Origin of the sequence: Micromonospora sp. NBRC 110037 (assembly GCF_001652995.1) — a bacterium.
GTDB lineage: Bacteria > Actinomycetota > Actinomycetes > Mycobacteriales > Micromonosporaceae > Micromonospora > Micromonospora chalcea.
On sequence record NZ_BBVA01000017.1, the window covers coordinates 1 to 51878 of the forward strand.

Consider the following 51878-nt stretch of genomic DNA (forward strand, 5'->3'; position numbering starts at 1 on the left):
TGGAGGGGCCAGCTCGTACCAAGATCCACGGGGACGCCACCCCAGCCCCACCGGACCCCGCCCGACGGGGTCGATCATGAAGTTGGCGGCAGATTTGGAGATCCACAACGCCGTCAACCTCATGATCGACGGGGACAGCCAGCGGGGATCCCGGCGGGGAACGCCGCGCGGGGAGGCCGCGCGTGCGGGGTTGCGTTGACGTCGGCGGCAAGGTTTAGCGTCGATTCACAGGCAGGGACGGGGGCGGCGGATGCGGATCGGGGAGCTGGCGCGGCGGGCCGGTACGAGCACCCGCACCCTGCGCTACTACGAGACCCACGGCCTGGTCCGGCCGGGCCGGTCCGCCAACGGGTACCGGATCTACGACGAGGCGGAACTGCGCGTCGTCCGCGAGATCCGCTCCCTGCTGGCGATCGGTTTCGGCCTGGACGACATCCGTCCGTTCGTCGCCTGCCTGCGCGCGGGGAACGACTCCGGTGACGTCTGCCCCGATTCGGTGGCGGTGCTGCGGCGCAAGCTCGCCGAGGTGGACGACTACCTCGACCGGCTCGGCGACGTCCGCCGCCGCCTGCACGACCAGCTCGCCCACGCGATCGCCCAACGGGAGGAAACATGCCTCAGGACACGGGGACCGGCCGGCTGACCCCGGTCACCGACGACACCTTTACGGCCACCGTGCTGGCCGCCGACCGGCCCGTGGTGGTCGACTTCTGGGCCGAGTGGTGCCCGCCGTGCCGGGTGGTGTCGAAGCACCTGGCCGAGCTGGCCGAGGAGTTCGGCGACGCGCTGCGCTTCGTCACCCTCAACACCGACGAGAACCCGGCCACCACCCGCGCCCACCGGATCATGTCCGCGCCGACCATGCTGGTGTTCCGGGACGGCGAGGTGGTCGGCTCGATCGTCGGCTCCCGCCCCAAGGACCACCTGCGGCGCAGCTTCGCCCGCCACCTGGACGGTTGAGCCGCCGCCGGGCGGGAACGCGCGGGGTGACCACGGACCCCGACGGATCGCGAGGATCGTCATGGCGAAACAGGACAGGTCCCGGGAACAGGAACTCACCGACCAGGAGCGCCGCAAGCGGGAGCTTGAGGGCTCGCCGGACTGGGCCGACCGCGCCTCGACGGCGCGGACATCCGACGATCCGCGGGCCACGGCGCCGCGCGACGCCGGCGGGCGCCCGTCCAACGGCCGCCAGTTCTGAGGGTACGCGTACCGAGCGGTCCCGCCTCTTCGGGGCGGGACCGCTACATGCGTTCCGGCAGGTGCATCAGCGGCGCGCGGCCCTGCGGCTGCTCCGGCTGCGGCTCGGTCGGGTGCTCGGGCGGGATCGGCACGGTGACCGGCTGCGCCGAGGTGACCCGCAGCGGCTCGCCGTGGTGCCTCAGCTCCACCACCGTGTCCGGGCCGCCGTTGCGCAGCGAGTACGTGGTCTGGTGCGGCCGCACGTCGACGCGCAGTCGCATCCCGCGCCACTGGAGCGAGAACTCCAGTCGGCTGAGGCGGCTGGAGAGCCGGGGCGCGAAGGAGAGCGTCCCGTCGTGGTCCCGCAGGCCGCCGAATCCGGCGACGAGCGCGATCCAGGCGCCGGCCAGGGACGCCATGTGCACGCCGTCGCGGGTGTTCTCGTTCAGGTCGTGCAGATCCATCAGCGCGGCCTCGCGCAGGTAGCGGTGGGCCAGTTCGAGGAAGCCGACCTCGGCCGCGAGCACCGCCTGGGTGCAGGCGCTCAACGACGAGTCGCGTACGGTGCGCCGCTCGTAGTAGACGAAGTTGCGCAGTTTCTCGGCGGCGCTGAACGCGTCGCCCCGCCAGTGCATGGCGAGCACCAGGTCGGCCTGCTTGACGACCTGCTTGCGGTAGAGGTCGAAGTACGGGTAGTGCAGCAGCAGCGGGTACTTCTCCGGTGGCGTGTGCTCGAAGTCCCACTCCTGGAACCGGGTGAACCCCTCGACCTGCTCGTGCACCTCGGTCTCGGCGTCGTACGGGACGTGCATGTCGTTCGCGGCGTCCCGCCACGCGGCGGCTTCCTCTTCGGTGACGCCGAGGTCGAGGGCCTGGTCCCGGTAGCGCATCGCGCAGTCCGCGGCGGTACGCAGGTTCCGCTGCGCCATCAGGTTGGTGTAGACGTTGTCGTTCTTCACGGCTGTGTACTCGTCGGGGCCGGTCACGCCGTCGATGTGGAACTGCCCGGCCCGGTCGTGGTGGCCGAGGGATCGCCACAGCCGGGCGGTCTCGACAAGCAGTTCCAGTCCGATCTCGCGTTCCAGTGTCTCGTCGCCGGTGACCAGCACGTAGCGGCGCAGCGCGTCGGCGACGTCGGCGGCGATGTGGAACGCGGCGGTTCCGGCCGGCCAGTACGCCGACGACTCGGGTCCTTCGATGGTGCGCCACGGGAAGGCGGCGCCTTCGAGGTTCAGCGTGCGGGCCCGCTCCTGGGCCTGGGCGAGCGTGGCGTGCCGCCACTGCAGCGCGTCGCGGACCGCGCCGGGCTGGGTGTACGTGAGCACCGGCAGCACGAACATCTCGGTGTCCCAGAATGCGTGGCCGTCGTACCCGGGGCCGGTGAGGCCCTTGGCGGAGATCGGCCGCCGTTCCCCGCGGGCGCCGGCCTGGAGCACGTGGAAGAGGCCGAAGCGGACGGCCTGCTGCACCTCCGGGTCGCCTTCGACGCGCACGTCGGCGGCGTCCCAGAACGCGTCGAGGTATTCCCGCTGCGCCCGGCGCAGCCCGTCCCAGCCGTCGAGCCGGGCCGCGGCGAGCGCCGCGCCGACCTGGTCGCGCAGCGCCGGCAGCGACCGGCGGCTGGACCAGCCGTACGTGAGGTACTTGATCACGTGCAGCTTCTCGCCGGGCTTGAGCACGCAGCCGATGGTGGTGCGGACCCAGTCCTCGTACCCTTCGCTCTCGATCGTGGTGCGTTCGGGGCCGTGCACGTCGTGGCCCATGGCGGCGGCGACCCGCAGGCCGCTGACCTTGGTCCGGTGGATGAGCAGGCCGCCGTCGTCGGTGGTGAGTTCCTCCTCGGCCTGCAGCGGTGACTCCAGTACGGCGGCCACCCGGGGGTCGCGGCTCTGCGGCGGCAGCGTCTCGTTGGCGACCAGCTCGGACTGGAGGATCAGCCGCAGCGGCCCGTCGACCGGCTCCACCTCGTAGTGGATGGCGGCGACCGAGCGCTGGGTGAACGACACCAGCCGGGTGGTGCGGACCTTGACCTCGCGCCCGGCCGGGGAACGCCAGTGCAGGTCGCGTTGGAGCGTCCCGGCGCGCATGTCGAGGACCCGCTCGTGGGCGAGCACCTCGCCGTAGCGGACGTCGAGCGGTTCGTCGTCCACGAGCAGCCGGATCAGTTTGCCGTTGGTGACGTTGACGATGGTCTGCCCCGACTCGGGGAAGCCGAAGCCGGCTTCCGCGTACGGCAGCGGGCGCAGCTCGTAGAAGGAGTTCAGGTAGGTGCCGGGCAGGCCGTGCGGCTCGCCCTCGTCGAGGTTGCCGCGCAGCCCGATGTGCCCGTTGGAGAGCGCGAACACCGACTCGGACTGGGCCAGCACGTCCATGTCGAGGCGTACCTCCCGGACATGCCAGGGCTCGACCGGATACGCCCGTTCCCGGATCACGCGGCCGGCTCCGCCGCGAGCAGTTCGGCGAGGTCGGTGACCACCACGTCGGCGCCGTGCGCCAGCAGTTCGTCGGCCTGGCCGACCCGGTCGACGCCGATCACGTACCCGAATCCGCCGGCCCGTCCGGCGGCCACGCCGGCGAGGGCGTCCTCGAAGACGGCGGCCTGCGCCGGTTCGACGCCGAGCAGCCGCGCGCCTTCCAGGAACGTGTCCGGGTCCGGTTTGCCGCGCAGCCCGTTCGCGCGGGCGACCACGCCGTCGACCCGCGCCTCCAGCCAGTGGTCCAGCCCGGCGGCGTGCACCACGGCGGCGCAGTTGGCGCTGGCCGAGACGACCGCCCGCCGCAGCCCGGCCGCGGTGGCGGCCTCCAGGTAGCGAACCGAACCTTCGTACGCCTCGACGCCGTGCTGCTCGATCCGCTGGAGCAGGACGACGTTCTTGCGGTTGCCGAGGCCGTTGACCGTGTCCGCCTCGGGTGGGTCGTCGGGTGAGCCCTCGGGCAGGGTGATGCCGCGCGAGGCCAGGAATGTGCGCACCCCGTCGGCGCGCGGTCTGCCGTCCACGTAACGGTTGTAGTCCGGTCCGGGGTCGAACGGTTGGAACGGCTCGCCGGTTTCGACGGACCGTCGCCGCAGGTAGGCGTCGAACGTCTCCGCCCAGGCGGCGTTGTGCACCTTGGCGGTCTGCGTCAGCACACCGTCCAGATCGAAGAGACACGCGCTCACGTGCGCGGGGAGGCCCAGCATCGTTTGAATCTATCCAGGCGCCGCGCCGGGCAAACACACTTCGCGGGTCAGCGGTTCGGGCGCAGCGTCCAGATCACGGTGAGCGAGGAGGTGAGCGTGCCGTCCTCGGTGCGGACCTCCACCTCGACCGGGAACTCGGGCCGTCGCCCGGCGTCCAGCTCGGCCAGCACCTCGGCGGGGACACCGCCGAGCCGCGCCGTCGCCAGCACCGGCCCCACCGCCACCTTGAGGTAGCGGATGGTCGCGGTCACGGCCAGGGGTACGGCCCGGTCGAGCACCTGCCCGAACGCGGCCAGGACAACCGCGCCCGAGGCGCTCTCCCCCAGCGTGAACATGGCCCCGGCATGCGGGCCGCCCACGTGGTTGTGGTGCGCCGGGTCGTCGGGGAGCCGGACCACGGCCCGGACCCCGCCCTCGGCCTCGGGCGCCACCTCGACGAACTCGATCCCGAGCGTGCGGGCGAACGGCACGGCGTCGAGGAGACCGGCCGCGACCTGGCGAGAGTCGATGCTCATGCCCGAACGCTACTCGCCGGTAACTTCCCCGGCAAGACACCGGAACACGTTGGCCGAATGTCACTAAATAAGTGACATCCACATCGCCTGACGCTAGCCTTGTCTCTTATTAAGAGACATTGGGACATGAGATGATCTACGCCACCCCAGAACTCAACGATCGCGACGAGACCGTCCTGGCCGAGGTGCATGACATGCGCCGCATGCTCGCCGATGTCCTGCGCACTCCTCGCCGGTGGACCGGTGGCCTCCGGCGCACGATGTTGGCCCGCGCGATTCTCGGCTCCAACAGCATCGAGGGCTACGTGGTCGCCGAGGACGACGCCGCCGCCGCGCTAGACGGCGAGGAGCCGCTGAGCGCCGACGACCGGACCTTCGCCGAGATCCGGGGCTATCGGCAGGCTCTGGGATACGTGCTGCAAACCGCCGGGGATCCGCACTTCCGGTTCGACACGTCGGTGATCCGCAGCATGCACTACATGATGCTCTCGCACGATCTGGGCAAGAGCCCGGGGCAATATCGCAAGAGCCCGATCTACGTCCACGATGAGCGAACCGATGAGCGGGTGTACGAGGGCGCGGACGCCGACCACGTGCCTCACCTCATGGAGGAGCTAACCGAAGATCTACGGTCGGATGTCACCGCCTCTCCGCTCGTCAAAGCAGCCATGGCGCATCTGAACCTGGTGATGATCCATCCGTTCCGTGATGGCAACGGGCGAATGGCACGCGCCCTTCAGACGTTGGTGCTCTCCCGACGCGCGATCGTCGAGCCTGCTTTCTCCAGCATCGAGGAATGGCTGGGCAGCAACACCGAGGACTACTACCGGGTGTTGGCGGTTACCGGACGTGGCCGCTGGAACCCCGAAGGTTCGGCGCACCTCTGGGTGTCGTTCAACCTGCGCGCCCATCACATGCAGGCGCAGACCGTCGCTCGCCGCTTCGAGGAGGCGTCCGGCATCTGGTCGGAGTTGGACGCGATCGTTGCCGAGAACAGGCTCCCTGAGCGGGTGACCGATCTCCTCTACGAGGCAGTCCTGGGCTATCGCATCCGTCGCTCCGGGTACGTCAAACTTGCCGATGTCGAGGACAGGACCGCATCTCGGGATCTGGCCAGCCTTGTCGAGCAGGGCCTTCTGGAAGCACGAGGTGAGCGGCGGGGCAGGCATTACGTCGCCGGCCCCACGCTGGTGACGGTGCGGGAAAGAGTCCATGCTCAGCGCAAACCGATCAGCGACCCCTATCCGGCCATGCCGGTCGTTCTCGCAACCGAGGCTGCCAATACGACCGGGTCAGGTGAACGGTTGTAACCACGGCTTATTTCACGGCGCTGTCGCGGCGTTTCGGCGGCTGTCGACTCCGGGTAGCGAATGGCCCATGAACCGCGATCTCGCGCGCGGGCTGACGGTGGCGTGGGCGCTCCCGGAGTTCCGCGACGGGCTGCGTCACCTCGTCGACCTCGACGAGGTGACAGTGCTGCTGGCCGCACTGTCCCTTCCGGACCGCGACCGCGAGGTCGAGCGCAGCGCGCTGGGCCTGCTGCGGTCCGGGCTCGACAGCACCGAGGTCCGGGAGGCGGTGTTGCTGCTGCTGGAGCGGGACACCGTACGCCGGCCGCTCGTCGCCGCGTCGGTGGAGCCGCTCGCCGACCGTCCCGGCCTGGTCACCGCCGTCACGTCCGCGGCCGAGGACCCCCGGGTACGCCACGAGGTAAGGGCGATGCTGGACAGCCCCGGCGTCCGCGAGCTGATCTGGCGGGCGGCCGACGACCAGGTGAGCGACAACCGGTTCGGGCTGGTCCGCCGGGCGGCGGTGCTGTTCGTCCGGCACCCGAGCGCGCGGCGACTGGCGTGGGCGCTCCGCCGGCACGGCGTGCTCCGCGAACTGCGCCGCAAGGCGTATCCGGAGCCGCATCACCTGATCGGGCCGGTCAGCTCCGCACAGCGGGGCCGGCCCTCGACAGCTCGGCCGTCACTCGTAGCCCATGGCGGGGATGATCTCGCCCAGTTCCCGCTCGACGTACGCGCGGGTGCCGGCGTCGAACTGGTCGTCGCGGTGCGCGAGCCTGCCCGCCTGGAACGTCGACGCGGTGACGGCGTCCTCGACGCCGAGCCGTTCGAACAGGGCGCACCGCTGCCCGGCCCAGTCGGCCGCGAGGTCTTCCGCCTTCACCTCGACGTACCGCCGGGTCGTCAGGTCGGCCGCGTTCCTCCTGGCCAGCCATCGCTGGTAGACCGGCACGAGGTAGGCCAGCGCCCCGTCGACTGTTGACGGCGCCCACGGCTGGGCCAGGTGGGAGGCGAGCACCGAGACCGGGTGCCGTGTGACGTGCACGATCGTCGCCTCGGGGACCAGCTCCCAGAGGAAGTCCATGGCGAAGAGGTTGAACGGCGTCTTCTCGCACCACGTCGGCTTGCCCGCGTCGGCCGCCGCGCCGCCGAACAGCGTCTCGACCAGGCCGCGCAGGACGGCGATCAGCTCGGCCCGGTCGCGGAAGTACCTCGGCACGACCCGTCGTCGGCCCGTCGGCCCGAACGGCCCGGTGGGCCGGTCGCCGTCGCCGAAGCCCGCCGCGGGCGCGGGCTCCTCGAAGGCGTCCGCGATCAACAGCGGCCAGAGCTGGTGTACGGCGTCCCGGTAGCGCCGTTCGCCGACCAGCTCGGGCACGGTCTTGCCACGATCGTCACGCCGTCCGGGCACCCGTACGGTCAGGAAGTCGCTGAGCCGCTGCAGGGCGTCCTCGCCGACGATGGGGTCGTACCGTTCGGTGAGCGCGTCGGCCAGGTCCCGCAGGCCGCCGGGTTCGACGATGAACTTGGTTTCCATCGGGATCCGGTGGATCAGCGGGTGCTGGCCGATGACGTCGGCGATCCGCGAGGTGCCCGAACGACCTGTGCCCGCGACGAAGACCGGTGAGGGGGACGGCATGGGCGGCAGTGAAACTCCCGGCCGGGCGCAGGGGCAATCCATTTATCCCCGCCGGGAGCTGATCGGCCTCCTGGCCGACGCGGTCGGGTCCGTCACCGTGCCGTACCCGACCCGGGTCGCGGTCGACGGGCCGCCCGCCGCCGGCAAGACCACGCTCGCCGACGAGCTGGCCGCCGTCCTGCGCGCCCGGGGCCGGTACGTCATCCGCGCGACCGTCGACGACTTCCTCTTCCCCCGCGCCCGGCGTTACCGGCGCGGCGAGTTCTCGGCCGAGGGCTGCTACATCGACACCCACGATCACGGGTCGCTGAACCGGGTGCTGCTCGATCCGCTCGGCCCGGGCGGAGATCGACGCTTCCGGCCGACGGTCTACGACCACGCCACCGACGCGGTTCTGTCCCCGCCGCCCACGACCGCTCCGGCGGACGCCGTGCTGGTGTTCGACGGTGTCTTCCTCCTGCGCCCGGAACTGGTCGACCGGTGGGAGCTGCGCGTCTTCGTGTCCACCGCGCTCGACAAGACGGTGGACCGGGCCGTGATCCGCGAGAGCCGCGTGTCGACGAGAGCCGACGTCGAGCGGCGCTGGCACGAGCGTTACCTTCCCGCCCAGCGGCTCTACTTCGCCACTGCCCGTCCGGCCGAGCACGCCGACGTCGTCGTGCACAACGACGACCCCGGGCGGCCGATGTGGGAGATCCGGGCGGGCGGGGATGGCAGGCTGGCAGCCATGGACAGGAATCGGGTGGCCGCCTGGATCGCGGCGTACGAGCAGGCGTGGCGCACACCGGGCACTGCGGCGCTCGGCACGATGTTCACGCCCGACGCGACCTACCAGCAGGGGCCGTACCGGGATCCGGTGGTCGGCCTGCCCGCCATCGTCCGCATGTGGGACAGCGAACGCGACGGACCCGACGAGGTCTTCCAGATGACCTCGGAGGTCGTCGCGGTCGACGGCGACACCGCTGTGGCCCGGGTGCAGGTCCGGTACGGCGACCCGGTCCACCAGGAGTGGCGCGACCTCTGGATCATGCGGTTCGCCGAGGACGGCCGCTGCCAGTCGTTCGAGGAGTGGCCGTTCGCGCCGGAACGGCGGACCACCGCCGCCGGGTGACGACGGCGGTCGCTGCCTAACCCCGCTTCGCGTACGCGACGAACGCCGCCCAGCTCGACGACGTGAACGTCAGCGCCGGCCCCTGCCGGTCCTTGCTGTCCCGCACCCCCACCACGCCGGGCAGATTGTCCGCCACCTCCACGCAGTCGCCGGAATTACCGCTGCTGCGGGTGCTCTTGCGCCAGATCGCGCCGGTCAACTCCATCGCTTCGCCGCCTCCGAAATCGCCGCCAGAGTCGCCCCGTGCGGCATCGCCTCCGCACGGCACGACGTCCAGCTCTGCCACTCATTGATTAGCCGAGCACGAACGCTGATCGTCGGACCAGCGTTCGCGACCCGGCTGCCGGTTGACCGCTACGGGTCAGGCGCGCTTGGCGTACGCGACGAACGCCGCCCAGCTCGACGGCGTGAACGTCAGCGCCGGCCCCTGCCGGTCCTTGCTGTCCCGCACCCCCACCACGCCGGGCAGATTGTCCGCCACCTCCACGCAGTCGCCGCCGTTACCGCTGCTGCGGGTGCTCTTGCGCCAGATCGCGCCGGTCAACTCCATCGCTTCGCCGCCTCCGAAATCGCCGCCAAGGTCGCCCCGTGCGGCATCGCCTCCGCGCGGATGGACTCCCACGTCTGCCGAAGTGAGTTCACGTCCACCGTGCGCTCCACGATTGTGCCGTGCAACTGGTTGTCCAGGTAGCCCACGTCGTCACCGTCGGCCGGGGTCGCGAGCACGAAGGCACCGTTGAGCCCCGGATAGGCCCCGGCCGTCTCCGGCACCAGGTGCAGGTGGACCCGGGGTCGCCGTGCCATCTCGATCAGGTGCTCCAACTGCTCCCGCATCACCTTCGGCCCGCCGACCGGTCGAGCCAGCACCGCGTGGTCGAGCACCACCACGAACTGCGGCGGCGTCGGGCCGTCCAGCACCGCCTGCCGAGCCAGCCGGGCGGCCACCTGCTGTTCGACAGCCTCGCCGACGAACTGCGCGGCCCCTTCGTAGAGCGCACGGGCGTACTCCTCGGTCTGCAACAGACCAGGGACCACCAGCGGTTGAAAGCTACGCAGTGAGGCAGCTTCCTGCTCGATGCTCACCCACTCGCGGAACCACGGCATCAGCGCCTCCTGCATCAGCGCGTCCCGGATCCGCACCAGCAGGCCGCCGCCGTTCAGCACCTCGTCGCAGCGCTCGGTGAACTCGGCGCGCGGCGCGCGGCGGCACTGCTCGACGGCCGCCACCAGCGACGCCGAATAGCTCACCCGCTCGCCCAGCGCCTCCTGGGTAAGCCCCGCATCGGTACGTAACCGACGTAGCTCACCGGCGAACAGTTCCCACAACGGCACACGGATCATCTGCACACCTCTGCACACGGCTGCACACGGAAATCGGCCGGTCGGACGGCCGGGAAGGTGGGGGTGGAACGCCTTCCGACCCTAGCGGCGCGGTGACGAGACTGTCACGCAGTGGAATCGAATTCGTCCGATTCCCGCTACCGAGAGGAGTTGCGCCGTGCGACTGCGCTGGTTCCGCTGCCGGGGTGCGTCGGCACCGACACTGCCCCAGCGGGTACGGGGCGACAATCTGCCGGACTGGATGCGGCAACCCACCCGTCCACTCCCGACGATGGATCCCGGCCGGGTCGGCAACCTCACCCCGGCCCAGCAGTGGCGGGCGAACGGCGGTCGCTGGCCGGTCCCGGAGCAGCGCGGCGGCGACGCCGGCAACCGGCGCGACGGCCACGAGGAGCCTCGGTGATCAGCCACCAGCTCGGGCAGCCGCCGGACGGACCCAAGCCGGATCGACCCCGGCCGTACCCGTTGCACGCCACCCCGCACACGCCGCTGCGTCCGATGTGGTGCTGCCGGGCCTGCGGCCAGCCGTGGCCGTGCCCGACGGCCCGTCTGCTGCTGCGCAGCGAGTACGAGGACAACCGGATCGGGCTGTCGATCTACCTGTGCGGGCTGCTGTACGAGGCGACGCGCGACCTCTACCGGCTCAACCCGAACGACGCGCCCGCCCCGGCCGACATGTTCGCCCGCTTCGTCGGCTGGGGCCCGTACCGCCGTCACCCGCCCGTCCCACCGGGCGGCGGCTGTTAACAAGGGGCCCTTCCTCTACCGGAGGCGTTAACAGGGTGCCCTTCCTTTCACCGCCAGCCGACGTCGATGCGGTCGCCTCGCTCGTCGAAGAAGTGCAGCGCGTCCATCCGCACCTGCACGGCGAGCGGGTGCCCGGGCGACACCTGCGGGTACGGCGCGAGCCGTACCGCCAGTTCCGCCGGACGACGGTGGTGGCGGCCCGGGTCGGGCAGCACGCTGGTGCGGTTGCCGCCACCCCCGCCGGCCTCCGGTGACGGGGCTGACGCCTCCGTCGTACGGCCGGTGAGCCGCTGCATCACCTGGTTGAAGCGGCGCAGGCCGCGCTGGCCCGGTGCGGCCTGCTCCACCTGGGTGCCCATCTCGTCGACCACGATCGCGGTGGCGCCGATGTCGAGGAACGCGAGCGACTCGTGGCCGTGGTGCTCCAGGTAGCGGATACGCCCGTGCAGCACGTCACCGGCGGTGTCCGGGGCGACCGGGGTGAGCGCCTCGGCCCGCATGCCGACCACGATCCGCTCGCCGTGGTAGTGCGCCACCGCCCGGCTGCGGATGTCGTCCCAGGGCAGGTAGAGCGACTGCTCGCCGAGGTTCAGCGCCACGTACCGGTCGAGGTGCACGTAGACCGACGCCTCCAGCAGGTTCATCCGGGGGCTGCCCAGGAACGCGGCGACGTAGAGCGTGGCCGGCCGCCCGTACACCTGGGTGGGGGTGCCCACGTCCTGGAGCACGCCCTTGCGCATGATCGCGACGCGGTCGGCCATGGTCAGCGCCTCGGCCTGGTCGTGGGTGACGTAGATGGTGGTGACGCCGAGTTCGCGGGTGAGGCCGGAGATCTCCGCCCGCAGTTCGGCGCGCAGCCCGCTGTCCAGGTTCGACAGCGGCTCGTCCATGAGGAACAGGCCGGGCCGGCGCACTATCGCCCGCCCCATGGCGACCCGCTGCCGCTGGCCGCCGGAGAGCTGGCTGGGCTTGCGCGCGAGTACGTCGCCGATGCCGAGCGCGCTCGCCACGTCCTGGATCCGCTCGCCGCGCGGGCCGGGCTCGATGCCGGAGAGCCGCAGCGGGAAGCCGATGTTGTCGCCCACAGTCATGTGCGGATAGAGCGCGAAGTCCTGGAAGACCATGGCGATCTTCCGGTCGCGTGGCGGCAGGTCGTTGGCCAGCTCACCGCCGAGCAGGATCGCGCCGGAGGACGGGTCCTCCAGCCCGGCGACCATGCGCAGCACCGTCGACTTCCCGCAGCCCGACGGGCCGAGCAGCACCATGAACTCGCCGTCGTTGACGTCCAGATTGATGGTGTCGACCGCGACTGTTCCATCCGGGAACACCTTGGTGACATCCTTGAGCGCGACGGTCGCCACCGCCACCTCCCCAGTTTTCTCTCCCCAAACCCGGGAATGACTGTGACCAGGATCATCTGATTCGCACATCGGGTAAACGTGCCATGTTCGGCTCGTGACAGTCCTATTAAGCGGTATTCGCCGGGCTCCGCAGTTAAGTGACCTGCCGGTAACCACTTTTACGGCATTTCGCCGAGGAACACGCGGCGTACCACGCGCTCGGCGGCGTGCCCATCGTCCAGCGCGCAGAACCGCGACCGGAACGCCGCCCGGGCCCGCTCGGCCGCCTCGTCGTCGACCGCGCCGGACCGGAACACGTCGAGCAGCCCGGGGAAGTCCAGCGCGACGGTGCCCGGCGGCTCGGCCAGCAGGTCGAAGTAGACGCCCCGGGCCACCCGGTAGGCGTCCCAGTCCGGCGCGTAGACCACTATCGGCCGGTCCAGCACCGCGTAGTCGAACATCGCCGAGGAATAGTCGGTGATCAGTACGTCCGCCGCCAGGTAGAGGTCCTCCACCCGGTCGTACGCGCTCACGTCCAGCACGCCGTCCGCCGCCGGTCCCCGGGGATGCCGCTCCCGGTCGTGGAAGTAGTGGCTGCGCATCAGCAGCCGGCCCCGGGGCCCGAGCACGTCGAGCATCCGGTCCGGGTCGAACGGTGGCCGCCACCCGGGCAGGTGCTCGCGGTGCGTCGGCGCGTAGAGCACCACGTACTCGTCGGGTGCGATGCCCAGCGCGGCGCGGACCTGGCCTCGGTCCTCGGCGGTCGCCAGCGCCAGCCGGTCGTTGCGCGGGTAGCCGACCTCGAGCGTCGTGTAGTCCGCCGGGTACGCCCGCTCCCACATCTGCGTGGAGAAGCTGTTCGACGTGATGCTGTAGTCCCAGCGGTCGACCCGGCGCAGCAGCCCGGCGAAGTCCATCCCCATCGCGCCCACCGGGTAGCGCTGCTGGTCCAGCCCCATCACCTTGACCGGCGTGCCGTGGTGGGTCTGCACGTGCACCGAGCCCGGCCGCTTGCGGACGAAGTCCGGGAAGTTGACGTTGTTGACCAGCCAGCGGGCACGCGCCAGCACGCGGTGGTACTCGCGGGTGCCGGCCACCACGTACTCGACACCGGGCGGCAGCGCGGCCACCCGGTCGCGGCGGACGATCCACACGCCGCGCACCTGCGGCGCGAGCCGGCGGGCCGCCTCGTAGATCGCCGCCGGGTTGCACGAGTAGCCCCGGTACCAGTAGGCCGCGTACACGGCGAGCGTCGGGTCGACCGGCCGGTGCAGCTCGGCCCGGTAGTACTCGCCCAGCGCCAGGTCACGGGCCCGCCGGGCGGTACGCCGCACCACCGGCGTGACCCGTCGCCGGGCCCGCCGCGCGGTCCGCCGGGCCGTCTCCGTCGCCTGGTGCGCCTCGCGCAACGCGCTGAACGTCCGCCATCGGCCGGCCGCCACCAGCCGGTGCTTGAGCCCTTCCGGGCCGGGCGGGACCGGATAGCCCTCGGGCGGCAGGAACCGCACGTAGTCGGCGTGCATCTGGGCGAAGAACGGCGCCCGCAGCTCGGGCGCGATCCGGTCGCCGTTGCCGAGCACCGTCAGGTAGTGCCAGATCATCCGCTCGAAGACCGCCGGTCGCAGCCCGGTCACCTGCCAGCGGTCCATCAGCCCGAACACCCGGTGCCACTGGGCGAAGACCTCGAAGTGCCGGTCCCCCCGGGTCTTCGTGATCGCGCCGGTGCGGCGCTGCCGGTAGTTCAGGCAGATCCGGTCGAGTACGCCGATCCGCCCGGCGGCCATCAGCGCCGGATAGCTGAACGAGACGTCCTCGTACCAGCCCGGTTCGAAGCGCAGCCCGTGCTCGATCAGGAACTCCCGCCGTACCACCCGGTTCCACGCGGTGTGCAGCAGCTTCAGCGTCTCCGGCCGGTCCCGCAGCGTGAACGTCGTCGCGCCGGGCGGCACCGGGAACACCTCGCGCATCGCGCTGCGGGTGCCGATGTTGTTCCAGTGCGCCCGGACGTGGTCCACGATCAGCACGTCCGGCGCGGTGTCGCGGAGCCGGTCCGCGACGTGCGGCAGGCAGCCGGGCACCAGCCAGTCGTCCCCGTCGACGAACCACACGTACTCGCCGACGGCCCGGTCCAGCCCGATGTTGCGGGCCGGACCGAGCCCCACGTTCTCGGCGAGGCGCACCGGGCGGACCCGGGGGTCGCGCAGCGCGTACTCGGCCAGGATCTCGCCGCTGTCGTCGGGGGAGGCGTCGTCGACGCCGATCACCTCGATGTCGGCGAACGGCTGGTCGAGGATCGAGTCGAGACATTCCCGCAGGTAGCCCTGCACCTTGAAGGCCGGCACGACGAAGCTGATCAAGGTCACCCCGGCCCGCCCTCCGTCAGCCCGGCGAGCGCACACCCCCACGGGCGCGGGCCGGCAGGACCACCCAGGCGAGGACCACGCTCGCGACAAAAACCACGAGAAGGTACGCACCGAGTGTAGCCAGAGCGATACTCGCATATCCGGCGATCAGCCCGATTGCCAGCAGCAGGGAACGCCCCGGCCAGCCCAGCGTGGCGGCGTGCAGCGGCGGAGCCGACTGCCGCTTCTCCAGCCGGGCGGTCAGGTCGTAGTGGTGCAGCGTCAGCACCAGCACGTACCCGAAGATCAGCCAGGCCGGTGCCCGGCCCGCCACCCCGACCGCGATGGCGAACAGATACTCGGCGGCCCGCAACGCAGCCGGCACCAGCCAGTCCAGCGACCCCTCGTACGGCGCCCGCGAAGCCTGCGCGGCACCCAGCAGCAGCACCAGCGCGAGCACCGGCACGAAGACCGGCAGGTCGCCGCCACCGTGCACCGCGAGCAGCGCCCACACCAGCGTCCCCGCCGCGCCGAGCGCGCCCAGCACCGCCAGCAGCAGCGGCCGCCGCGTGGTCGGCAGCGTCCGCGCCAGCACGCCGTCGTCACGGTGCAGACCCGCGTCCACAGTGGCCATCACCGGCACCCGCATCCACCGCGCCCGCAAGGTCCGCAACCCCCCGGTGTACGCGAACGCCAGCGCCCCCCAGACCAGCACCGCGACCAGCGCCACCAGCGGCCCGAACAGCGCGGCGGCGATCGCGATCAGCGCCCACCGCTCCCCGATCGGGAACACCACAGTGCGCTTCAGCCAGTACGACACCGAGCCGGTGTCCGCCTGCACCCGCGTCGACGCGGCGTTCAGCTTCCCGCCGATGCCGCCCGCGTCGGCGCTCACCACCTTGGGCCGCCGGGCCGCCTCGTCGTGCAACGCCCCGTACCAGGTGTCGGTCATGTGCCGCACGGTCTGCAACGTCATCGCGGCCAGCGCCAGCGCCCAGCCGTACCGGAACCCGGCATGCGTGGCCCCGAAGCCGAGACCGGCGTAGACCACGTACTCCTTGAACCGGTCGGCCATCGTGTCCAGCCAGCCGCCCCAGGCGCTGAAGTGCCGGGTGTAGCGGGCCAGTTGCCCGTCCACGCAGTCGAGCACGAACCCCAGGTAGAGCAGGGCCGCCCCGGCCACCAGCGCGGGCCGTCCACCGACGCCGAACAGCACCGCCGCGGCCACCGCGAACGCCACCGAGACCATGGTGACCCCGGTCGGGCCGATCCCGATGCGCGCCGCCGCCTTCGTGACGTACGGGGACCAGGTGCTGACGAAGAACGTGGTGAAGAAGTCGTCCCGCTCCTTCACCGACAGCTTCAACTCGGCCCGGTCCTCGTCGACAGCGGCCACCGCCGCCTCGGCCGCCGCCCGCTGCGCCTCGTCGCCGACCCGGTGCGCCACGAGCAGACGTACCCGCTGGGCGAAGATCAGCGTGCCGCGGGCGGCGAGGTCGGCCACGAGCCGGTCCACCGCGTTCCGCGGCCCGCCGTCCGTTGCGCCGACGCCCGGCGCGGACGCCGGGTCGGTCAGGCGCGCGTCCGGCGCATCCGGCGCGGTGCCTGCGGCGCGGCGGGCGGCGTCGGCGAGCGCCGGCAGGTCGGCCGGGCCCACCCGCAGCGCGCCGCCGAACACGCCGCTCGCGTCGGCGGCGTCGACCTCGACCACCTGGCCGCGCTCCTCGCGCACGGTGGCCTGCCCGGGAGCGGGCGGATCGGTGAGCACCAGCGCCACCGTCGGCCCCACCGGGCTGGTCGCGAGATGCTTGAGTACGGCGGTGTGCGCCACCAGGTCCGCGCCGCTCACCAGCACCGGGCCGGTCGCGGCGGCCACCAGGTCGGCCAGCTCGGTCAGGTCGGCGGCGATACGCACGTCGTCCGCCCCGGCCCGGCGCCACTGCGCGGCCAGGCGTTCGGTGAGCGGTTCCCCGGCGGGCCGGCCGGGCTCGGTGAGGTGGCCCGCCGCCGGGTCGGCGGCGAGCACGATCGCGAGCGTCACCGCTTCGCCGCGTCGGCGTAGGCCGCCAGCGCCTCGTCGATCGTCCCGTCGACGATCAGCCGTCCGGCGTCGAGGTAGAGCCCCCGACGGCAGAACCGGGTGAGGTCCTTGTCGTTGTGTGACACCAGCACCAGCGTGCGCCCTTCCGCGAGAAGTCGCTCGATGGTCGCATAGCACTTCGCGCGGAACTCCGCGTCCCCGACCGCTGTCACCTCGTCCACAAGCAGCACCGGGTGCGGCAGGTGCGCGATCACCGCGAAGCCCAGCCGCACCTTCATCCCCGACGAGTAGTGCCGCACCGACGTGTCGATGGCGCGTTCCACCTGCTCACCGGCGAACGAGACGATCTCGTCGAAGTGTTCCCGCAGGTACGCCGACGACAGTCCGTGCAGCCCGCCCACCAGGTACAGGTTCTCCCGCCCGGTCAGGTCCCCGGAGAACCCGGCGGACAGTTCGAGCAGCGGCGCCACCCGGCCGTGCACCCGGATCGAGCCCTCGTCCGGGATGAGCACACCGGCGATCAGCCGCAGCAGCGTGCTCTTACCGGTGCCGTTGCGCCCCACCACGCCCACCGTCTCGCCCGGTTCGATCCGGAACGACAGGTCACGCAGCGGCCAGAACCGGCCCGCGTCCGGGTCGCGGGCGCCCCGGTGCACGATCAGCTCCCGCAGCCGCAGCTGGCGGCGCCGGTTGCGGACGAACCGGATACCGAGCCCGTCCGCCTCGATGATCGGGGCCATTCAGAGTTCCTTCAGCACTGCCGGTTCGAGGCGGTGGAACGCCCACCAGCCGAGCGCCAGAACTGCCACGCTGCCGGTCACCGTGATGACGAGAAGCCGGGCGTCCGGGAACTCGTCCGGATACCAGACCGCGTGGTGCAGCTGGAAGATCCCGACCAGCGGGTTCAGCTCGTACCCGATCTTGAGCCAGCCCGGCATGCCCGACTCCCGCACCAGGTCGAGCGGATAGATGATCGGCGTCGCGTAGAACAGCAGCCGGATGATCAGCCGCATGGTGCGCTCGATGTCGCGCATCAGCACGTTGCCCGCCGACAGCAGCAGCGCCAGGCCCACCAGCAGCACGAACTGCACCGCCACCGCCAGCGGCAGGGCGAGCAGACTCCAGCCGGGGCGGATCTTCCCCTGGCTCGCGTAGATCGCCGCGACGGCGACCAGGATCGGCAGCCCGGCCAGGTACTCGGCGAAGCGGCCGGTGACCCGCCCGATCGGGAAGATCGGCCGGGGCAGGTTCATCGTGGTGATCAGCCGGGACTGCCCGGTGAGCGCGTTGGCGGCCTCGGTCAGCGCCGAACTCGCCCACATCCAGGCGAAGATCCCGGTGATCAGGAACAGCGGGTACGACCCGGCCGCCTCCCCCAGGTGCCGCCGGGTCGCGCCGGAGTAGAGCACGCCGAAGACGAACCAGTAGATCAGGCCCATGCCGAGCGGCTCGATCAGCGACCAGAAGTAGCCCAGCACCGACTGCTGGTACTTCACCGCGAGATCCCGCCGGACCAGGATGCGCAGCGAGGTGCGGGCGGACCAGAGCGCCGCGACGCCTGACGTCACCGCATGATGGTCGCTTTGTCAGTAGCGCTCCCGGGCCGGGTGCGGGCCGGGATCACCCCAACGAGGTCAGCACTCGATCACGTTGACGGCGAGCCCGCCCCGCGCGGTCTCCTTGTACTTGACCTTCATGTCCGCGCCGGTCTCCCGCATGGTCTTGATGACCTTGTCCAGCGACACGTGGTGCACCCCGTCGCCGCGCAACGCCAGCCGGGCCGCGGTGATCGCCTTGATGCTGGCCACCGCGTTGCGCTCGATGCACGGGATCTGCACCAGGCCACCCACCGGGTCGCAGGTCAGCCCGAGGTTGTGCTCCATGCCGATCTCGGCGGCGTTCTCCACCTGCTCCGGCGTACCGCCGAGCGCCTCGGCCAGCCCGGCCGCCGCCATCGAACACGCCGACCCCACCTCGCCCTGGCAGCCCACCTCGGCCCCGGAGATCGACGCGTTCTCCTTGAACAGCACACCGATCGCGCCCGCCGCCAGCAGGAACCGGACCACGCCCTCCTCGGACGCGCCCGGCACGAACCGGGTGTAGTAGTGCAGCACGGCCGGGATGATCCCGGCGGCGCCGTTCGTCGGCGCGGTGACCACTCGCCCGCCGGCCGCGTTCTCCTCGTTGACAGCCAGCGCGAACAGCGTCACCCAGTCCATCGCGCGCAGCGGATCCTGGGCGCCGGTCTCCGCCTCCAGGCTGCGCCGCATCTCCGCCGCGCGCCGCCGGACCTTCAACCCACCCGGGAGTACGCCGTCACGGGTGCAGCCGCTCTCCACGCACTCGCGCATCACCCGCCAGATCTCCAGCAACCCCGCCCGCACGTCCGCCTCGCTACGCCAGGACAGCTCGTTGGCGAGCATCACCTCACTGATCGACAGCCCGGTGCCGGTGGTGACGGTGAGCAGTTCCGCGCCGGTGAGGAAGGGGTGCTTCACACGGGTGCTGTCCGCCTTGATCCGGTCCGCCCCGGCGGCCGCCTCGTCCACCACGAACCCGCCACCCACCGAGTAGTACGTGCGCGTCCGCACCTCGTTCCCGGCCACGTCGTACGCCGCGAACGTCATCCCGTTCGGGTGGTACGGCAACGACCGCCGACGGTGCAGCACCAGATCCGTGTCCGGATCGAAGTCGACCCCCTGACTGCCGAACAGGTCGAGCCGCCGCTGGGTGCGGATCCGCTCGACGCGCGGCCCCACCGAGTCGGTGTCGACGGTCTCCGGGACCTCGCCCTCCAGCCCCAGCAGCACCGCCCGGTCACTGCCGTGCCCGTGCCCGGTCGCGCCGAGCGAGCCGAACAGCTCCGCCCGTACCCGCGCCACGTCGGCGAGCTGCCCGTCGGCCTTCAAACCCGCCACGAACGTACGAGCCGCCCGCATCGGCCCGACCGTATGCGAGCTGGACGGCCCGATACCGACACTGAAAAGATCGAAAACACTGATCATTTGCTGCTTTCCTCGCCGTCGTCCCCGTTGTGCGGATCCGAGCCGGTGCGTGGGGTTGCCGCCCCCGCCAGGCGGGACGGCCGGCGCCCAGGGTGGGGGCGCCCGACCCGCGAGCCTACCCCGCCCTCGTGATACCCGCCCCCACTCCGCCCCATGCCCGCCCGCGAGGAAGCGCTGTCCCCTCCGGCCCCCACTCCCCCCGTCGATCTTGGAGTTGTGGCGCCCGGATGGCGGCATTTACGACCTTCGTGAACCACCACAACTCCAAGATCGCCGCACAGCGCGGCGGGAGGCCGGCTCCCGGCTCCCGGCTCCCGGCTCCCGGCTCCCGGCTCCCGGCTCCCGGCTCCCGGCAGATCTTGGAACCAAACGGCCCCCATAGGGACCCTTTCCTTCCAAGATCTCCACGAATCCCACTCAACGGAACGCCAGTCCCGCACCACGGAACGCACTCGCCGCAACACGCGACCGAGCGCGGCTCCCACCGCACGCCACCCCGTCAACTGCCGCGATCTTGCACTTCCCGCCCCGTCAATCCAGAGCAAATAGGGCACGTCGAGGGCCTCAAGTACAAGATCGCGGGAGGCAGAGGGCGGGAGGCGGGAGCGGGAGGGGGAGCGGGAGGGGGCGGGAGGTAGGGCTGATGGTGTGTCCAGCAGTGCGGAAGCGCTGAGCAGGAACCGCAGTTCCCCGACCCGTGACTGCGGGACCACCTCGGACCGGAAACCGCGGCGGCGACCCGGGAGTCTCCGCGGTGAGTCGGTGGGGACGGTCCGGGGTATGCACCTACGGGTGCCCGGGTCGCCGATCATCCTCGGGGCCGAGGGCGCGGCGCGCACCCCTCTCTACCGTGGAATCAGCGCGGCGGATCGCCGCAGAAGTGGGAGACGACGATGAGTCGCAAACTGGTCCGGCCCCGCCAGGGGCGCATGATCGCCGGTGTCTGCGCCGGCCTGGGGCAGCGGTTCGGCATGTCGGCCGGCCTGGTCCGGCTGCTGTTCCTGCTGTCGCTGCTGCTGCCCGGCACGCAGGTGATCATCTACCTGATCCTGTGGGTTCTGATGCCGAACGAGGACCGCTACCTCGCCACCCGCTGACGCGACACGAAGCCGGGACACCGGCACACACGCGACGCGCCCGCCCCGGACCATCGGGGCGGGCGCGCGGCGTCAGCGCACCAAGATCAGGGCGCGGTGTAGGTGACAGTCACCTTCTCGTAGCCGAGCGAGCGCAGCAGCCCTTCCAGCATCTTGCGGGTGTTCTCCTCGGCGCGGGCGGCGAGCCCACTGTCGCGGGCCGCCGCGGTGATCCGGTCCTCGGCGAGCTTGTAGATCTGCTGCTGCCGGTTGGGGTCGCCGGCCACCAGGTCGTTGAGCCGGTTGATCAGGCCGCGCTGCTGGGCGAACACGTAGCTCTTGTCCATGTCCAGGTCGGTCTCGCCGAGCTGCGGCGCGGGCAGCTTGATCTCGGCGGACTTGCCGTCCTCGGAGACCGTCACCGCGCCGTCGGCGATCTTCGCGAAGTCGACGTACGCCTCGACGCGGCCCGCCCCGACGAACAGCGTGCGCTCGTTGAGCAGGAAGTCGGGCACGTTGCGCCGGTCGTTCTGCACGTCCACCACGACCTGGAAGTTGCCCTCGGCGGCGACGTAGCGGCTCAGGTCACGGATCGACTTGAGCAGCGGCGGCTGGCTGCGGTCGGTCTGCTCCTTGGCGAACGGGTTGCGGAAGTCGGGCAGCAGACCGGTGGCCTGCACGCCGAGCAGCACCACCACCGCCAGCGCCGCCGCGCCGAGCACCCAGAGCAGGCCACGAGCCGCGCCGCCGCCCGACGCCGGGGCGCCCGGACCGGGCTCGCGATCGGGATCGCGGCCCGGGTCGGGCGAGCCTTCCGCCCGGTCGCGAAGGGACTCGCTGGTGGGGTAGTCCGGGAACTCCCGGGTGGGCTCGTTGATGTCACCGTCGCGGGCCATCGCCCTCACCGTCCTCGTCCGACACATCGACTGACAAAGACGGTACGGCCACCGTGCGACAGTCGCCCGCCGAGCGTCCCGATCGGGTGAAACCGCAGGTCAGGCGAACGCGGACAGGCCCGTCAGCCGCTGGCCGATGACGAGCTGGTGGATCTCGGAGGTGCCCTCGTAGGTGAGCACGCTCTCCAGGTTGTTGGCGTGCCGCATCACCGGGTACTCGCCGGAGACGCCGTTCGCGCCGAGGATCGTGCGGCACTGCCGCGCGATGGCGAGCGCCTCCCGGACGTTGTTCAGCTTGCCCACGCTCACCTGATGGGGCCGCAGCGAGCCGGCGTCGGCGAGACGGCCCAGGTGCAGCGCGAGCAGCATCCCCTTGTTCCACTCCACCGCCATGTCGGCAAGCTTGGCCTGGGTGAGCTGGAAACCGGCGAGCGGGCGGCCGAACTGGGTGCGCGTGGTCGCGTACTCCAATGCGGTTTCCAGGCAGTCGCGGGCCGCGCCGAGCGCGCCCCAGACGATGCCGTGCCGGGCCTCGGTCAGGCACCCCAGCGGCGCCTTCAGCCCGATCGCCTCGGGCAGTCGCGCGTCCGCCGGCAGCCGGACGTCGTCGAGCGCGATCTCGCCGGTCAGTGACGCGCGCAGCGACATCTTGTGCCGGATCTCGCGCGCCGTCACCCCCGGCGTGTCCATGGGTACGGCGAAGCCGCGCACGCCTTCGTCGGTGCGCGCCCAGATCACGCCCACGTCGGCGATCGGCGCGTTGGTGATCCACAGTTTGCTGCCGTTGAGGATCCAGTCGTCGCCGTCGCGGCGGGCCCGGGTGGCCATCGAGCCGGGGTCGGAGCCGTGGTCGGGCTCGGTGAGCCCGAAACAGCCGATCGCCTCGCCGGCCGCCATGGCGGGCAGCCAGCGCTGCTTCTGCTCCTCGCTGCCGAAGCGCCAGATGGCGTACATGGCCAGCGATCCCTGCACCGACACCAGCGAGCGGACGCCGGAGTCGCCGGCCTCCAGTTCCAGGCAGGCCAGCCCGTACGCGACGGCGGACGCGCCGGCGCAGCCGTACCCGGTCAGGTGCATGCCGAGCAGGCCGAGCTTGCCGAACTCGCGGGCCAGCTCACGGGCCGGCACCTGGCCGTCCTCGTACCAGCCGGCGACGTGCGGGCGTACCCGGTCGGTCACGAGCTGGCGCACGACGGCGCGGATCTGCCGCTCCTCCTCGCTGAGCGACGCATCGATGTCGAGCAGGTCCAGAGGAGTCATGGCGTCACCTTAACCAAGGCTCAGCCGGGCGTCACTCGCCCTGGTCGCCGAGGACCAGCACGCGCGCGTGGATCTGGTTGCGCTGCTGCAGCGCCGCGCGCAGCGCCCGGTGCAGGCCGTCCTCGAGGTAGAGGCCGCCGTTCCACTGGACCACGTGCGGGAAGAGGTCGCCGTAGAAGGTGGAGTCCTCCGCGAGCAGCTTGTCCAGCGCCAGTTCGCGCTTGGTGGTGATGAGCTGGTCCAGCCGCAGCGGGCGCGGCGGGATCTCGGCCCACTGCTTCAGCGTGAGGTTGTGCTCCGGGTAGGGACGCCCGTCCCGGACCGCCCTGAAGATCACGGCGTGCTCTCCTCCCCCAGGCCCGGCTGACGATGTGGATGTCAGCCTAACCGCTCAGGTCCACCGTCCCCGCCGCACCACATCCTGCACCGGACGCCGCCCTCTACGCAGCGACGGTGACCGATGGTCGACGACCCGATAACCCACTGTGATGGCTCCGACGGGGCTGAGTTCCGGCGGTACCCCGAACGCCTCCCGGTACGCCTCGATCCGCTGCGGCGGAATGCCGAAGAAGCAGGCGCCCAGCCCTTCGTCCACGGCGGTGAGCAGCATCAGCAGCGCCGCGAAGCCGGTGTCCACGTACCAGTAGGGCACCGGCCAGCGGTCCTCGGCGCGGTCCGCCCAGCCCTTGTCCGGCTCGGCGTAGCGGTCCAGGTAGGCGTCACGGTTGGCGTGCGGCACCACGATCAGCGGCGCCCGGCGCATCCCGGCCAGCCAGCGTTCCCGGCCGCCGCCACCGGGCGTGGTCGCCGCCCAGAACCGTTCCCGGTCCTCGGGTTCCTCCAGCACCAGGAAGCCCCAGCCCTGGGCGAACCCGGCCGACGGCGCGCGGACCGCGTGGTCCAGCAGGCGGTCCACCACCTCCGGCGGCACCGGGCGGTCGGGGTCGTAGTTGCGCACCATCCGGCGGCGGCGGACTACCTCGGCGAACTCCACGCTCAGACCTCCGGCCGGACGCCCCAGGCGCCCCGCCAGGTCTGCCCCGGCTCCAGCGTGATGACGTCCCTGCCGGAGCGGAACGCATCCGGCGGGCAGGTCATCGGCTCGACCGCCACCGACCGGCGGTGCCGTTCCCCGCCGAGCGTGTCGCCGGTGAACACCTGCCACCAGCCGAACTCGCGGTCCGCCCAGATCCGCAGCCCGGACGAGCCGTCCGGCGAGCCGAGCGTCACCGCCGAGCCGCCGTCGGCGTCCCGCTCGACGTCACCGAAGGCGGTGTCGAGGACCAGGTCGCCGATCGGGCGCGGGCTGGTGAAGTCGAACTCGGAGCCGGTCACCTCGGTCGCACCGACCGGAAGCAGGCGGCCGTCCACCAGCACCCGCCGCCGGGCCGGCAGGTGCAGCCGAATCCCGTCCACGCCGGCCTTCGGCAGTTGCAGGTAGGGGTGCACGGAGAAGCCGAACGGCGCCGGCTCGCCGGACAGGTTCGTCGCCTCGTGCTCGGCCCGCAGCCCGTCCGGGCCGACGCTCCACCGGGCCCGCAGCCGCAGCGCCCACGGGTAGCCGGGGCTGGGCGGCAGGTCGTAGCCGATCGTCACGCTCTGGGCCGACTGCTCGATCAGTTGCCACCGCGCCCAGTTCACCAGGCCGTGCAGCGCGTTGTGCCGCTCCGGCTCGGTGAGGTCGAGCTGGAACGACCGCTCCCCGAACGAGTAGACGCCGTCCCGGATCCGGTTCGGCCAGGGCGCGAGCACCTGACCGGCCGAGCCGGGGCAGACCTCGTCCTCGGCGTACCCGTCGAGGTAGTCCACGCCGTCGTGCCGGTAGGCCCGCAGCCCGCCGCCCACCTCGACCACGACGGCCTCGTGGCCGTCGGCGGAAATGGTCCACTGTGTACCGGACGGTGGCTGCACGTCGATCCCCATGTCGGCGACCCTACCGTCAGTGGCGCTCCTCGGCGGGGGTGGTCGAGCGATAGCGCAGCAGCGCCGGGAACGCCACCACCAGCAACACCGCGAGTACGGCGGCGGCCAGGCCACCACCGACCATGGCGACGCCGGTGCCGAACCCGGCGGCCGTCGCGCCGGCCCGCAGATCGCCCAGACGCGGGCCACCGGCCACCACGACGGTGTTCACGCCCTGGAGGCGGCCCCGCATCCGGTCCGGCGCGTAGACCAGCAGCATCGACTGGCGCAGCGTGGCGCTGACCAGGTCGGCGGCGCCGGCGACGCCCAGCAGCACCACCGCCACCCACAACTGCCCGGCCAGCCCGGCGAGCGCGATCGCCACGCCCCAGCCGACCACCGCCACGGTGAGCGCGAGGCCCTGCCGGCGTACCCGGCCGATCCACCCGGAGGTCAGGCCGCCCAGCATCGCGCCGATGGCGATCGAGCTGTAGAGCCAGCCCACCGCCGAGGCGCCGCCGAAGCGTTCCTGCGCCAGCTCGGGGAAGAGCGCCCGCGGCATGGCCAGGATCATCGCGATCAGGTCGATGGCGAAGGACAGCAGCAGCACCCGCGTGGTGGCCAGGTAGCGGAAACCGTCGACGATGCTGGCCAGCCCGGCCTTGCGGACGCCGCCGTCCGGGTCCGGCGCGGGCGGCATCGCGGGCAGCCGCAGCGTGGCCCAGAGCGCCGCCGTGTACAGCAGCGCGTCCGCCGCGTACGCGATGGGCAGCGCCGTCCCGACCTCCCACCCGGCGAAGATCAGGCCGGCGGCGAGCGGGCCGAAGACGGCGGCGGCGGTGAACGTGGTGAAGTTCAGCGTGGTTGCCGCCGGGACCAGCTCGGCCGGCACGAGCCGGGGCAGGATCGCGCTGCGGGCCGGTGAGGTGATCGCGAAGGCGGTCGACTGGAGGGCGACGAGCAGCAGGAGCAGCAGCGGGCTGCGCACGCCGGCCAGCGACTGCACCAGCAGCCCCAGCGTCGACGCCCAGAGCACGCAACCGCCGACGAGCAGCACCCGGCGGCGGTCCCGGGCATCGGCGATCGCGCCGCCCCACAACCCGAACAGCAGCAGCGGCACGAAACCGGCGATGCCCAGCAGGCCGACCCAGAGCGAGCCGCCGGTCAGGTCGAACATCTCCACCGGCACCGCCACGGCGGTGAACTGGAAGCCGAACATCGCGATCGCGTTGCCGGTCCAGACCCGCCGGTACGCGGGCACGCGCAGCGGGCGCAGGTCGATCGCCCAGCGGCGCGCACCCCGCCGCCGGGCCTGCGTGACGTCGGTCACGGCGCGAGCCGCTCGACGACGAAAACCCCGTTCCCGGTACGCCGGAAGCGCAGCCGGTCGTGCAGCCGGCTGGCCCGGCCCTGCCAGAACTCGACCGTCTCGGGCCGGACCCGGAACCCGCCCCAGTGCGGCGGCGCGGGGATCGGGTCCACGTCGGCGAACCGTTCCGCCGCCGCCCGGTACGCCTCGTCGAGCGCGGCGCGGTCCGGCACCACCGTCGACTGGGCGCTGGCCCACGCCCCGAGCTGCGAGCCGCGCGGCCGGCTGGCGAAGTACGCCTCGGTCTCGGCCCGGTCCACCGGCTCGACCCGGCCGGTCACCGTCACCTGCCGCTGCATCGGGAACCAGGGGAACACCAGGCTGGCCCACGGGTTCCCGGTCACCTCGGCACCCTTGCGCGAGCCGTGGTTGGTGTAGAAGACGAAGCCCTCCGGGTCGTACCCCTTGAGCAGCACGGTGCGCCCGCTGGGCCGGCCCCGGGCGTCGGCGGTGCCGAGCACCATCGCGTTCGGCTCGGGCAGCGGATGTGCCACCGCGTCGGCGAACCAGCGGGCGAACTGGGTGTGCCAGTCCGGCGCCAGGTCCGCCTCGGTCAGGCCCAGGTCGGCGGCGTACTCGTTACGCATACCGGCCGGTGCGGGTGTGTCGCCTGTCACTGTGCTCGTCCCTCTCCCGGGCGTGCCGGCGTCCCCCGACGCTGGCCAGGCCCCGGTACCCAGTCTTCTCCCTCTCTCACCGACGGCCAGCGGCGGGGATGTCGTGTGGCGCACAGTGGCTGTGGGTCGCGCAGCCGGTTACCCACCGGGCAAGATGTTCCGAACCACATCCCTGAAGGGTCGCCTGAGCTGCGGGGCTCGATCAGCCCGCCCGGGCGCGCCGAGCCGAAGCCAGGAGACGACATGTCCGATTTCAAACCGGGCCTGGAGGGCGTCGTAGCCTTCGAGACCGAGATCGCCGAACCCGACCGCGCGGGGGGTTCACTGCGCTACCGGGGCGTGGACATCGAGGACCTGATCGGCCAGGTCTCGTTCGGCAACGTCTGGGCGCTGCTGGTGGACGGCCGGTTCGGCCCCGGCCTGCCGCCGGCCGAGCCGTTCCCGGTGCCGGTGCACTCCGGTGACATCCGCGTCGACGTGCAGTCCGCGGTCGCCATGCTGGCGCCGTACTGGGGGCTCAGCCAGCTTCTCGACATCTCCGACGAGCAGGCCCGCGAGGACCTGGCCCGGGTGTCGGTCACCGCGCTGTCCTTCGTCGCCCAGTCGGCGCGCGGCCTGGGCCTGCCGGCCGTGCCGCAGAAGGAGATCGACAAGGCGGAGACCATCGTCGAGCGGTTCATGAAGCGCTGGCGGGGTGAGCCCGACCCGCGGCACGTCAAGGCCGTCGACGCGTACTTCATCTCGGCCGCCGAGCACGGCCTGAACGCCTCCACCTTCACCGCCCGGATCGTCGCCTCCACCGGCGCGGACGCCGCGGCCTGCATCTCCTCCGGCATCGGCGCGCTCTCCGGCCCGCTGCACGGCGGCGCCCCGTCCCGGGTGCTCAGCATGCTGGAGGCGGTCGAGCGCAGCGGCGACGCCGACGGGTACGTCAAGGGCGTGCTCGACCGGGGCGAGCGGCTGATGGGCTTCGGCCACCGGGTCTACCGGGCCGAGGACCCCCGCGCCCGCGTGCTGCGGCGCACCGCCAAGGAGCTGGGCGCGCCGCGCTTCGAGGTCGCCGAGGCGCTGGAGAAGGCCGCGCTGGCCGAGCTGCAGGCCCGCCGCCCGGACCGCGTCCTCGCCACGAACGTCGAGTTCTGGTCGGCGGTGGTGCTGGACTTCGCCGAGGTGCCGGCGCACATGTTCACCTCGATGTTCACCTGCGCGCGGATGGGCGGCTGGTCGGCGCACATCCTGGAGCAGAAGAAGCTCCAGCGGCTGGTGCGCCCGTCGGCGACGTACGTCGGCCACGGCTCGCGCAAGCCGCAGGAGGTCGAGGGCTGGGACGCCATCCCGCACGGCGTCTGACGTCTCGCCCGGGGCCCCGCTTCCACCCGCCGGTGGAGCGGGGCTCCGGCACGTCCGGGACCGGCTCGCGGCCCGTGTGGCGGACGCCTCACCGACCGGCGTGGGACTGGCCGCCGGACGGCCCGGAGCAGGTGCGAGGATTGCCGTGGCAGTGTCGCCGGAACGGGCTCGGACGCCCGCCGCCACGCGGCAGCACCTCGTCCGCGCCCTGCCAGCTCACCTCTCGCCCATGCGGAAGGATCTTCAAGACCGTGGCTGACGCACCGACCATCCGGATTCCCGACGAGATCAGGCCCGCCGACGGACGATTCGGCTGCGGCCCGTCCAAGGTCCGTCCGGCCGCGGTCTCCGCCCTCGCCGACGTCGCCACCAGCTACCTGGGCACGTCGCACCGGCAGAAGACGGTCCGCGACCAGGTCGCCCGGCTGCGCCGCGGCCTGGCCGAGTTCTACTCCCTCCCCGAGGGGTACGAGGTGGTGCTCGGCAACGGCGGCACCACCGCGTTCTGGGAGGTCGCCACGTTCGGCCTGATCCGGGACCGGGCCCAGTTCGCCAGCTTCGGCGAGTTCGGCGCCAAGTTCGCCAAGTCGGTGAAGGATGCGCCGTTCCTGGGCGAGCCGACGGTGCGCAAGTCCGACGCGGGCAGCGCCCCGACGCTGGTCGCCGAGGCCGGCGTGGACGTCTACGCCACCCCGCACAACGAGACCTCCACCGGTGTCGCGGTGCCGATCAGCCGGGTGGCGGGCGCCGACGAGGGCTCGCTGCTGCTGGTCGACGCCACCTCCGGCGCGGGCGGGCTGGACGTGGACGTCGCCCAGACCGACGTCTACTACTTCGCCCCGCAGAAGTGCTTCGGCTCCGACGGTGGCCTCTGGCTGGCCCTGATGTCGCCGGCCGCGCTGGCCCGGGCCACCGAGATCAAGGAGTCGGGCCGCTACATCCCGGCCTTCCTCGACCTGGTCACCGCGATCGACAACTCGCGGCTGGAGCAGACGTACAACACCCCGGCACTGGCGACCATCTTCCTGGCCGCTGAGCAGACCGACTGGATGAACTCCCAGGGCGGGCTGGCCTGGGCGGCCAAGCGCACCGCCGAGAGCGCCGGCATCGTGTACGGCTGGGCCGAGCGCTCGTCGTTCGCCACCCCGTTCGTGTCGGACCCGGCGCTGCGGTCCAACGTGGTCGCCACCGTCGACTTCGCCGACGGGGTGGACGCCACGGCGATCGCCAAGGTGCTGCGCGCGAACGGCATCGTCGACACCGAGCCGTACCGCAAGCTGGGCCGCAACCAGCTGCGGGTGGCGCTGTTCCCGGCCGTCGAGCCGGCCGACGTCGAGGCGCTCACCGCGTCGATCGACTACGTGGTCGAGCGACTCTGATCACGCCGTCACGGTGCGTGGCCGTCAGGGCTCCGGCGGCCACCCACCGTGATCATTACCGCAGCTCAGTCACGACATGCCGGGGTGTCGCAGTCCCCATCGGCGGGTAGATGAGCGTACGGTGGTGCGAGACGCCCGGGTGGCCGGCTCCCGTGGCGTGACGGCCAGCGAAGCGGGACGGAGGCAAGCCCATGCGCCCAGTACGCTTCGTCGCCCTCTCCGAGGACGGCCAGGCCCTGGTGCTCGCCGACGAGGTGGGGCGCCTGCTGGCGCTGCCCATCGACGAGCGGATCGCGTCGGCGCTGCACGCCGAGCCGGGCGCCCCGCCGCTCGCTGTGGTGCCGAGCGCCACCGACCCGACGCCGTCGCTGTCCCCACGGGACATCCAGGCCCGCATCCGCTCCGGTGAGTCCGCCGAGGACGTCGCCCGCATCGCCGGCGTGCCGGTCGACCGGGTGCTGCGCTACGCCGGCCCGGTGCTCCAGGAGCGGGCCATGCTCGCCCAGCACGCCCGCCGCACCCGGCTGAAGGGCGCGGAGAAGCCGACCCCGCTGGCCGAGGTCGTCAACGGCCGGCTGGCCCAGCACGGCATCGACACCGAGAAGATCTCGTGGGACGCCTACCGCCGCGACGACGGCACCTGGCGGATCATCGCGACCTGGCCGTCCGGCAAGGCCACCGCGCAGGCGGTGTGGGACCTGGACAAGACCCGGCAGAACGTCGCCCCGCACGACGACATGGCGCAATACCTCTGCGCCGAGCGGCCCACGCCGATCCTCGGCCAGGAGCCGGCGCCGGAGCGGGGCGGTCACGCGCTGCCCGGTCCGTCGCGTGGCGAGCCGAGCCGGGGCGGGCACGGCCTGCCGGCCGCCTCCGAGCACGCCCGTCCGGGGCGTGACCCGATCCGCGCCGGCCGGGACGCGCTGCTCGCCTCGCTGGACCGGCCGCTCGGCGGCACGTCCGGGCGCGGTCTCGACACCCGCTCCCCGGCCGCGCAGGAGGCGCCCCGCCAGCGGGCCGTCGCCGGTGGCGCCGCCGCGCTGCTCGGGGGCGGGCAGGGCTCGGCCTTCGACGACGACTCGGACGCGCCGAAGGAGATCCCGGCCGTACCCTCGCTGGCAGTGCTGCGGCCGCGGCGCACCGGTGCCGCGGCGGCGACCGGCGGCGCGGGCGGCGAGTCCACCGAGGCCGGCGGCAAGCCGCGCAAGCGGCTGCCGAGCTGGGACGACGTGCTCTTCGGCACCGGCCCGGCGGCCCGCGAATCCTCCTGATCCGCAAGCTCCACCCTGGCTCGTTGAGAGGGCACTCCAAGTGCCGGCGTGCCAGGGTGGAGCCATGGAGTACACGAACCTGGGACGCACCGGCCTGTCCGTGAGCCGCCTCTGCCTCGGCACGATGAACTTCGGTCCGCAGACCGACGAGCCGGACAGCTTCGCCATCATGGACCGGGCGCTCGAACACGGGATCAACTTCTTCGACACCGCGAACGTCTACGGCTGGAAGCTCGGCGAGGGCGTCACCGAGCAGATCGTCGGCCGCTGGTTCGCCCAGGGCGGCGGGCGCCGCGACAAGGTCGTCCTCGCCACCAAGGTGTACGGCAAGATGGGCGAGTGGCCCAACGAGCAGGGCCTGAGCGCCCGGCACATCATCCGGGCCTGCGAGGACTCGCTGCGCCGCCTCCAGAGCGACACGATCGACCTCTACCAGATGCACCACATCTCCCGGGCCACGCCGTGGGAGGAGATCTGGCAGGCGATGGAGACGCTCGTCGCGCAGGGCAAGGTGCTCTACGTCGGCTCGTCCAACTTCGCCGGCTGGCACATCGCGCAGGCGCAGGCCGCAGCCGGTAAGCGCAACTTCCTCGGCCTCGTCTCCGAGCAGTGCATCTACAACCTGCTGACACGGTACGTCGAGCTGGAGGTCGTGCCGGCCGCCCAGCACTACGGGCTGGGCATCATCCCGTGGTCGCCGCTGCACGGCGGGCTGCTCTCCGGCATCATCCGCAAGATGGCCGAGGGCAGCGCGGCGCGCGGCACCACCGGCCGCTCGGCCGACGCGCTGGCCGAGCACCGCAGCACGATCGAGGCGTACGAGAAGCTCTGCGCCGACCTGGGACACGACCCGGCGGATGTGGCGCTGGCGTGGCTGCTGTCCCGTCCGGGTGTGACCGCCCCGATCGTCGGCCCGCGCACCATGGACCAGCTCGACCGCAACCTCGGCGCGCTCGACGTCCACCTGGACGAGCCCACGCTGACCCGCCTGGACGAGCTGTTCCCGCCCGTAGGCAACGGCGGCCCCGGCCCCGAGGCCTGGGCCTGGTGAAAGGAAGGGCCCCTTCTTAACGCCTCAGGTAGAGAAGGGGCCCCTTCTTAACACGCCGCCGAATTAACGCGCCGCCCGCATCAACGCGCCGGCGCGAGCGCCCACGCGGCGATGCGCGTGTGGCGGGGCGTACGGCCCGGGTGGCTGCGGGTCAGCATCACCTCACCGGCCGACCACTGTGGGCCGGCGTACCCGTTGAGGGTGTCCCGGTCGGCGTGGAGGTCGGCCTCGGGCACCCGGTCACCGGGGCGGGCGATGGTCAGGTGCGCCCGGAACGGCTTGTCGTCGCAGGGCAGCCCGGCCTCGCGCAGCCCGCCGCGGATCGAGCGGGCGAGCGCGTCGAGCGCCTCGACGTCGCCGCGTACATCGACCCAGAGCACTGTGGACCGGCCCTGACCGAAGCTGCCGCCGCCCGCGAGGCGCAGCAGTGGGGTACGAGCTGTCCGGGCGGCCGAGGCGAGCGCGTGCTTCACGTCGGGGAGCCGGACGTCCGGCACCTCGCCGAGGAAGGCCAGCGTGAGGTGCAGGTCCGCCGGATCGGCCAGCCGGGCGTGGCGGGCGGCCGCGATCCGCAGGCCCTTGACCCGGGCGGTGAGGTCGGCGACCGCCACGGCAGGTGGGTAGATCGCCGCGAAGAGACGCACCAGGTCAGCGGTGCCGCTGGTGGTGCGCGGCGCGGGCGGCCGGCAACGTCAGCCCGGCGGCGTGCAGCAGCCCTTCGACGCGTACCCGTTCGATCTCCCGGTCGACGCCGTCCAGTTCGGCCAGGTGCTCGTCGATGCCGAGCGCCCGGCAGGCGGCGCGCAGCCGTTCGTCGTACGCCTCGATGACCGCGCCGTGCCACACCACGCTGCGGTCGTTGGCGGCGAGCCGGTGGCCGCCGAGGCGGCGCAGGTCGGTGGCGAGCTGGTCCAGCGGCCGTCGGCCGTCCCGGTCGAACTCGGTGAGGTCGATGTCGCGGGTCAGCGCCTCGGACTCGATGGCCCGGTCGAGCCGCGCGATGGTACGGCGTTCCCGGCGCTGCTCCCGCCACTCGGCCCACCCGCACGCGACCCGGTCGATGATCTCGTCAGCGCAGAACAGCAGCGCGAACAGGGCGGGCAGGCAGCAGACGGCGAGGATCGCCAGCGCCAGCAGCAGTCCCTGCCCCACTTCCACACATCGACGCTAAGCCCTGCCGCACCGGCCCGCCACCCGTTTGGGTAATCGGGCCGGTACGACCGGCTATCGGGGCTACTTGGCTCCGGGCGACACGACGTAGAAGCGGGGCATCGGGAGCACCCGCATCCGCAGCCGGGCGCCGGAGCGGCGCAGCTGCCAGGTGAGCGCCAGCAGCGCGGCGGTCAGCGAGATCAGGCCGCCGGCCCAGATGCTCGCGCCCGCGCCGTAGTGCTCGGCGACCCAGCCGATCAGGGGCGCGCCGACCGGGTTGGTGCCCAGGAACACCAGCACCCACAGCGCCATCACCCGTCCCCGGAAGGAGGCGTCGACACCGAGCTGGACGCGCTGGTTGGCGGCCTGGGCGAAGTAGATCATGAAGAACCCGGCGGGCAGCAGCAGCGCCACGACCAGCCAGTACGCCGGGGCGAGCCCGACGAGCGTGCCGAAGACCGCGCAGCCGATCGCGGCGCCGAGCACGAGCCAGACCGAGGGCCGGCTGCGCCGTCCGGTGCCGGCCAGCGCCCCGACCAGCGCACCGGCCGCGAGCGCGGTGCTGAACAGGCCGAACGAGGCGGCGCCGGTGTTGAACACGGTCTTCGCGAGCGCGGCGAGGGTGAGCTGGAAGTTGAACAGGCTCATCCCGATCACCGACATGAGGACCATCGGCAGCAGGATGTCGGGGCGGCGTGCCACGTACCGGAGGCCGTCGACCACCCGGGCCTGGTCCCGCTCGCCGACCGGCGGCAGGTCCTTGCGGTGCAGTTCCTCGGTACGCATCCGGACCACGTTGACCAGCGGGGCGATCGAGCTGAGCGCGGTGACCAGGAAGACCGGGCCGACGTCGACGGCGGCGATGGCCAGGCCGGCGACGGCGGGGCCGACGATCCGGGCGGAGTTGAACACTGCCGCGTTGAGCGAGAGCGCGTTCGGCAGCAGCGGCATGCCGACCAGCTCGGAGACGAACGCCTGACGGACCGGTGTCTCGACCGCGTTGGAGACGCCGAGCAGGGCGGCGAACGTGAAGACGTGCCAGAGCTGCACCAGGCCGGTCAGGACCAGGACGCTCATGGCCAGCGCGAGCACGGTCCAGAACGCGTTGGCGACGAAGAGCAGCATCCGCTTGTCGTAGCGGTCGGCGAGCCGTCCGGAGAGCAGCGTGAGCAGGAGTACGGGCGTGAACTGCAACGCGGTGACCACGCCGAGCGCGGTCGCCGAGTTGTCGCTGAGCTCGAGCACGAGCCAGTCCTGGGCGATGAACATCATCCAGACGCCGATCAGTTTGATCAGCTGCCCGGTGGCGAAGAGTCGGTAGTTACGGACCCGTAGGGACTGGAACATCGTGCTCAATTTGGCCTGCACTCTAGGTGCGCCTCCTTGCGTCGGTACGCTTCATCCACAGCTGACGAAGCGAACCGCGGGCGGCGGTGTCAGGCGCGAGCGATGCCCTGGAGGATGTCCGCGGCGCGCCGTAGCGTTTCGCGTTCGTCCTCGGTGAGCTCGGCCAGCCGGGTGGCCAGCCACTCGTTGCGGGCCCGCTCGAACTGGTCGAGTACGGCCCGTCCCCCTTCGGTAGCCGCCAGGATGACCTGCCGTCCGTCGGTCGGGTGGGGGGTGCGTTGCACGAGGCCCCGCTCCTCCAGCTTCGCGACGATCTTCGTCATCGTGGGCGGCTGCACCCGTTCGACATCAGCGAGTTCCCGTGGTGTGAGGGCGCCCGCCAGGTTGAGGCTGGTGAGCGCCGACAGCTGGGTGACTGTGAGGTCGCCGACCGGCCGGGCCTGTCGGACCCGCCGGTTGAGCCGGGTGATCGCATCTCGCAGCTGAGGGGCCAGCTGCGCCGGTGGCACGCGTTTCGCCGTCACCGTCCGCTCCGTCACGGTAGTTAGCTTAACTAATGAGCCTGGCTAACGACACGCGTTATGACCAGGCTCACCAGCGTCAGAGCAACACGGACTCGACCGGCCCGCGCAGGAAGTACACGATGAACAGCGCGGCGACCCCGTACAGGAGCGGGTGGACCTCCCGGGCCTTACCCTTCGCCACCTTGAGCAGCACGAAGCTGATCACGCCGGCCCCGATGCCGTTGGAGATCGAATAGGTGAACGGCATCAGCGCGATGGTGAGGAACGCCGGGATGGCGATCTCGTAGTCGGTCCAGTCGATCGTGCGGACCGCCGTCATCATCAGGAAGCCGACCACCACCAGGGCCGTCGACGCGGCCTCGAACGGCACGATCAACGACAGCGGCGCGAGGAACATGGCCAGCAGGAACAGGCTGCCGGTGACCAGGTTGGCCACGCCGGTCCGGGCGCCCTCCGCGACACCTGCGGCGCTCTCGATGTACGACGTGTTGCTGGACACCGAGGCGGCGCCACCGGCCGCGGCGGCGATCGAGTCGACGAGCAGGATCTCCTTGGCCTTCGGCGGGGTGCCCGTCTCGTCGAGCATGTCCCCTTCCTGGCCGATCGCGACCATCGTGCCCATGGTGTCGAAGAAGTCCGTGATCAGCAGCGTGAAGATGAACATCAGCGGCACCAGCCAGCCGACCCGGCTCCACGAGTTCAGCACGTTGAACTGGCCCAGCAACGACAGGTCGGGCACGTCCACGATCTGCTTCGGCAGCTCGGGCACGTTCAGCGCCCAGCCCTTCGGGTTCGGCTTGCCGTCGACGAAGGACGGGCCGACGTTGGCGATCGCCTCGACCACGATGGCCAGCACGGTGGAGGCGAGGATGCCGATCAGGATCGCGCCCCGGACCCGGCGTACCACCAGGACCAGCGTGATCAGCAGGCCGACCACGAAGACCAGCATCGGCCAGCTGACGATCTTGCCGTTGATGCCCAGCCCGACCGGCACGGTGGAGTTCGCCGCGTCCGGCACACGCCGGACGAACCCGGCGTCGACCAGGCCGATGATGGTCAGGAACAGACCGATGCCGACGCCGATCGCGGTCTTGAGCTGCGTCGGCACCGACCGGAACACCGCGGTACGCAGTCCGGTGAGCACCAGGATGCCGATCAGCACACCCTCGATGACCACCAGGCCCATCGCGTCCGCCCAGGTCATCTGGGGCGCGATCTCGTACGCGACGAGCGCGTTCACACCCAGGCCGGCCGCGAGCGCGATCGGGAACCGGGCCACCACGCCCATCAGGATGGTCATCAGGCCGGCGACCAGCGCGGTCGCCGCGGCGAGCGCCGGAATCGCCAGCGAACGGCCGTCGCCGTCCTTCCCGCTGCCGAGGATCAGCGGGTTCAACACCACGATGTACGCCATCGTGAAGAACGTGGCGAAACCGCCCCGAAGCTCCCGGCTCAGCGTGGACCCGCGTGCCGAGATCAGGAAGAAGCGGTCGAAGCCGTTACGTGGATGCGCGGGATCGGGCGGAGTGCCGTGATCGGGCGGTGGAGCAATGGACATGGTTCCTCATCTGGTCATCGGCCGGGTTTTGTCGCGCGCATCGTCCCAGATCACCTGGCGGGCAGGGAAGAACGATCACGTAGGCTGGGCCGGTGTCACAGGAGCAACAGCCGCGGCCGGAGCCGCTCGACCCGCCGATGGTGCCGTTCGCCGTCGCCGGGCTGATCGCCTGGGCGGTGGCCGGTCTGGTGCTACTGATCTTCTTCCGGGACTGGCTCACCGAGTCCGGGCGTCAGAACTGGCTCTGGACCTGCCTGGCCGGTTTTCTGTGGGGCTTTCCCGGCCTGGCGGTGATGATGCGGCACGACGCCAACCGGCGTCGCCGGCGCGGGGCCGCCGCGCAGCGGCCGCGCTGACCGGTCAGGGGTGGCCGTACGGCTCCGCCGGCTCGGACGCCTCGACCGACCCGGGGGCCCGGCTGACCGTCATGGCCTCGACCGCGCTGTCGTCGTAGACGGTGGGCAGCTCCTCGACGGGCGTCTCGGGCGTCTCCACAAGCGTCTCCGAGTGCGCGCCGCACCCGTGGTCGGCGCTGACCACCCGGCCGTCGTCGGGCGCGTAGAAGTTGCCGCACGCGCCGAAGGCCAGTCGCAGCGCCCCGGCCAGCGGCAGGTAGAAACCGCAGGTGCCGCAGCGGGCGGCGGCCGGCGCGGCCGTCGAGATCGCGGCGTCCGGGCCGTGGTCACCGTCGTACCAGCGCTGGGCGGTCTCGGCGCGCCCCTCCCGGGACAGCACCCGGGCCCGGCCCAGCCCCAGCTCCCAGGCGGTCTCCTCGACCGCCGGGTCGTCGGAGAGCAGGTAGCCGGGGGCGAGCCGCTCGTCGTCGGCCGGGGTGGGCAGCAGGTCGCCCGGGCCCAGGTCGCCCGGCTTGAGCCGCTCCTGCCAGGGCAACCAGCCCGGGGCGAGCAGCGCGTCCGGGCCGGGCAGCAGCACCGTCTCGCAGATGGTGACGTGCCGGCTGCGCGGCACCCGGGTCACCGTGACGGCCCAGCGCCAGCCGCGGTAACCGGCCATCCGGCATTCGAAGTAGTGGGTGACGACCCGGTCGCCCTCGGCGACGGCCTGGAGATGGTCGCCGATGTCTGTCGGCTCCACCTCGGTGATGGCGTCGCGGGCCACCTCGACGGCGGCGGCGCAGACCTGGTCGAGCCGGGGAGCGCGGGCGGAGGCGGGCCTGGTCACCGGACCATTGTTCCCCATGCCGGTCCACGGGTGACAGGCACTCCCCGGAGTCGTTCTCCGCGGGTGATGCGGCGCGCGTGGATCGAATGGGCGAGGATGGGACGCATGGCGCTGTCCTCCCGCTCCGGCCGCTCCTTTCTGGGGCGGACCGTCGGCACCGGCATCCGCGCCACCCGGCTGCTGTTGCGCGGGTCTCTGCACGGCGGGCGCTGGATGACCCGCCGCGCCGGCACCGCCCGGGCCCGCAGCGCCGGCAACGAGGTGGGCATGGTCCGGCTGTTCGACCTGCACGCCCTCTCCTGCGCCGGCGACACGCTCATCGCCATCGGCCTGGCCGGGACGATCTTCTTCGACGTGCCGCTGGGCGAGGCACGCAACAAGGTCGCCCTCTACCTGCTGGTGACCATGGTCCCGTTCGCCATGCTCGCCCCGGTGGTCGGCCCGCTGCTCGACCACTTCCGCCACGGCCGGCGGTACGCGCTGGCCACCACCATGCTCGGCCGCGCGTTCCTGGCCTGGCTGATCTCCGACTACATCGGCGGCTTCGGGCTCTACCCGGCGGCGTTCGGCGTGCTCGCGCTCTCCCGGGCGTACGGCGTGGCCCGCTCGGCAGCGGTCCCCCGGCTGCTGCCCGAGGGCCTGGGACTGTCCCAGGTCGGGGCGCGGGCGAGCGTCTACGGCACGGTGGCGGGCGCGCTCGTCGCGCCGATCGGGCTGGCCGCGTTCTGGTTCGGGCCGCAGTGGCCGCTGCGGGTCGCGTCGGTGATCTTCCTGGTCGGCATGGTGATCTCCCTGCGGCTGCCGCCGAAGGCCGACTCCGAGCCGCCGGAGCGGATGCCGCACCCGCTGCGCGCGATGCGCCGCCGTGACGGCGAGCGCCCGCTGGGCCGGGGCCGCCCGGCCGGCCGCCTGGTGATCGCCACGCTGATCGGCGCGGCGGCGCTGCGCGGGCTCTACGGCTTCCTGCTGCTCTTCCTGGCCTTCGCCATCAAGGCCGGTGACCTGACCACCGACTTCTTCGGCCGTGACCTCGGCGCCCAGGGCGCGCTGGGCCTGGTCGGCGGCGCGCTGGCCGTCGGCACGTTCCTGGCCACCGCGATCGGCACCCGGCTGCGCATCCACCGGCCCACCGCGCTCCAGTCCAGCGGCACGATAGTGGTGGCCGGCGTGGCGGTGCTCGCCGCGCTGAAGTTCTCCCTGCCCATGGTGGCGCTGCTCTGCCTGGTGGCGGCGATGATGAGCGGGATCGCCAAGCTGACGGTGGACGCCTCGATCCAGGAACGCATCCCGGAGCGGCTGCGGGCCAGTTCGTTCGCGCACTCGGAGACCGCGCTGATGCTCGCGTTCGTAGCCGGGGGCGGGCTCGGGCTGGTGCCGTTCACCGGGCTGATCGGGGTGACCGTCGCCGCCGTGGTGGCCGCACTGGTGGCCGTACGCGGCGTGCTGGTCGCCGGCAAGCTGCGGGGTGAGCACCTGGTCGGCCGGCCGCTCGGCGACGAGGAACTGGCGGCGGAGCAGGCCACCCGGGCCGCGGAACCGGCCACCACCTCGTTCGACGACCCGGCGCCCACGTCACCGGCGCCTCAGCGTGCCGGCCCGCCGGAGGACGACGGGCTCGCGCCGCCCGGCTTCCACATCTACCGGCCCTCCTCATCGGTGGGCGGTTCCGGCGTCGAGGACACCGAGCGGCGCGACCCCCGGGGGCCGGTGGCGTGACCGGGCTGCTCGTGGTCACGGCGGTACCCGCCGAGGCCGAGGCGATCCGCGCCGGCCTGACCGCATCCGCCGCGCCGGACGGGACGGCACCGCCGGACGTGACGGTGCTGCCGGTCGGTGTCGGCCCGGCTGTCGCCGCTGCCGCCACGGCACGGCTGCTGGCGCTGGCCGAGGCGGCCGGGCGGCCGTACCGGGCGGTGGTCAGCGCCGGCATCGCCGGTGGCTTCGTCGGCCGGGTCGCGGTGGGCGGCACGGTGCTCGCCGACCGCAGTGTCGCCGCCGACCTGGGCGCCGAGTCACCCGGCGGGTTCATCCCGGTCGAGGACCTGGGGATGCCCCCCGAGCTGCTGGGCGGCGGCCGGATCGTGCCCGCCGACCCGGGCCTGCTGGCCGGGCTGCGGGCCGCCCTGCCGGGGGCGACTGTCGGCACGGTGCTCACCGTGAGCACGGTGACCGGCACCGCCGCGAGCACGGCGGCGCTCGCGCAACGGCACCCGGACGCGGTGGCCGAGGCCATGGAGGGGTACGGCGTGGCGGTCGCCGCCGCCCAGGCCGGTGTGCCCTTCGCCGAGCTGCGTACGGTCTCCAACCCGATCGGTCCGCGCGACCGGAGCGCGTGGCGCATGCGCGAGGCGTTCGCCGCGCTGACCAGCGCCGCAGCCGCCCTCCACTGATCTTGTCCACCTGTGGACAACCCTGTGGACAACTCGCCGGGCTGGGGACGACGGCCTCAGATAATGACGACGACCTTCGCCCGCGCGTGCTCGGTTTCGAGGTAGCGGATGGCGTCGGGCACCTCGTGGAGCGAATAGGTACGGTCGATGGCCACGGTGAGCCGGCCGGCCTCGGCGTGCTCGCGGAGCGCGTCCAGGTGCGCCCGGCCGGGTGAGGTGGCGAGCGCGACGATGCGCTGCCGGACGAAGGGCGCCGTCAGCCGTCCGCGGGCGAGCAGCCCGACCGGTCCGATGAGGCTACCGCCGCGGTAGACGCCGCCGCCGGAGAGCACGAGCGTCCCGGTCGGCGTCAACGCGCGCCGCAGCGCGCGCAGCGAACGGTTGCCGACCAGGTCGAACACCACGTCGTACCGGCGCCCGGCGCGGGTGAAGTCGTCGCGGGTGTAGTCGACCACGTGGTCGGCGCCGAGCGAACGGACCAGGTCGACGTTGCGGGTGCGGCACACGCCCGTCACCGTCGCGCCGAGCGCCTTGGCCAGCTGGACGGCGAGCGTGCCGACGCCGCCGGACGCCCCGTTGATCAGGACCCGGTGGCCGGGCCGGACCTGCCCGGCGTCGCGCAGCCCCTGGAGCGCGGTGACGCCCGCGAGCGGCAGGGCGGCGGCCTGCTCCGGGGACAGGTTCGCCGGCCGGGGCGCGACCAGGCGTTCGGGTACGCACACGTACTCGGCGAACGCGCCGTCGGCCTCGCCGAGGTCGGCGAAGACGGCGTCGCCGGGACGTATCTGCCGTACCCCGGCGCCGACGGCCTCGACCCGCCCGGCCACGTCGCGGCCACGGATGCGCGCCCGGGGCCGCGTGAGGCCGAGCGCCAGCCGCGACAGCCGGGGATCGCCGCGCATGACGTGCCAGTCGTACGCGTTGAGCGCGGCCGCCTCGACCCGGATCAGCACCTCGTCAACGGCGGGTACGGGCGTGTCGACGTCGGCCAGCGTGAGTGTCTCGGGTGGGCCGTACCGGTCCTGGACGATCGCTCTCATGGTCCCGCTCCCTCCCAGGTGTACGGCGTACACCTCGATGGGACCAGGCTAGGTGTACGCCGTACACCAGTCAAGGCGGATACTGTGACAACCGCCCCCCGGGAAGGCGAGGAACCACATGCCGAAGCAGGCGGAGAAGGTGCGCCGGGCACCGCTGAGCAGGGACCGGATTCTGCGTGCCGCCGTCGCGCTCGCCGACGGGACCGGCATCGAGTCGCTCAGCATGCGCAACCTCGCCCAAGACCTGGGCGTCGTGCCGATGGCGCTCTACAAGCACGTGGCGAACAAGGACGAACTGGTCGACGGCATGATCGACGTCGTGGTCGCGGAGATCGATCCGCCGGAGGCCGGTGACTGGAAGCAGGCGATCCGGCGGCGCATCCTCTCGGCGCGACAGGTGCTGCTGCGCCACCCCTGGGCGCCGCTGGCGATCGAGTCCCGCAGCACGGCGACGCCGGCCGTGCTGGCGTACCTCGACTCCACCGTCGGGGCGCTGCGCGCCGGAGGGTTCTCCACCGACCTCGCCCACCACGTGATGCACGCGATGGGCAGCCGGCTGCTGGGCTTCAGCCAGGAACTGTTCGACGCCACCCGGCAGGCCGGCCGGTCCGGCGCGACAGTGCCCGAGCCACCGGCCGACCTGCCGCCGGAGATGGCCGCCCGGTTCCCCAACCTCGCGGCGATCGCCACCGCGGCGTCGCACGACGGCGACTCGGTCGTCGGGCCGGGCTGCGACGACCAGTTCGAGTTCGAGTTCGCGCTGGACCTGCTGCTCGACGGCATCGAACGGCTGCACCGGAACGGCTGGACGTCACACCGGACGCTGTGACGGGCGGCCCGGCCCCCGGGGTTACGGTGGGGACGTGGCGCTCTCCCTGGCGATCTCCCCCTGCCCCAACGACACGTTCGTCTTCGACGCCCTGGTGCACGGCCGGGTGCCCGGCGCGCCGCCGGTCGAGGTGACCTACGCGGACGTCGACGTCACCAACACGGCCGCCGAGCGGGGCGCGTTCGACCTGGTGAAGGTCAGCTACGCGGCGCTGCCCTGGCTACTGGACGACTACCACCTGCTGCCCTGCGGCGGCGCGCTCGGCCGGGGCTGCGGCCCGCTGGTGCTGACCCGCGGCGACCGGACCGACCTGTCCGGCGCGACGGTGGCGGTGCCCGGCGAGCGGACCACCGCGTACCTGCTGTTCCGGCTCTGGGCGGCCGACCAGGCGCCGGCGCGCATCGAGGTGGTGCCGTTCCACGAGATCATGCCGGGCGTGGCCGCCGGCCGGTACGACGCCGGCCTGGTGATCCACGAGGCGCGCTTCACCTACCCGCGGCACGGGCTGACCGCGCTCGTCGACCTGGGCGAGTGGTGGGAGGGCGACACCGGGCTGCCGATCCCGCTGGGCGCGATCCTGGCCCGCCGGGGCGCTGTCGACCCGGCCGAGGCCGCCGCCTGGATCCGCGAGTCGGTACGCCAGGCGTGGGCCGACCCGGCTGCGAGCCGCGAGTACGTCCTCGCGCACGCGCAGGAGATGGAGCCCGACGTGGTGGACCGGCACATCGGCCTCTACGTCAACGAGTTCACCGCCGACCTGGGTGAGGCCGGCTTCGCCGCCGTGAAGGCGCTGCTGGGCCGGGCCGCCGACGCCGGGCTCGTCCCTCAGACCTCCAGCTCGCGCGCCACCGCGTGGACCAGCTGAGCGATCTTCTGGGAGGTCTTCCGATCCGGGAAGCGACCCCGGCGCAGGTCCGGCTGGACCTTCGCCTCCAGCACCTTGATCATGTCTTCGACCAGGCCGTGCAGTTCCTCGGCCGGCCGGCGGCGCAGCTCCGCCACCGAAGGCGGCGCCTCCAGCAGCTTGACCCCCATGGCCTGGGCGCCCCGCCGGCTGTCCACGACGCTGAAATCGACCCGCTGGCCACCCTTCAGGTCGGCGACACCCGCCGGTAGCGCGCCCTTCGGCAGGAACACGTCGCCACCCTCGTCACTGGTGACGAACCCGTACCCCTTGGCGGCGTCGTACCACTTCACTCGACCCGTCGGCACCTGTTGAACCCCGCTCCACTCGAACCGTCTACCCCTCCAAGGCTAGCCCGATGATCCGGTCCAGCGCCCTCGGGAATTCGACGAGATCATCAAGCACCAGGTACGCCCCGGCCTCGGTCAGTTCGTCGGCCGAGCACGGGCCGGTCGCCACTGCCACTCCTGGGATTCCCGCAGCTCGCGCGGCGGCCATGTCGGCCACGTGGTCACCCACGTAGAGCGTCGCGCCGTGTTCGCGCAACGCGACCGCCTTCTGCTCGGCGAACACGTCCCCGGCCAGCTCGTCCACCGGTAGCCCGAGGTGGTCCAGGTGCAGCTTCGCCAGCCGGCCGATCTTCGCGGTCACCACCATCGTCCGGCCGCCGCGCGCCTGCACCGCGCGCAGCGCGGCCTCCGCGCCCGGCATCGGCACCGTCGGAGTGATCGCGTACGCCGGATACAACTCCCGGTAGAGCGTCACCGCCTCCTCGATGCGCTCCGGCGGGAACCAGTGCGCCAGCTCGGTGCGCAGCGGCGGGCCCAGCCGCGACACCGCCAGATCCCCGTCCACATGCACGCCGGTCCGCGCGGTGAGCGCCCGGAACGCGGCGGCGATCCCGGGGCGGGAGTCGACCAGTGTCATGTCGAGGTCGAAGCCGACCATCAGCGGAGGCATGCCGAGAACCTACCCAGCGGGCTAGCGTGGTACGACGATGACCACCTCACTCGCCGACCACCTGCGGGCCCTCCCCGACGAGTCCCTCGCCGCGCTGCTCCAGCTGCGGCCGGACCTCGTCGTACCGGTGCCGGCCGACGTGTCCGCCCTCGCCCTGCGCGCCCAGTCCCGGGTCTCCGTGGCCCGGGCGCTCGACGGGCTGGACCAGTTCACCCTCCAGATCCTCGACGCCGCCCGCCTCACCCGCGGCCCCGAGGGCGCCACCTCCACCGACCAGATCCTGGCCATGGCCACCGCCGGGCCACGGCCCCCCGCGCCCACCGCGGTCCGCGCCGCCGTCGACCGGCTCCGGGCCCGGTTCCTGCTGTACGGCCCCGAGCACGACCTGTGCGTGGCCGGGGGCATCGACGAGGTGTCCCCGTACCCGGCGGGGCTGGGCCGGCCGGCGGCGGAGCTGGACCCGCGCGTGGCGGCCCTCTGCGCGGACCCGGCGAAGCTGCGGCGGACGCTGCTGTCCGCCCCGCCCTCGGCCCGCGCCGTCCTGGACCGGCTCGCCGCCGGACCGCCGGTCGGCACCGTCGCGCCGGGCGCGTTGGAGGCCCCCGCCACCGGCGCCGAGGACGTGCTCCCGCCGGACCTGGTGAACGGCGGCGCGCCGACCGGCTCCCCGATCCGCTGGCTGGTCGAGCACCGGCTGCTGGTGCGGATGTCCGGCGGCCGCAACGGCACCGTCGAGCTGCCCCGCGAGGTGGGGCTGGTGCTGCGCCGCGACTCCGGCCCGCTCGGCCCGCTGCGCACCAGCCCACCCGTGGTGTCCGGCCCGCCCCGCGAGGTCAAGTCCGCCGACTCGGCCGGGGCCGGGCAGACCATGGAGGTGGTCCGGCACACCGAGGCGCTGCTGGAGGCGCTGATCGTGGAGCCGGCCCCGGTGCTGCGCTCCGGCGGCGTCGGCGTCCGCGACCTGCGCCGGCTCGCCCGTGGACTCGGGCTGGACGAGACGACCACCGCGCTGCTGTTCGAGGTCGCGTACGCAGCCGGGCTGACCGGTGAGATGGAACTGACCGGCGCGGCCACCACCCGCTACGGCGGCGACCAGCAGATCCTGCCCACCGGCGGGTACGAGGTGTGGCGCGCGGCGTCGCTGGCCCAGCGCTGGGAGCAGCTCGCCCGCGCCTGGATGTCGATGCCCCGCCAGGCCGGCCTGATCGGGCAGCGCGACGACCGGGACCGGCCCATCTCGGTGCTCTCCGCCGAGGCGGAACGAGCCGGCGCGCCCGCCGCCCGGCGTGCGGTGCTCGCCGTGCTCGCCGACCTGCCGGCCGGCACCGCGCCCACCCCGGACGAAGTGCTGGAACTGCTGGACTGGCGCGCGCCCCGGCGGGCCCGGGGGCGGGAGACGGCGCACCGGGAGGTGCTGGCCGAGGCGGCCTCGCTGGGCGTGACCGGGCTCGGCGCGCTCACCACGTACGGGCGGCTGCTGCTCGCCGAGCTGACCGACGCCGACGAACGCGGCGACGACCCGCTCGGGCTGCGCTCCGACGCCGAGTCGGGCGACCCGTCGACCACCGTCCGCGCGCTGGACGGGCTGCTGCCCGCCCCGGTCGACCACGTGCTGGTGCAGGCCGACCTGACAGTCGTGGTGCCCGGCCCGCCCGACCCGGCGCTCGCCGCCGAACTGGACGTGGTGGCCGAGCACGAGTCGGCGGGCGGGGCGAGCGTGCACCGGGTCACCACGGGCAGCATCCGGCGGGCGCTGGACGCCGGCTACACCGCGGAGGACCTGCACGCGCTGTTCCGCCGCCGGTCCCGTACCCCGGTGCCGCAGGGCCTGACCTATCTGGTCGACGACGTGGCCCGCAAGCACGGCGGGCTGCGCGTCGGGTCGTCCGGCGCATACGTGCGCAGCGACGACGAGGCGCTGCTCACCGAGGTGCAGGCCGACCGACGCCTGGAGCCGCTGGCGTTCCGCCGGCTCGCACCCACCGTGCTGGTCACGCCGTACCAGGTCAACCGGATGCTCACCGCGTTGCGCGACGCCGGGTACGCCCCGGTGCCCGAGGACGCCAGCGGAGCGACGGTGCTGGCCCGGCCGAAGACCCGGCGGGCGCCGGCCCGTACCGGGATCGGCCGCGCGGTGGACCCGCTCGCCACGCCGAAGCTGCCGATGCCCCGTCTGCTCGGCGTGGTGGAGCAGATCCGCCGGGGCGACGCGGCGGCCCGGGCCGCGCGGCGGGCCCCGGCGGTGGTCCGGGGCGGCGCGGCGGCGGGCGGTCCCGCCCCGGTGCCCGGTCACGGTGACGCGCTGGCGGTGCTCCAGCAGGCGGTACGGGACAAGGCGCTGGTCTGGGTCGGCTACGTCGACGCGCACGGGGCGACCGCGTCCCGGCTGGTCCGGCCGGTGTCTATCGGCGCCGGCTACCTGCGCGCCGAGGACGACCGGACGGAGATGCTGCACACGTTCGCGCTGCACCGGATCACCGCGGCCGTGCTGGAGGAGTGAGGCGTCACTCCCCGTTGCGGCGCAACGTGCCCACCACCGACACGGCCAGCAGCAACGCGAACGCCGCGCCGGCCGACTCGCCGACCGAGTCCACGAAGCCCTGCTGCTGCACCAACAGCCCGAACAGGAACCAGCCGAACACCCCGACGGCGGCGGCCGCGTAGCCGAACAGGACCGCCGTGGGCACCTCCTGCTGCTGCGTCCGCTCCTCGTCGGGAAGCACGTCCTGGTCAACGGTCATGGCAGTCCCTCCCCGTCCCGGCTTGGACCCGGCTTCCAGAGTGGCACCTGCCGGACCGGGCGGACAGGGGTTAAAACCCTGATCCGGGCCGTCCGGTCACGGGTGAGGGCGGGTTCCGGGCCGGTTCAGGTGCCGGGGCGGCGGCCGATCACCACCACGCGGGTGCCGACCGAACCCAGCTCCCACAGGCGTACCGCGTCGCGGTGCAGCAGGTTCACGCAGCCGTGCGAGCCGATCGCGCCGTTGTGCAGGTATGTCGTGGTCTCGTGGAAGCCGATCCCGCCGTTGAACTGCTGCCAGTACGGCAGCCACACCTCGTACGGGTTGGACCACTCGCGCGGGTTCTTCCGCCCCACCGAGTACGTGCCGGCCGGGGTGGCGTAGCCGGACATGCCGGTGCGGGTCACGGTCGGGCCCATCACCACCTCGCCGCCGCGCATCGCCCAGACCGTCTGCCGGGTCAGGTCGACGCAGAACGTCAGCCGGGAACCGGCCTTGCACCGCGCGGTGTCGGTGGCGGCCAGCCGCTTCGCCACGTCGTACGTGGTGGGGCCGGCGCGACCCGAGGACGGGCTGATGCCGTACCGGACCTGGAACTTCTTGATCGCGGCGCAGTCGGCGGCGGACTGCTCGCCGTCCACGGTCAGCGTCCCGAAGCCGCCCAGCCGGGTCAGGTACGTCTCCACGGCCCGCTGGTGCTCGCCCTGCGGGCACCCGGCGGACGCGCTCGGCTTCGGCCCGGGTTTCGTCGTCTTCGTCGCCTCCGGCGATCGGGAGGGTTTCGGCGAGGCCGTCCGGCTCGGCTGCGCCGACGGGGACGTGACCGGCTGCTCCGGCGTGGGCGACGCGCTCGCCCCCGATGCTCCCTCCGTCAGCCCGACCGGGCCGGGGGTGCTCCCCCCGGCGCCGTCCGCCTGCGGATCGAGCGCGCAGGCGCCGACACCGACCAGCACGACCACCGCCAGGGCGGTGACCCGGGCGAGAAACCGGACACGCTGCATGGGCCCTCCCTGGACAGTCGTCCCGCTTGCTAGACGTGTGGGACGAGTATGACGTTGCCTGTCCAGCCGGACTTTTTTGCGCAGCCCTCCGGCGTGCAACACTGGTTGGTCGGCCTCCGGCAGGTCAGCCGGGGTGCGGCGGGGTTCCGGGCAGCGGGGTTCCGGGCGATGCGAGAGGACGCTGGCGTGAGCGGTGGACCACTGATCGTGCAGTCGGACAAGACGCTCCTACTGGAGATCGACCACCCCGACGCGCAGGCGTGCCGGATGGCCATCGCGCCCTTCGCCGAGCTGGAACGCTCCCCCGAGCACGTGCACACGTACCGGCTGACGCCGCTGGGCCTGTGGAACGCGCGGGCCGCCGGCCACGACGCCGAGGGCGTGGTCGACTCGCTGATCAAGTACTCCCGCTACCCGGTGCCGCACGCGCTGCTGGTCGACGTGGCCGAGACGATGGACCGGTACGGCCGGCTCCAGCTCGCCAACGACCCGGTGCACGGCCTGGTGCTGCGCGCGCTGGACCGGGTGGTGCTGATCGAGGTCGCCAAGAGCAAGAAGCTCGCCGGCATGCTCGGCGCGAAGCTCGACGACGACACCATCGCGGTGCACCCGTCCGAGCGGGGCCGGCTCAAGCAGGCGCTGCTCAAGCTGGGCTGGCCGGCCGAGGACCTGGCCGGGTACGTGGACGGCGAGGCGCACCCGATCGAGCTGGCCGAGGCCGGCAAGGACGGCGGCAAGCCGTGGACGCTGCGGTCGTACCAGCGGGAAGCCGTCGAGGCGTTCTGGGCCGGCGGCTCCGGCGTGGTGGTGCTGCCCTGTGGCGCCGGCAAGACGCTGGTCGGCGCGGCGGCCATGGCCGAGGCGAAGGCGACCACGCTGATCCTGGTCACCAACACGGTGGCGGGACGGCAGTGGAAGCGGGAGCTGATCGCCCGCACGTCGCTGACCGAGGAGGAGATCGGCGAGTACTCGGGCGAGCGCAAGGAGATCCGCCCGGTCACCATCGCCACGTACCAGGTGCTCACCTCGCGGCGCGGCGGCGCGTTCACCCACCTGGACCTGTTCGGCGCCCGCGACTGGGGCCTTGTCGTCTACGACGAGGTGCACCTGCTGCCCGCGCCGATCTTCCGCTTCACGGCGGACCTCCAGGCCCGCCGCCGGCTCGGCCTCACCGCGACTCTGGTACGCGAGGACGGCCGCGAGGGCGACGTGTTCAGCCTGATCGGCCCGAAGCGGTACGACGCGCCGTGGAAGGACATCGAGCAGCAGGGCTGGATCGCCCCGGCGGAGTGCACCGAGGTACGGGTGACGCTCACCGACGCCGAGCGCATGGCGTACGCGACGGCGGAGGCCGAGGAGCGCTACCGGATGGCGGCCACCGCCCGCACGAAGCTGCCGGTGGTCCGCGCCCTGGTGGACCGGCACCCGGACGAGCAGGTCCTCGTCATCGGTGGGTTCCTCGACCAGCTGCACCAGTTGGGCGAATACCTCGACGCGCCGATCGTGCAGGGCTCCACCACGAACAAGGAACGCGAGCGGCTGTTCGACGCGTTCCGCTCCGGCTCGTTGCGGACGCTGGTGCTCTCGAAGGTCGGCAACTTCTCCATCGACCTGCCCGAGGCGGCTGTCGCGATCCAGGTGTCCGGCACGTTCGGCTCCCGGCAGGAGGAGGCGCAGCGGCTCGGGCGGGTGCTGCGCCCGAAGGCCGACGGGCGGCAGGCGCACTTCTACACGGTGGTCTCCCGGGACACCATCGACACCGAGTACGCCGCGCACCGGCAGCGCTTCCTGGCCGAGCAGGGGTACGCATACACCATCGTGGACGCCGACGACGTGCTCGGGCCGACGCTGCCGACTGTCGACTGACCGGCGCGCGGCCGGGCGGGCCGCCGTGGTGCGGCCCGCCCGGTCTCGCGGTCAGCCCTTGCCGCTGGCGCGGAACGCGACCCAGGCGTCGCTCATCCGGTCGGCCTGGCCCGGGGTAAACATGTTCATGCAGGAGTCCTGCGTGTAGTCCATGAAGTTGTGGATCGGGTCCAGCCCCGGCGCGGTGCAGGTGTCCGCCCCGATCGGGCAGTTGAACTGCGGCGCCGCCTCACGCGGCGTGTCCGCCACGAAGTCGCCGGACGCGGAGCAGCCGTGCGCGAACGTGTGCTCCAGCATCAGCCAGTGCCCCACCTCGTGCGTGAGCGTGTCACCGAGCGCGTACTTGCCGGCCGTACCGCCCGGCATCGACTCGTCGAGCATCACCACGCCGTCGATGTAGTCGCGGCCGTTGTTGTAGCCCTTCGGGAAGTACGCCCAGCCGAGCAACCCGTCACCGATGTTCGCCGCGTAGACGTTCAGGGTGCGGGAGTCGCCGGTGTAGAGCGCCTTCTTCATGTCCCGCTCGTTCTTGCCCGGCACCACCGTGTACCAGGTGCTGTTGACGGTCCACGTGGTGTCGACCAGCGAGAAGCGGAACGGCGTGTCCGAGGCGTCGGCCGCGGTACGACCCGCGAACGAGTCGTTGAGCACCGTCATCTGCGCCGAGATGAGCGTGTTCCAGCGGGCCTTCTCGGCCGCGCTCAGCTCGTGGTCGGAGATCATGTGGAAGATCGTCGGCACGGTGACGCTGCCGTTGGCGAGGCGCGGCGAGTCCTTGATGACGCCGTACGCCTTGGCCTCGTTCGTCGAGTAGAGCGCGGGCTCCTTGGCGGTGGCGCCCTCACGTACCCGGGCGGCGCTGTGCGTGTCGGCGCCTGGCTCGCACTCGGCGGCGGCGGGAGAGGCCGCCGTGGCCGCGACGGGGGCTTCGCCGGCGGTCAGGAAGGCGGCTGCGGCAGCGACGAGCACTGCCAGGTGAATCGTCGGTTTCCTGTGCATCGTTGCACCTTTCGGAAGGCATGAAAGGAGTACCGACGCGGGGTTGTCAAAGCTGCGGATCGATGACGTCGTCGTCCCGCCATAAGACCACGTCAATGGGCATCGGCAACAGTCCCCGGCAGGGACCGCTCCGGACGGGTCAGGCGGCGCTCAGCTTCCTCAGCAAGTACTGGTTCAGGCTCATGCCTTCCTCGGCGGCGTGGATGGCCAACTCTCGGTGCAGGCTCTCGCCGACCCGCAGGTTGAACTTGCCCGAGTACCTGCGCTCGGACAGCGGCTCAGCGCCGCCAGCCCGCGCAGGAATCGCCTCCCGCGTCGGGTCAGCCACGCAGGTAGCGGGCGCGGCGGCCGAAGTCGCGGAAGCCGAGCCGCCGGTACAGCCCGGCCGCCGGGTTGTCGTCGTTGACGCAGAGCCACGCGCCGTCCGTGCCCGCGTCGGCGAGGCCGCGCAGCACGCGCTCCACCAGGTACGCCCCGACCCGCCGCCCGCGCCAGTCCGGCACGACGCCGACCTGGTCGATCCAGTTGTCGAGCACGGTGACGAAGCCGGCCGCCGTGCCGTCCGGGCCGCGCGCGAGCAGCGTCAACTCCGGCCGGAAGTCCTCGTCGTCGCGCAGGTCGCCCAGCCACTCGTCGGCCTCGGGCTCCACGAATCCGGGCCGGTCGGCGAACGACGCGCGGTAGGTGGCGAACAGCTCCGGCCCCAGCGTGGCAGGCTCCACTGTGACGCCGTCCGGCGCGGTGACCTCGGGCAGCGCGTCGAGGTCGTGCCGCAGCACCCACTCCAGGAACGTCCGCGTGTAGCCGCGCTTGGCGAACAACTCCTCCGCGCCCGCGTTCCACGTCTCCGTGGTGACCAGCAGTCCAGCGTCGCCGGCGTGCTTCTCCGCCCAGTCGAGCAGCGCGCCGCCGAGCCCGCGCCCGCGCCACGCGGGGTGCACGAGGCCGGTGGCAGTGGCCGGCGTCCGCCCGGCGCCGACCCCGACGGCCGCGACCAGGTCGCCGCCGGACCACGCCCCGTGGGTACGCGCCTGAAGCAGCCGCGCCCGCACCAGCGGGGTACGCCCGAACAGCGGCAGCCCGCCGTCAGTGGCGAGGCACGCCTGCGCCAGGCCGGTCAACGCGGGCAGGTCGTCCTCGCCGACTTCCCGCCACACAAGCGCACCCGTCCCGCCCACGCCCACTCCCGTCCCCCGCCCGACCCAGCACTCCGACGCAGTAGGCCAAACCCCGTCCCTCACGGTCAACCGGATTCCCCACCCACCCACCCCCGCGTCGATCTTGGAGTTGTGGCGCCTCAGATGCCCGCTTCGCGGCTTACGCGAGGCACCACAACTCCAAGATCGGCGCGAGCGCGTGGGCAGCGCCGAAGAGGGCCGCGCGCGACTACCCCCGCGCGCCCGCAACATGAGACGAGCGTTTCGCTCGCTGGGACTCGCGGAGATCTTGGAAGGAGAGGGCCCTCATGACGACTGTCATGT

At 72.4% G+C, this 51878-nt stretch carries 53 protein-coding genes and 1 pseudogene; 20 read left to right on the forward strand and 34 right to left on the reverse strand.

Features of this window, described 5'->3' with window-relative positions; translation table 11 throughout:
* Positions 1-250: 250 nt before the first annotated feature.
* From A4R25_RS29430 to A4R25_RS29440, 3 genes are all read left to right on the forward strand, one after another.
* Positions 251-643, forward strand: coding sequence for a MerR family transcriptional regulator (locus A4R25_RS29430; RefSeq protein ID WP_043327105.1), 393 nt, complete (start codon positions 251-253; stop codon positions 641-643).
* Positions 613-960 carry a co-chaperone YbbN gene (locus A4R25_RS29435; RefSeq protein WP_064448789.1) on the forward strand — a complete coding sequence of 116 codons (348 nt, stop codon included), beginning with the start codon at positions 613-615 and terminating at the stop codon, positions 958-960. The genes A4R25_RS29430 and A4R25_RS29435 overlap by 31 nt, the downstream gene beginning before the upstream one ends.
* 61 nt (positions 961-1021) lie before the next feature.
* Positions 1022-1201: a hypothetical protein gene (locus tag A4R25_RS29440; RefSeq protein ID WP_030503531.1), complete on the forward strand. Its 180-nt coding sequence runs from the start codon at positions 1022-1024 to the stop codon at positions 1199-1201.
* 43 nt (positions 1202-1244) lie between these two features.
* Here the strand turns inward: A4R25_RS29440 and A4R25_RS29445 are convergent, their stop codons facing one another.
* Genes A4R25_RS29445 through A4R25_RS29455 form a run of 3 tightly spaced genes read right to left on the reverse strand, consistent with a single transcriptional unit; the run spans position 1245 to position 4878 of the window.
* Positions 1245-3614 carry a glycoside hydrolase family 65 protein gene (locus A4R25_RS29445; protein ID WP_043327109.1) on the reverse strand — a complete coding sequence of 790 codons (2370 nt, stop codon included), beginning with the start codon at positions 3612-3614 and terminating at the stop codon, positions 1245-1247.
* Positions 3611-4363 carry an HAD family phosphatase gene (locus A4R25_RS29450; RefSeq protein ID WP_064448790.1) on the reverse strand — a complete coding sequence of 251 codons (753 nt, stop codon included), beginning with the start codon at positions 4361-4363 and terminating at the stop codon, positions 3611-3613. The genes A4R25_RS29445 and A4R25_RS29450 overlap by 4 nt, the downstream gene beginning before the upstream one ends.
* Before the next feature lie 47 nt (positions 4364-4410).
* Entirely contained in the window at positions 4411-4878 is a 468-nt protein-coding gene (locus tag A4R25_RS29455; RefSeq protein WP_030503534.1) for a DUF4442 domain-containing protein, read from the reverse strand.
* Between the two features lie 131 nt (positions 4879-5009).
* Here A4R25_RS29455 and A4R25_RS29460 point away from each other — a divergent pair, with 131 nt between their 5' ends.
* Positions 5010-6188 (forward strand): Fic family protein, encoded by a 1179-nt coding sequence (locus A4R25_RS29460; protein ID WP_064448791.1) that lies wholly within the window; start codon positions 5010-5012, stop codon positions 6186-6188.
* 661 nt (positions 6189-6849) lie between these two features.
* Here the strand turns inward: A4R25_RS29460 and A4R25_RS29470 are convergent.
* Entirely contained in the window at positions 6850-7806 is a 957-nt protein-coding gene (locus A4R25_RS29470; protein ID WP_231915665.1) for a sulfotransferase, read from the reverse strand.
* On the opposite strand from A4R25_RS29470, the pseudogene A4R25_RS31970 reads away from it, so the two are divergent.
* Both A4R25_RS31970 and A4R25_RS31975 read left to right on the forward strand, forming a co-directional pair.
* Positions 7805-8509: pseudogene (locus A4R25_RS31970) on the forward strand (hypothetical protein); the annotation flags it as partial. The gene A4R25_RS29470 and the pseudogene A4R25_RS31970 overlap by 2 nt on opposite strands.
* Before the next feature lie 24 nt (positions 8510-8533).
* On the forward strand, positions 8534-8917 hold the full coding sequence (locus A4R25_RS31975) for a nuclear transport factor 2 family protein (protein WP_043327117.1): 384 nt from the start codon (positions 8534-8536) through the stop codon (positions 8915-8917).
* 16 nt (positions 8918-8933) lie between these two features.
* Here the strand turns inward: A4R25_RS31975 and A4R25_RS29480 are convergent, their stop codons facing one another.
* From A4R25_RS29480 to A4R25_RS29490, 3 genes are all read right to left on the reverse strand, one after another.
* Positions 8934-9122, reverse strand: coding sequence for a DUF397 domain-containing protein (locus A4R25_RS29480; protein ID WP_064448795.1), 189 nt, complete (start codon positions 9120-9122; stop codon positions 8934-8936).
* 156 nt (positions 9123-9278) lie between these two features.
* Positions 9279-9467 carry a DUF397 domain-containing protein gene (locus tag A4R25_RS29485; protein WP_043327121.1) on the reverse strand — a complete coding sequence of 63 codons (189 nt, stop codon included), beginning with the start codon at positions 9465-9467 and terminating at the stop codon, positions 9279-9281.
* A complete protein-coding gene (locus A4R25_RS29490) occupies positions 9458-10258 on the reverse strand; it encodes a helix-turn-helix transcriptional regulator (RefSeq protein ID WP_064448818.1) in 801 nt (266 codons plus the stop codon). Before A4R25_RS29490 ends, A4R25_RS29485 begins: the two co-directional genes overlap by 10 nt.
* A gap of 271 nt (positions 10259-10529) precedes the next feature.
* Here A4R25_RS29490 and A4R25_RS32065 point away from each other — a divergent pair, with 271 nt between their 5' ends.
* Together A4R25_RS32065 and A4R25_RS29500 are read left to right on the forward strand one after the other, a co-directional pair.
* On the forward strand, positions 10530-10661 hold the full coding sequence (locus A4R25_RS32065) for a hypothetical protein (RefSeq protein ID WP_255361313.1): 132 nt from the start codon (positions 10530-10532) through the stop codon (positions 10659-10661).
* Positions 10658-11005, forward strand: a complete 348-nt coding sequence (locus A4R25_RS29500) for a hypothetical protein (protein WP_043327125.1) — start codon at positions 10658-10660, stop codon at positions 11003-11005. Before A4R25_RS32065 ends, A4R25_RS29500 begins: the two co-directional genes overlap by 4 nt.
* 47 nt (positions 11006-11052) lie before the next feature.
* Here A4R25_RS29500 and A4R25_RS29505 read toward each other — a convergent pair whose 3' ends face one another.
* From A4R25_RS29505 to A4R25_RS29530, 6 genes are all read right to left on the reverse strand, one after another.
* On the reverse strand, positions 11053-12366 hold the full coding sequence (locus A4R25_RS29505; RefSeq protein ID WP_064448797.1) for an ABC transporter ATP-binding protein: 1314 nt from the start codon (positions 12364-12366) through the stop codon (positions 11053-11055).
* 158 nt (positions 12367-12524) lie between these two features.
* Positions 12525-14708 (reverse strand): bifunctional glycosyltransferase family 2 protein/CDP-glycerol:glycerophosphate glycerophosphotransferase, encoded by a 2184-nt coding sequence (locus A4R25_RS29510; RefSeq protein ID WP_064448798.1) that lies wholly within the window; start codon positions 14706-14708, stop codon positions 12525-12527.
* 16 nt (positions 14709-14724) lie between these two features.
* Positions 14725-16728, reverse strand: a complete 2004-nt coding sequence (locus A4R25_RS29515) for a CDP-alcohol phosphatidyltransferase family protein (RefSeq protein ID WP_064448799.1) — start codon at positions 16726-16728, stop codon at positions 14725-14727.
* The gene (locus tag A4R25_RS29520) at positions 16725-17468 is read right to left on the reverse strand and encodes an ABC transporter ATP-binding protein (protein ID WP_030503547.1); all 744 of its coding nucleotides are present in this window, start codon (positions 17466-17468) and stop codon (positions 16725-16727) included. The genes A4R25_RS29515 and A4R25_RS29520 overlap by 4 nt, the downstream gene beginning before the upstream one ends.
* Complete coding sequence (locus A4R25_RS29525) at positions 17469-18296, reverse strand: ABC transporter permease (RefSeq protein WP_064448800.1); 828 nt, start codon at positions 18294-18296, stop codon at positions 17469-17471. It abuts the gene before it with no gap.
* 66 nt (positions 18297-18362) lie between these two features.
* Positions 18363-19733: an L-serine ammonia-lyase gene (locus A4R25_RS29530; protein WP_064448801.1), complete on the reverse strand. Its 1371-nt coding sequence runs from the start codon at positions 19731-19733 to the stop codon at positions 18363-18365.
* Positions 19734-20626: 893 nt separating this feature from the next.
* On the opposite strand from A4R25_RS29530, the gene A4R25_RS29535 reads away from it, so the two are divergent.
* The gene (locus A4R25_RS29535; RefSeq protein ID WP_043327136.1) at positions 20627-20830 is read left to right on the forward strand and encodes a PspC domain-containing protein; all 204 of its coding nucleotides are present in this window, start codon (positions 20627-20629) and stop codon (positions 20828-20830) included.
* Between the two features lie 86 nt (positions 20831-20916).
* Here the strand turns inward: A4R25_RS29535 and A4R25_RS29540 are convergent, their stop codons facing one another.
* From A4R25_RS29540 to pdxH, 7 genes are all read right to left on the reverse strand, one after another.
* Positions 20917-21705: a DUF4230 domain-containing protein gene (locus A4R25_RS29540; protein WP_043327138.1), complete on the reverse strand. Its 789-nt coding sequence runs from the start codon at positions 21703-21705 to the stop codon at positions 20917-20919.
* Positions 21706-21804: 99 nt separating this feature from the next.
* A complete protein-coding gene (locus A4R25_RS29545) occupies positions 21805-22965 on the reverse strand; it encodes an acyl-CoA dehydrogenase family protein (protein WP_043327140.1) in 1161 nt (386 codons plus the stop codon).
* 31 nt (positions 22966-22996) lie between these two features.
* A complete protein-coding gene (locus A4R25_RS29550) occupies positions 22997-23302 on the reverse strand; it encodes a type II toxin-antitoxin system VapB family antitoxin (protein WP_013283726.1) in 306 nt (101 codons plus the stop codon).
* Positions 23303-23356: 54 nt separating this feature from the next.
* A complete protein-coding gene (locus A4R25_RS29555; protein ID WP_064448802.1) occupies positions 23357-23959 on the reverse strand; it encodes a nitroreductase family protein in 603 nt (200 codons plus the stop codon).
* A 2-nt stretch (positions 23960-23961) separates the two neighbouring features.
* Positions 23962-24888 carry an aldose 1-epimerase family protein gene (locus A4R25_RS29560; protein ID WP_043327144.1) on the reverse strand — a complete coding sequence of 309 codons (927 nt, stop codon included), beginning with the start codon at positions 24886-24888 and terminating at the stop codon, positions 23962-23964.
* A gap of 16 nt (positions 24889-24904) precedes the next feature.
* The gene (locus tag A4R25_RS29565; RefSeq protein WP_043327145.1) at positions 24905-26197 is read right to left on the reverse strand and encodes an MFS transporter; all 1293 of its coding nucleotides are present in this window, start codon (positions 26195-26197) and stop codon (positions 24905-24907) included.
* Positions 26194-26823 carry a pyridoxamine 5'-phosphate oxidase gene (gene pdxH, locus A4R25_RS29570; RefSeq protein WP_051611271.1) on the reverse strand — a complete coding sequence of 210 codons (630 nt, stop codon included), beginning with the start codon at positions 26821-26823 and terminating at the stop codon, positions 26194-26196. Before pdxH ends, A4R25_RS29565 begins: the two co-directional genes overlap by 4 nt.
* Before the next feature lie 273 nt (positions 26824-27096).
* On the opposite strand from pdxH, the gene A4R25_RS29575 reads away from it, so the two are divergent.
* The 4 genes from A4R25_RS29575 to A4R25_RS29590 all read left to right on the forward strand — a co-directional run bounded on the left by A4R25_RS29575 (position 27097) and on the right by A4R25_RS29590 (position 31904).
* Complete coding sequence (locus A4R25_RS29575) at positions 27097-28203, forward strand: citrate synthase 2 (RefSeq protein WP_043327149.1); 1107 nt, start codon at positions 27097-27099, stop codon at positions 28201-28203.
* A gap of 251 nt (positions 28204-28454) precedes the next feature.
* Positions 28455-29582 carry a phosphoserine transaminase gene (gene serC, locus A4R25_RS29580; RefSeq protein WP_064448803.1) on the forward strand — a complete coding sequence of 376 codons (1128 nt, stop codon included), beginning with the start codon at positions 28455-28457 and terminating at the stop codon, positions 29580-29582.
* Positions 29583-29773: 191 nt separating this feature from the next.
* A complete protein-coding gene (gene sepH / locus A4R25_RS29585; RefSeq protein ID WP_043327153.1) occupies positions 29774-30853 on the forward strand; it encodes a septation protein SepH in 1080 nt (359 codons plus the stop codon).
* A 64-nt stretch (positions 30854-30917) separates the two neighbouring features.
* On the forward strand, positions 30918-31904 hold the full coding sequence (locus A4R25_RS29590; RefSeq protein WP_064448804.1) for an aldo/keto reductase: 987 nt from the start codon (positions 30918-30920) through the stop codon (positions 31902-31904).
* Between the two features lie 80 nt (positions 31905-31984).
* Here A4R25_RS29590 and thpR read toward each other — a convergent pair whose 3' ends face one another.
* The 5 genes from thpR to A4R25_RS29615 all read right to left on the reverse strand — a co-directional run bounded on the left by thpR (position 31985) and on the right by A4R25_RS29615 (position 36485).
* Positions 31985-32548 carry an RNA 2',3'-cyclic phosphodiesterase gene (gene thpR, locus A4R25_RS29595; RefSeq protein WP_064448805.1) on the reverse strand — a complete coding sequence of 188 codons (564 nt, stop codon included), beginning with the start codon at positions 32546-32548 and terminating at the stop codon, positions 31985-31987.
* Between the two features lie 4 nt (positions 32549-32552).
* Positions 32553-33062: a hypothetical protein gene (locus A4R25_RS29600; protein ID WP_064448806.1), complete on the reverse strand. Its 510-nt coding sequence runs from the start codon at positions 33060-33062 to the stop codon at positions 32553-32555.
* Positions 33063-33137: 75 nt separating this feature from the next.
* Positions 33138-34424, reverse strand: coding sequence for an MFS transporter (locus tag A4R25_RS29605; protein WP_064448807.1), 1287 nt, complete (start codon positions 34422-34424; stop codon positions 33138-33140).
* A gap of 68 nt (positions 34425-34492) precedes the next feature.
* Complete coding sequence (locus A4R25_RS29610) at positions 34493-34942, reverse strand: MarR family winged helix-turn-helix transcriptional regulator (protein ID WP_030503565.1); 450 nt, start codon at positions 34940-34942, stop codon at positions 34493-34495.
* Between the two features lie 61 nt (positions 34943-35003).
* The gene (locus tag A4R25_RS29615) at positions 35004-36485 is read right to left on the reverse strand and encodes an NCS2 family permease (protein WP_043327162.1); all 1482 of its coding nucleotides are present in this window, start codon (positions 36483-36485) and stop codon (positions 35004-35006) included.
* Between the two features lie 92 nt (positions 36486-36577).
* Here A4R25_RS29615 and A4R25_RS29620 point away from each other — a divergent pair, with 92 nt between their 5' ends.
* Positions 36578-36841 carry a DUF2530 domain-containing protein gene (locus A4R25_RS29620; protein ID WP_064448808.1) on the forward strand — a complete coding sequence of 88 codons (264 nt, stop codon included), beginning with the start codon at positions 36578-36580 and terminating at the stop codon, positions 36839-36841.
* A 4-nt stretch (positions 36842-36845) separates the two neighbouring features.
* On the opposite strand, the gene A4R25_RS29625 is transcribed toward A4R25_RS29620, so the two are convergent.
* Positions 36846-37685 carry a DUF3027 domain-containing protein gene (locus tag A4R25_RS29625; RefSeq protein WP_043327164.1) on the reverse strand — a complete coding sequence of 280 codons (840 nt, stop codon included), beginning with the start codon at positions 37683-37685 and terminating at the stop codon, positions 36846-36848.
* Positions 37686-37772: 87 nt separating this feature from the next.
* Between A4R25_RS29625 and A4R25_RS29630 the strand changes: the two genes are divergently transcribed.
* The gene (locus tag A4R25_RS29630; protein ID WP_064448809.1) at positions 37773-39383 is read left to right on the forward strand and encodes an MFS transporter; all 1611 of its coding nucleotides are present in this window, start codon (positions 37773-37775) and stop codon (positions 39381-39383) included.
* On the forward strand, positions 39380-40057 hold the full coding sequence (locus A4R25_RS29635; protein WP_064448810.1) for a futalosine hydrolase: 678 nt from the start codon (positions 39380-39382) through the stop codon (positions 40055-40057). Before A4R25_RS29630 ends, A4R25_RS29635 begins: the two co-directional genes overlap by 4 nt.
* A gap of 56 nt (positions 40058-40113) precedes the next feature.
* Here A4R25_RS29635 and A4R25_RS29640 read toward each other — a convergent pair whose 3' ends face one another.
* Entirely contained in the window at positions 40114-41097 is a 984-nt protein-coding gene (locus tag A4R25_RS29640) for an NAD(P)-dependent alcohol dehydrogenase (RefSeq protein WP_064448811.1), read from the reverse strand.
* Between the two features lie 118 nt (positions 41098-41215).
* On the opposite strand from A4R25_RS29640, the gene A4R25_RS29645 reads away from it, so the two are divergent.
* The gene (locus A4R25_RS29645; protein ID WP_064448812.1) at positions 41216-41926 is read left to right on the forward strand and encodes a TetR/AcrR family transcriptional regulator; all 711 of its coding nucleotides are present in this window, start codon (positions 41216-41218) and stop codon (positions 41924-41926) included.
* Positions 41927-41960: 34 nt separating this feature from the next.
* Positions 41961-42791, forward strand: coding sequence for a 1,4-dihydroxy-6-naphthoate synthase (locus tag A4R25_RS29650; RefSeq protein WP_064448813.1), 831 nt, complete (start codon positions 41961-41963; stop codon positions 42789-42791).
* Here A4R25_RS29650 and A4R25_RS29655 read toward each other — a convergent pair.
* Both A4R25_RS29655 and A4R25_RS29660 read right to left on the reverse strand, forming a co-directional pair.
* The gene (locus tag A4R25_RS29655) at positions 42752-43138 is read right to left on the reverse strand and encodes a cold-shock protein (protein ID WP_030503574.1); all 387 of its coding nucleotides are present in this window, start codon (positions 43136-43138) and stop codon (positions 42752-42754) included. The genes A4R25_RS29650 and A4R25_RS29655 overlap by 40 nt on opposite strands.
* A 28-nt stretch (positions 43139-43166) precedes the next feature.
* A complete protein-coding gene (locus tag A4R25_RS29660) occupies positions 43167-43790 on the reverse strand; it encodes an HAD family hydrolase (RefSeq protein WP_030503575.1) in 624 nt (207 codons plus the stop codon).
* A 37-nt stretch (positions 43791-43827) separates the two neighbouring features.
* Between A4R25_RS29660 and A4R25_RS29665 the strand changes: the two genes are divergently transcribed.
* Positions 43828-46290, forward strand: coding sequence for a helicase-associated domain-containing protein (locus A4R25_RS29665; protein WP_064448814.1), 2463 nt, complete (start codon positions 43828-43830; stop codon positions 46288-46290).
* A gap of 4 nt (positions 46291-46294) precedes the next feature.
* Here A4R25_RS29665 and A4R25_RS29670 read toward each other — a convergent pair whose 3' ends face one another.
* Together A4R25_RS29670 and A4R25_RS29675 are read right to left on the reverse strand one after the other, a co-directional pair.
* The gene (locus A4R25_RS29670) at positions 46295-46531 is read right to left on the reverse strand and encodes a hypothetical protein (RefSeq protein WP_030503577.1); all 237 of its coding nucleotides are present in this window, start codon (positions 46529-46531) and stop codon (positions 46295-46297) included.
* 125 nt (positions 46532-46656) lie between these two features.
* Positions 46657-47532 (reverse strand): L,D-transpeptidase family protein, encoded by an 876-nt coding sequence (locus tag A4R25_RS29675; RefSeq protein ID WP_064448815.1) that lies wholly within the window; start codon positions 47530-47532, stop codon positions 46657-46659.
* Between the two features lie 186 nt (positions 47533-47718).
* On the opposite strand from A4R25_RS29675, the gene A4R25_RS29680 reads away from it, so the two are divergent.
* Positions 47719-49398, forward strand: coding sequence for a DNA repair helicase XPB (locus A4R25_RS29680; protein WP_043327178.1), 1680 nt, complete (start codon positions 47719-47721; stop codon positions 49396-49398).
* 51 nt (positions 49399-49449) lie between these two features.
* Here the strand turns inward: A4R25_RS29680 and A4R25_RS29685 are convergent, their stop codons facing one another.
* The 3 genes from A4R25_RS29685 to A4R25_RS29695 form a co-directional block, all read right to left on the reverse strand.
* A complete protein-coding gene (locus A4R25_RS29685; RefSeq protein ID WP_064448816.1) occupies positions 49450-50397 on the reverse strand; it encodes a zinc metalloprotease in 948 nt (315 codons plus the stop codon).
* Positions 50398-50536: 139 nt separating this feature from the next.
* Complete coding sequence (locus A4R25_RS29690) at positions 50537-50725, reverse strand: toxin-antitoxin system HicB family antitoxin (RefSeq protein ID WP_064448817.1); 189 nt, start codon at positions 50723-50725, stop codon at positions 50537-50539.
* The gene (locus tag A4R25_RS29695; protein ID WP_064448819.1) at positions 50718-51575 is read right to left on the reverse strand and encodes a GNAT family N-acetyltransferase; all 858 of its coding nucleotides are present in this window, start codon (positions 51573-51575) and stop codon (positions 50718-50720) included. The genes A4R25_RS29690 and A4R25_RS29695 overlap by 8 nt, the downstream gene beginning before the upstream one ends.
* Positions 51576-51878 lie beyond the last annotated feature (303 nt).

Coding starts and splice junctions, on each gene's coding strand:
- A4R25_RS29430 (WP_043327105.1), top strand. CDS start 251: ATGCGGATCGGGGAGCTGGCGCGGCGGGCCGGTACGAGCACCCGCACC.
- A4R25_RS29435 (WP_064448789.1), top strand. CDS start 613: ATGCCTCAGGACACGGGGACCGGCCGGCTGACCCCGGTCACCGACGAC.
- A4R25_RS29440 (WP_030503531.1), top strand. CDS start 1,022: ATGGCGAAACAGGACAGGTCCCGGGAACAGGAACTCACCGACCAGGAG.
- A4R25_RS29450 (WP_064448790.1), bottom strand. CDS start 4,363: ATGCTGGGCCTCCCCGCGCACGTGAGCGCGTGTCTCTTCGATCTGGAC.
- A4R25_RS29455 (WP_030503534.1), bottom strand. CDS start 4,878: ATGAGCATCGACTCTCGCCAGGTCGCGGCCGGTCTCCTCGACGCCGTG.
- A4R25_RS29460 (WP_064448791.1), top strand. CDS start 5,010: ATGATCTACGCCACCCCAGAACTCAACGATCGCGACGAGACCGTCCTG.
- A4R25_RS29470 (WP_231915665.1), bottom strand. CDS start 7,806: ATGCCGTCCCCCTCACCGGTCTTCGTCGCGGGCACAGGTCGTTCGGGC.
- A4R25_RS31975 (WP_043327117.1), top strand. CDS start 8,534: ATGGACAGGAATCGGGTGGCCGCCTGGATCGCGGCGTACGAGCAGGCG.
- A4R25_RS29480 (WP_064448795.1), bottom strand. CDS start 9,122: ATGGAGTTGACCGGCGCGATCTGGCGCAAGAGCACCCGCAGCAGCGGT.
- A4R25_RS29485 (WP_043327121.1), bottom strand. CDS start 9,467: ATGGAGTTGACCGGCGCGATCTGGCGCAAGAGCACCCGCAGCAGCGGT.
- A4R25_RS29490 (WP_064448818.1), bottom strand. CDS start 10,258: ATGATCCGTGTGCCGTTGTGGGAACTGTTCGCCGGTGAGCTACGTCGG.
- A4R25_RS32065 (WP_255361313.1), top strand. CDS start 10,530: ATGGATCCCGGCCGGGTCGGCAACCTCACCCCGGCCCAGCAGTGGCGG.
- A4R25_RS29520 (WP_030503547.1), bottom strand. CDS start 17,468: ATGGCCCCGATCATCGAGGCGGACGGGCTCGGTATCCGGTTCGTCCGC.
- A4R25_RS29530 (WP_064448801.1), bottom strand. CDS start 19,733: ATGATCAGTGTTTTCGATCTTTTCAGTGTCGGTATCGGGCCGTCCAGC.
- A4R25_RS29535 (WP_043327136.1), top strand. CDS start 20,627: ATGAGTCGCAAACTGGTCCGGCCCCGCCAGGGGCGCATGATCGCCGGT.
- A4R25_RS29540 (WP_043327138.1), bottom strand. CDS start 21,705: ATGGCCCGCGACGGTGACATCAACGAGCCCACCCGGGAGTTCCCGGAC.
- A4R25_RS29545 (WP_043327140.1), bottom strand. CDS start 22,965: ATGACTCCTCTGGACCTGCTCGACATCGATGCGTCGCTCAGCGAGGAG.
- A4R25_RS29560 (WP_043327144.1), bottom strand. CDS start 24,888: ATGGGGATCGACGTGCAGCCACCGTCCGGTACACAGTGGACCATTTCC.
- pdxH (WP_051611271.1), bottom strand. CDS start 26,823: ATGCGTAACGAGTACGCCGCCGACCTGGGCCTGACCGAGGCGGACCTG.
- A4R25_RS29575 (WP_043327149.1), top strand. CDS start 27,097: ATGTCCGATTTCAAACCGGGCCTGGAGGGCGTCGTAGCCTTCGAGACC.
- sepH (WP_043327153.1), top strand. CDS start 29,774: ATGCGCCCAGTACGCTTCGTCGCCCTCTCCGAGGACGGCCAGGCCCTG.
- A4R25_RS29590 (WP_064448804.1), top strand. CDS start 30,918: ATGGAGTACACGAACCTGGGACGCACCGGCCTGTCCGTGAGCCGCCTC.
- A4R25_RS29615 (WP_043327162.1), bottom strand. CDS start 36,485: ATGTCCATTGCTCCACCGCCCGATCACGGCACTCCGCCCGATCCCGCG.
- A4R25_RS29625 (WP_043327164.1), bottom strand. CDS start 37,685: ATGGGGAACAATGGTCCGGTGACCAGGCCCGCCTCCGCCCGCGCTCCC.
- A4R25_RS29630 (WP_064448809.1), top strand. CDS start 37,773: ATGGCGCTGTCCTCCCGCTCCGGCCGCTCCTTTCTGGGGCGGACCGTC.
- A4R25_RS29640 (WP_064448811.1), bottom strand. CDS start 41,097: ATGAGAGCGATCGTCCAGGACCGGTACGGCCCACCCGAGACACTCACG.
- A4R25_RS29645 (WP_064448812.1), top strand. CDS start 41,216: ATGCCGAAGCAGGCGGAGAAGGTGCGCCGGGCACCGCTGAGCAGGGAC.
- A4R25_RS29660 (WP_030503575.1), bottom strand. CDS start 43,790: ATGCCTCCGCTGATGGTCGGCTTCGACCTCGACATGACACTGGTCGAC.
- A4R25_RS29665 (WP_064448814.1), top strand. CDS start 43,828: ATGACCACCTCACTCGCCGACCACCTGCGGGCCCTCCCCGACGAGTCC.
- A4R25_RS29670 (WP_030503577.1), bottom strand. CDS start 46,531: ATGACCGTTGACCAGGACGTGCTTCCCGACGAGGAGCGGACGCAGCAG.
- A4R25_RS29675 (WP_064448815.1), bottom strand. CDS start 47,532: ATGCAGCGTGTCCGGTTTCTCGCCCGGGTCACCGCCCTGGCGGTGGTC.
- A4R25_RS29685 (WP_064448816.1), bottom strand. CDS start 50,397: ATGCACAGGAAACCGACGATTCACCTGGCAGTGCTCGTCGCTGCCGCA.